This window comes from Vibrio sp. S/42/10 (genome assembly GCF_029890535.1).
In the GTDB taxonomy this organism is placed as follows: Bacteria; Pseudomonadota; Gammaproteobacteria; order Enterobacterales; family Vibrionaceae; genus Vibrio; species Vibrio cyclitrophicus.
Genome location: NZ_JAKMZC010000017.1, coordinates 1 through 57,671, shown reverse-complemented (window position 1 = coordinate 57,671; position 57,671 = coordinate 1). Strand labels below are relative to the sequence as shown.

The window sequence follows — 57,671 nt, the reverse complement described above, 5'->3', positions numbered from 1 at the left end:
CAATTTTTCATCTCAGTACGATATAGTGATGATTCTCCGCTTACCTCAGAATGTATAGCCTCTGTGGCGCTATACAGATGAGATGGAAACACATAAAACGATCAGGCCGATCAGACTACGTAATTAATGCAATTAATGAAATTGATTCACAAATAACAAGTAATCACTCACAATTGCCATAGCGCTCACGTTGAAACTTGTTTAATTGGATACTTATGATCAACCCAAAACTGATTGCCCTACTCCCAGATCTCGCATCCTTCATTTTGGTGGTAAACGAAGGAAGTTTTACCGCTGCTGCAAAACAGCTGGGCGTGACGCCTTCAGCACTCAGTAAGTTGATTACTCGCTTGGAAAAGGCCTTATCAGTAAAGCTGTTTGAACGAACAACTCGTACCCTAATCATCACTCAAGCTGGGCAACTGGTTTACGATCAAAGTGTCGTTATGATAAATGCCGCCCAACAGGCTGTTGAACTGTCGACGTCCGATCATACAGATCCTGCAGGCTCAATAACGGTAGCAGCGCCGGAAGCCTTCTTGAATTCGGTATTACAACCCTTTGTCGTTCCTTTCTTAAATCAATATCCTGAGATTCAACTTAAGTTAAGAGCCGCTGATGGCGACATCGATATCTTACGTCAAGGTATCGACATCGCGTTTCGTCTTACCGATAAACCCGACGAGAGCCTGGTTTTGAAGGAGTTAGGGAAAACTAACCTCGTACTGTGTGCGAACCCTGACTACCTTGAAGCGAAAGGAACTCCTTACCACCCGACAGAGCTTTCAGAGCACGATTGTTTGTATCTTGCCGAAACAGACAAAGACCACATTTGGGACTTTCTTAAAGATGATGAATTTCACACAGTACCCGTCAGTGGGCGTTACGCTGTAAACCACTCACAGATGCGACTTAAAGGCGTTAAAGAAGGACTTGGTGTAGGTATTTTCCATGATTTTGTAATCCAAGATGCGCTGACTGAAGGTTCTGTTGTGCAAGTGCTAGAAGATTGGACCATCAAGAGTAACTACCATGGCGCAATCGCGATGCAGTTTGCTCAAACCAAATACATGCCTGCTCGATTGCGTGTGTTCATCGATTACGCAATGGAACACTTGAGCGATAAGCTGGCCGGAGAAATAAACTAATGCTAAAAGGAATACACCACGCCGCCATTATTTGCTCAGACTACGAAGTCTCTAAACGCTTTTATACGGAAGTTTTAAAGCTTGAAGTGATTGCAGAGAATTATCGTGAAGCGCGCCAGTCGTACAAGCTTGACTTAGCTCTGCCTAATGGCGCTCAAATAGAATTATTCAGCTTCCCCGACGCACCTGAAAGACCAAGCTTTCCAGAAGCTCAAGGGCTGAGACATTTGGCTTTTTGTGTTGATGACGTTCAACATGCCAAAAGCTATTTGGAAGAACAAGGCATTGAAGTCGAACCGATTCGAGTTGATGAGTTTACGGGGAGATCATTTACGTTTTTCGCAGACCCAGACGGCCTGCCGCTAGAGCTGTATCAGATCTAAAGCTTTATCAAATCTAGAGCTGTATCAAGTCTAAAGTCTTCCTCACAAAGGAATCACCCATCTGATTAATAAAACGGACTTTCTCAAGTCGAGAAAGTCCGTTTACGTCTCAATTAACTCAATGCCGTCTTGAATTTCTCAACTCGCGAAACCAACAACCAATCCAGTAGCATTGCCGTCACAATGGTGGCACCTGCAAGTGGAAACAGTACTGAAATAACCACCACGGTCGCTAAGCCCACTTTCCAAAGTCCAACATCGCCAAACTTCGGTGGCGTTCCCAACTTTCTCTGGCCTGAAGGTCTGCGCATCCACCACATTACTCCACCAGTCACTGACACCAAAATGAATGCCAGACAGAACAACGCGTTTAGAAGCTTGTTGATGATACTGATATCACCTTGGTGCAGAGAAATACCCACGGCTAAGGTTTTGGCGAATAAATTGTAATCTTGCCACGTCACCTCTCCTAGGATGCGCCCTGAATATTGGTCGAGGTGAGTCGTGCGATCTTGGGTTGGATCGATAATGTCACCGCCCATGGTATTCGCAGCCACGGTGTAAACACCCGTTTCTGAGCGCGGGAAATTGACTTTATATTGCGTAAAACCAAGAGATTGAGCTTTTGCTATCACATCATCAATCGAGAAATTACTCGCAGATAATACATGCTGAGAATGATCCTCACCCATCTTAGAATGATCATGAGCTTCAGACGCTTCTTCTACTTGGTGGACGTGTTCTGCTGGCTTATCTTGAGACAAAGGCAATGGCGTTTGCTCTAGGTTCCAAGGCATTTCCTCCTCAGACCCGTGATTTAAAGAAGCATGCGTTTCGTTAGACAGAGGAATGTCGTCCCACATTTGAGCAGGAAAAGTACTCCATGCTTGCACTAGCTTACCGCCCCAAAAACCTGTCCATGACAATCCCGAAAGAATAAATAACAGAAGAATGAATGACAGTGTTCCACCGATGTTCGCATGCAGATCACGCATTAAAATACGCGTTCCTGAACCAAATCGAAGCTTAAGAAAACCAGCGCGGCTAGCGTTATCTCGAGGAAGCCATAAGTAAATGCCACTGATGAGTAACAGAATAGACAAGCTTATTGCGACTTCAATTAGGTAATCACCCCAATCACCAATCAACAAAGTGCCGTGAATGTCATTCGCCAGTTGGTACAGGCTATCGCTGCGCGGGATTTCTCCTACCACTTCACCAGTGTATTGATTCACCGTGGCGAAAACGGAAGTGCCATCTTCAAGCGATACAGAAAATCGGTTCGCAAGATCAGGGACTTTACTCGGAACAAACTGTGTCACCGTACCTTGTGGGTATTGATGCTGTACGGCAGCTAATTGTTGCGACACCTTGATCGGTTCGCCCGATGCAACAATTTCAATCGCGTCTTGATGGAAAGCGAGTTCAATTTCATCATCAAACAACATCACCAAACCAGTAATACTCAACATCAACATGAATGGGATAACGAATAGCCCGGCATAGAAGTGCCAGCGCCAAGTGAGGAAGTAGAGAGTTTTATTGCGGTCTTTGTTTTTTATATTGGTTCTCGAACCGGTTGTTGCACTGCTTGTAGACTGCGAAGTCGCTTGTGCTTTCGCAGAGCTTTGAGATTCATTTCTCAACATTATTATTTCCTTTGACACATGCAAACATACCTTCTGAAAAATCAGAAAGTAATCTGAGCATGTTTAACTTTACTTAATACTTTATTTTTTAATTATTTTAGTGGGTTAGGTTTAAGAAATATCAAAGGGAGGGCCGCGCGGGGCTTGCCTCGTATAGCGTTCGCTTAGAGCCAAAAAAGCGTAGCTGTCAGAGACAATAGAACTCAGTCGAGTTGTCAGTAGTGTAGTTGGAAGTTCATCTTGGTGAAACGTGGAAAAATGGCTAAACGGACACGGTTTACCTTTATGTGTGTTTGGTTCACCTTCTTCAATTTGAACCAGTTCAAAGCCATTAACCGTACATAACGACGCCCATACTCCCGCACTATTACCATGAGCATTGATAACAGGCATTAATGTTACCAATGCCCAGCTTAGTGCTGTTGCAAGTAACATAGAGAAGTTGAACGAGGTTCGGCGCATCATTCCAAATTTTTATAAATTTCCCTTATTATGAGGCACTTGGAATATAGGTACACGTAAAGATTAACATCAGGTTAAAAAATTGAAGCTAACGCACACTCTTTTTCGTTATAAACCGGTTACAGCATCAGAGCTAAGAAAGTATTGCGTATTTCTTTGCAGTAAGCCTTCGGGAAAATAGGCAATAAAAAACGCCGCCTTACTTCGTCCTCTCAAGAAGGAGATGTAAGTCGGCGCTATATACGTTACTTGTTTTAGTCTTGGTTTGTTTAACCGAAGATCTTGCTCCAAATACTCGGATTACGCTTCTCGTGATACTCTTCACGAAGGCCGTCAATAGTACGAAGTTCTTGCTGTGCAGATTCAAAGTCACCTTGGTCTAGCTTCTGCTCAATGCTATCAATTGATACACTAATTTTTTTGAAGCCTTCCATGAAGTGTTCTTCTTTTTCAATTGGGTAAACACCCGTTTTCAGCTCAGCAACTAACGTGTCGATACGTACTATAGGCTTTTGCATCTCTTCGATGCTTTGAGCTTCAGCCGCTTGTTTGAATGCAAGCTTCATTTCTTGCATATTTTTCTTAAGATCGACATTAGCAAATGCGTTGCCAGACAATAACGCAGCAGCGATTAAGCCAGATAAAAGGATTGAGCGAGTTTTCATTGTTTCTCCAGATGAAGCGATGTCTTTGAAGATAGCGCCATCGTTGTTGAGGCACTTCGACTTTATTATTTTCGGCTAGTGTATACAAAAATCCATCGAGCACAAAAATTGATTGTGTCGAAATGCAAACTAGCTAACCAACCAATGACTAAAAAGTAAAAAATAACGGAAATGCCATCACTCAAATACCGAAAATTCAGAAATAGATTGGCGACCACGCAGTGCTAAAAATGCCAAAAATTGCTGTGGCGAATGGGTAATCACCTTGTTCGAATCCACGCCAACCTCACCAAGTAGTGATGACACGAGATCCAACCCGCCTACATCTACGCAGAAATGCGCATCGCTACCTGTCGTAATAAACGCACCTTTCGCTTTAGCAATTCTTGCGATCTCATAGCAACGGTCGACACTACCCACACGGCTGTTACCTTTAAGTGTGGTGTTGTTAATTTCGATTGCGACATTATGTTCCACTGCACATTGAATGACCGCTTCAAAGTCAAAATCAAAATTCGGATTCCCCAAGTGACCAAGTGCATCAATTCGGCCGCCTTTAATCACATTCAACAATGCTTCTGTATGGGTAGTGACATCCGAGGGGCGAAATACTGGCTCATGAAAACTCGCGATCACCCAATCCAAGTTCTTATCCACACTCGGATGAATATCGATTTCACCCTGTGTGTTCATGATGTTTGACTCGACACCTCGAATAATAGCGACATCTTCAATAAAACGAGGGAGCGCACGCTGGTTGCTGAAAAACCAATAGTGTGGCGCGCCTGGCATTGACTCTGAATGATCGGTAGTACAAAACATGGTTAATCCGTTTTGCTTTGCCGATTTTGCGTTTTCGATCAGCGTGCTGTATGCATGACCACTGGCGTATGTGTGGGTGTGAGTATCTACTTTGAGTTCCATGAATCAATGCCCTTTTAGCTCGGTCTTTAAACGTTTCTCAGAAAAAACACTCCTGTACCTTCTTCTGAAAATAAGTGCCTCGTGGCAACAATTTGACCAGTTTATCAGTTGAAAGTGACAATTAGCATCTAAACATCAAGGTTTATTATCACTTCATTTACGCGTCACCATAAAGCTTCGTTAGTAAAGCCTTGTTTAACGATTAGATTTATCCATCCCGCATCGAAAAAACGCAGAACCTTGGCTCAAGAACCTGTTTGATTTCGCAAATTACACCAATTTTTTGCAACCTACCCAAGTTCGTCAATACTTAAACCAGTTAACAAACCGGAGTGTTAGATGAAACGCAGACGATACCCGCTGAGTATCCACATCACGAGCCTTTTCTTAATTTTGACGACGCTGGTCGGTACCGTTTTGATATCGATAAGCTATCGCCATTCTCAAGATTTGTTATTGGGTACCGTTCGCGAAGTAAGTAACGAACATCGCGATAAGCTGGAATCGATATTTAAACAAGCCATTGCGCCTGTTGTTACCACTTTAAATGTGATGGCGGTAAGCCCGTTTGTGGATCATCAAAACGCTTCAATTGAAAAAGAGTCTTGGTTGGCGTCAGTCGATATTATCTTCAAACAGAATAACAATTTAATGGCTTTGTTTTATGGCTCTGATGATGGTGAATTCAGAATTTTTCGCCCTTTGACGTCTATTAAACAAAGAGCTGAAAACAATGCGCCATCCAAGGCTACCATGATGGTCAGCACAACCAATCTAGACGGCGAAAACGTGATTAATTTTCTAGATGGTGCACACCAAGTGATCAGCACAGTACAAGCTGAGAGCAAATTTAACCCCACGACTCGACCTTGGTTTCGCAACGCAAAGCCCGATGGTTCAATACAACTTTCTGAACCCTATCAGTTCTATTTCCTTCAAACCCATGGTATTACACTCTCTAGACGTTCTGCAGACGGCAAGCATGTGGTTGGTGCCGATTTCACGCTAAAATCTCTCTCTTCTCAAATCAGTAAGCTGGCCTACTCTCCGCAAACACGATTAGCTCTATTCGACCAACATTTTAACCTTCTTGGCGAGCATCAACTTGATCTATCAATACCTAACCTAGCCCCTCCAACCAATCAGGAAGCAAAACTAGGTGGTCACCCTGTAGGAAAACTATCGGGTAGCGAACAAGATCCAAGCTTTTTTAGTATACCTAAACGTGAGCAGGTGGCTGCTCTGAAAGCATCCGTACTAGGGCCCCTTATCTCAGATGAAGAGAAGTTTAATCTCAACCTAAAAAACGTGGAGTACAATTTAAATACTTGGGCATTAACGTTAACACCTGTCGAACTCACTCAACATGTCACACTATATTTGGCAGAAGCGACACCACACAATGATCTACTGGCTGACCTCATCTCTATGCGTGATAAGCAAGTGGCTGTTGCAATTGGTATGTTGTTTATCTGTTTCGGCATCGTATGGTTTGTGGCGAATCGCTTATCTCAACCACTCAATACACTCATGCAACTCACAGACAACATTGCGCGATTTGACTTCAGACGAACCCACTATCCAAAAAGCATGATTCAAGAGGTAGCAAACCTTACACACTCTATTGAACTCATGGAGCACACTCTTCATGACTTGATCACCCTACTTCGAGATACAGCGGGTAATCAGGAATTTTCGATACTCGCTAAGAACATTGCTCATCAAAGCTATTTAATTACCAAAGCTGAAACCATCGTGCTTTTCACTCAATCAGAAGAAAAAGATGTGTTTGATACGGCTGCTAATCTCGCCATTATTCCTTTTAAAGCGGACATCAATGACTTCATCAAGCATACCCCTTGGTTACTATGCCAACTTAAAGCAGGCGAAACCATCCATCTAAACCGCGAAGACAACGTTCTTAATTATTATCAAGACTCGATCTTCAATTCAGACCTGTATCTGTTTCCACTATTGAACCGCGAAAAACTGTTGGTCGGCATTGTTGCCATTGGTTATGAAAGACCGATCACTAAGATGCAGGCCGACAAGCATGCCTTTTTAAGAGAACTGCTCAGCTTTGCTGAAATAGCTAAAGACAATATCGACCAAATGCAACAACAAAAAAACATGCTCAATGCTTTCATCGAGCTGATTGCATCGGCAATTGATACCAAATCACCTTACACCGGTGGCCATTGCCAAAGAGTCCCAGAACTCACTAAATGGCTAACCCAAGCCACGATTGATGATGACCGTTATTACCCGCAATTTTCATTAGATAGTAAGCAGTGGGAAGAGTTGATGCTCGCTGCATGGCTTCACGATTGCGGTAAAGTCACCACGCCGGAATATGTGGTAGACAAAGCAACAAAACTCGAGACGATTTATGACCGAATCCACGAAGTTCGCATGCGTTTTGAGCTGTTAAAACAACAAGCGGAAACCGACTATTGGAAAGCCATAGCTAACGGGGCGCTTCAAGAAGATCAACTTAAAGTACTCGAACAAAACTTGTCAGAATTAGATGAAGAATTTGCCTTCGTTGCTGATTGCAACCTGGGCAGTGAATCAATGACGGAAGAGCAGCTTGCACGCTTAGATCAAATAGCAAAACGTACATGGAAGCGCACATTAGACGATCAATTAGGGTTATCTTGGTCTGAAAAAGAGAGATTTAACACTCAACAGAACATCACAGAACCAAACGAGAAGCCATCAAATAGCAAAGAGCCTATTTTACCTGTGATGGAGCCGTTGCTTGCTGATAAGCCAGAACATAAAATACAGTGGGATAATGGCTTTAACCCTGCAGATATGTGGCAAGAAGAGTTCGTTCTTAAACCTGGAGAAGTAAAATATAATCAAGGTGAACTGCATAATTTGAAAGTACGTCGTGGCACCTTAAACGACGAAGAACGTTTCATGATCAACGACCATATCATTCAGACTTTCACCATGCTCAATAAGCTCCCTTATCCGTCTTATCTCAAAAACATTCCAGACATCGCGAGCGGACACCACGAGCGTATCGATGGTAAGGGATACCCAAGAGGCCTAAGCGAGGATCAATTGCCTTTACCGTCTCGAGCCATGGCGATTGCCGATGTGTTTGAAGCTCTAACCTCAAGCGACCGTCCGTACAAAAAAGGCAAACACTTAGACGAATCGCTCAATATCATGACCGACATGGCCACCAGCGGCCATATCGATCCAAAACTGTATTTGCTATTTTTGGAGAACAAAATCTACGACAAATACGCAGAGCGATTTCTTGAAGCTAACCAACAGTCCGAGATTGATCAGAAGAAGCACATAGATCGAGTAAAAGAGTACATACGCTCGTTGTTCTAGGTATTTTCCAATAGTCATGGATTCTTAACGTTTAACTTTTAACGACAGAACCTAACGCCTCAGAGTTCAAAGCATTCACTGTCGTTATTGGGAGTTGCTTGGTTTTGACTTTATATTGCCTTTTAGCCAGTAATGTATTGGTAATGCTTGCCACGACAATCAGATTAATACCAAGGATCTGCTGGGTAGAGAAGACGTCATCGAAGAACAAGCCCTGCCATAACGCACTGAATAGCATATTAGTAAAAATTAAAGGCGCGAGTTGAGAGCCGCTTTCTGCAAGTTTATAGGCTTTAGAGCGGAAGATTTGCGTATTAATGGTAAACAACGCGAGTCCAAATGCTCCAAGTCCAATCCAACCTAAACCATCAATAGACAGTAAAACTGTTAAGGCGCCATCCCCTCCATCAGCTTCAAGGACGTCAGGCATAACAGAAATGGAAGTGAATAAAACCATTGGTAACACGAGTATGGCTGCGACTAGAAACGTCCATGCATTTAGCTCTGCTGGCGTAAGGCTCGTCTTAGAGGCTCGATACAAACTCACTTGCGAACCCGAGTTAAACATTCCCGCTAACAATCCTAGCAACAGTGCAGGCCTAAAGAAATCCGAGCCGAATTCAAACTGCGACCAATCCCCTGCCATCATCACTACACCAACAAAAGTGATCGCTAGGCAAACCACCGTGGTTGTATGAACTTTTGTGCCAAATATTAATTTTTCTAACAAAGGAATAAACAAAGGGCCGGTGCTGAATAATACAATCCCCTCAATAAGGGTCAGGGTTTGTAGTGACGTTAGAAAGCACCACTGACAGGCCACCATGAAAATCGCCCGCATCACTAAAGGCTTCCACATCTTTCGTGTCGGTTTGCTAATTTTATAAAAGATCAAAAAAAGAAATAGAAAAAGGCTGGGTAATAAGAAACGCACAAAACTCAGCAACGAAATGGGCATGGTTTCAGATAGGTACTTAGCCACTAAACCGCTTATAGACAAACTGAATGTCGACAACAACATAAAAGTCGTCGCCTTGGTAATATCAGACATAATTATCACCTCCTATGGCACCTATTTTAGAAGCGTGACGTGATGAAAAATAGCGAGTAATATTAACCATAACTGTAAGGAAAACTTACCTATGAAAAAGCTCGTTCCGCTTAAATCCGTTTATGCTTTTATTGCTGTGGCTGAAACTGGCAGTATGACCGAAGCCGCACGTGTTTTGTATGTCAGTCACTCTGCGGTAAGCCAAGCCATAAAGTCACTAGAACAACTGGTTAATAAGCCTCTATTTCAACGGGTAGGTCGTCGTGTCGTTCTTAATGCCGCGGGTAAGCGGTATTACCGAAAAGTCGCTCCTGCATTGGAGCAAGTCATAGACGCGACAGAAGAACTGGCCAAAACGCCTAACGATCACCGCATTACACTCAATATGGTGAATTCACTGGCGATGCATTGGTGGATTCCTCGAGTCCCCGACTTCCAAGCCTTTGCTCCTTCTCTTGATATCCGTATTTCCACGTTAACCGGCCCTTTTGATATCGAGCAGGAAGGGGTAGATATTGCCCTTGTCCATGGCAAACCTAACGAATGGGATCGCTATTACAGCGAGAAATTAGGCGATGATGATCTGGTATTGGTGTGTAGCCCTACCTTGTTGAAAAACCAAACGGGACTGAGCGTTGAGCAACTCGTGAAACAGAACCCAACCATTGGCGCATTTAACCCTAGGCGAAAGCACGACTGGCAAGTGTGGTGTGATCATTATCAAATCCCAATGCCCGCATTTCATAGCAACCTAACATTTGATATATCCATTCAAGCCGTGCAAGCTGCGATTCGTTCTCTTGGAGTGTTGGTTACCCATCGCTTGTTTGTGAAAGATGACATCAGCCACGGCATGTTAGTGGAACTGGGTAAACCCGTTGCTAACCCGCACCAAGATTTCTACTTTGTTTGCCCAAAAAACAAATTAAAACAAGAAAGTGTGCTAAAACTGAGATCATGGTTAAGGCATGAATTCACACACTCAGAGACAACATTGAGCGATGATACTCAAGGACAAGACCAAACTATCAATCCATGCAGCGAGTAGAAGCTCAACAAGCGGACAAGAGAGGCTATTATGATTATTACCACCACACAATCAGTCGAAGGCAAGCGCATTGTCGATTACAAAGGGGTTATCGCAGGAGAAGCTATTCTAGGCGTTAACGTTTTCAAAGATATGTTTTCAGGCATCCGTGACTTTGTTGGTGGGCGTTCTGGCACTTATGAAAAAGAGCTAGAGAAAGCACGTAACTACGCCTTCAAAGAGCTAGAACAAAAAGCCATTGAAGCGGGCGCAAACGCAGTTGTAGGCGTAGATATCGATTACGAAGTGTTGGGAACAGGCAATGGCATGCTAATGGTATCGGCGAGCGGTACAGCGGTTGTCGTTGCATAGTCAACCCATGCCACTGATAAGCCAAGAAAACGAGATACTAAGCTACTAAGAAAACAGTATCTGGCTGATGAACTAGTCAACAATTCTCCCTTCCTGTCGAACAGGAAGGGAAATCAACGACCAATAGTTATAGGTTAAATGAGTCGTGGCCACCGTAAATCAACTTGCACTGCTCTTTTGATCAGTAATCAAACCATCAAATGAAGCAATTCGGGCAAGGAACTCTTTCTTATTTTGAGGAAGAATAGAGCTTGCCATTGGTAAGTTCGCCTTCATCGCGTTGACCGCTCGACCACGTACCAAAACTTCAAAATGCAAGTGAGGACCGGTTATACGACCTGTTGCGCCAGATAGCGCAATTTTCTGGCCTCGTTTCACTTGTTGGCCTTTCTTAACTAAGAAACGGCTCAAGTGTAAGTAACGAGTTTTGTAAACACTGTTGTGCTCAATCACCAAGTATTTTCCTGCATATGGGTGATTGCGAATCGCTACAACCCGACCATCACCCGTTGAATAGACTGGCGCACCAACTGGTGTCGCAAAGTCAGTGCCATTATGAGGCGATATACGCCCTGTCACAGGATGCTTTCGGTATGGGTTAAATGATGAAGTAATCCGACGGAACTGACGAGCGACCGGATATCTATCGAAGGCTTGCTCTAAGCTGTTACCCGCTCTGTCGTAAAAGCGACCATCTGGAGCTAAAAAAGCCGCTACTTCTCGGTTTCTCAAGTTAATAGAGATACCTTGAACTTCCGTTTTGCCTGTTAAGTGATTATCGGTGTACTGCTCTTTAACCAACACATTAAAGCTATCACCTGCTCTTAGCTCCCTTGCGAAGTTGATTTTGTCTCTCAAAGTTCTGGTTATATTAGCTATCTGGGCCGTTGTTAACCCCGCTTTATATGCTGACGTCGAAAAACTGCCATGAACGGTGCCTGCATAGAGCTTTTCCTTCCATTCTCCAGGCACTTCATGGAATTGGTAGTCAAAGCTTCCATCATTATTTTTAGTAAAGACAGCCTGTTCTACGAGACTTTCATGGAAAATTAACTCAACGAGCTGTTTAGAGTCACCATCCAGAAGCAACTCTAGATGATCACCAGGTTTTATTGTGTCCAATTTCAAAGACTCAAGATCTGCTTCCATCACCTTTTGAACCGTTCCATAAGGCAGTTTCCATGACGAAAATATGTTGCTTAGCGTGTCGCCGACTTTCACAAAATAATGGACTTTAACGAGAGAGTTGGAACCCGATTGCGAATGCACCTTGGCCACATCACTCGATTGAGAATCTTGATAAGGTGTTATTTTGATAGAGACTTCTTGTACTGATTCTGAATGAAAAGAGAGCAAAGTAGCAAGAGAAAATGCGCTGATCGCAATAATGATCAGGCCGGAGCGGAGAAACTTCATAAAATATTTAACGGTTTATAACGATGAACTCATTCAAATGTTATAACATAACAATTTAGTTTATTGAACAAGTGAAATGTAAGAAACCGTTCTGTAAATCCAATAAAAAGATGATGGGCTAATAAAGCCCATCGCCTTTCAAATATTACTCTTCGAAAAGAGCCTCAAATCGTTCTAAACCTCTTAGCATCTCAAAATCAGGCTCTTCAGCTAGTAGCTCTCTCATAGAACCACTTGTTTCAATCGAACGCTCTAAATCATCGATAGCTTGACCTTCTGCACCTAATCTAGCGTAAGCACAAGCGCGTTGGTACAGGGCATGAGCATTTTGATCATCTACCTCAAGTACGCGGTTGCACAGACTCATCGCCCAATGGTATTCCCGCATGTCCATTGCAGCATCCGCTTTGTGTGTCAACGCTTCCAAGTCACCCGGACGAACCTTCAAAATTTCATCATAAGTTTCAATTTTCTGTTCAGCAGTCTGGGCATTTTGCGCTCTCAGCCATAAATTGTGAATCTCATTGATGATCTCAATCTCTCGGTTGTTCTCCGATATGATTCTGGTCTTACGCTTAAGGTCCCTTTCAAGAAGGTTAAATTTCTTTTCATAATCTTGAGCAATCGAATTCAGCCGCTGGTCGGCCATTTCTTTGGTGGTATGTTTGAGCTCTTTAAGTGATTGCCACCCCACCAACGCAATGAGTGAAGCAACACCTGCAATAATGTAGAAGAAATAAGTCACGGTGACATTCGCATAGTTGAGCGACTTGTCGGCAACAGACAGTTCACGATCGGTCATCTGTATAGTTAGGCGTCTCTCAAGATCTTGTTGTTCCATTCGCAACTGCTTCAACTCATCTAGGATGTAGCGCTCCATCAGTGGTCGGTCTACATACTCTTTGTCTGAGTATTTAACTTCCTCGCTTGCAAGGCTCATGGTTGTTACCAGTGAGAACACTGCAATCAATAGAATTCGAAGCATTTATACTTTCCTTATATGTCTTATCTTTGTGTCACTGTATCTCGTTATGGCAATACAAGCTAGGGAGTCAGATGATTTGCTGTCTTGGCATTGGAATTAACACTCTAAAACATCATTGATAATTATAAAACACTTGAAGAAAAATCATTAATTTCTAACTAATAAAAATGCCCAGTATTACTGTTCTATATAATTAATTCGTGATGCAAATATACCGATGATTGATTTATAGCATCCCGTGGAATCTTATATTTATAATAATTAAACCGAGGTTAATTTGAGTAATACGCGATACGATTTAATGAGCGGTGTACTGCACTGAGTCATGGCTTTCGTCATCATCGATGCAACAACCGCAGGGTATGTGATGCACTATGTCACTAGCCATCCAGAACTGTTTTCTTTTCTGTCTGTGCTTAATATGTCATTGGCAACCATTGCAACACCGTTGCTCATTGCACTTTATATTTGGAGCCATTTTCGCTCATCACCGGAGATGCCACTCTCAATCCCAAAGCGACAACAGTGCGTTGCCAAACTGACTCACTCATTGATGTATCTAGTGATGTTCATGGTTTTTAGTTCCGGTTATTTGATGCTGAAAGAGCCTTATTCTCTATTCTGGTTAACGAACGTCAATAATCTAATTACCGAACCTTCAATCAACCACTTCTTTTTCTATTTACATAGTGCCAGTTGCATTACCTTAGCCTGTCTAATTGTTTTGCATATTAGCGCCGCACTTAAACATCACTTTGTCTCTAAAAACTATGTATTAAGAATGTTGCTTTAACCAACTCCACGTTACTAACACAAGAAAAATCTGAGCACAAAAAAAAGCCATAGCAAATCGCTATGGCTTTCTTCTTTCGATTTGATTACTTAGTTTGAGTATCAATCATCACTTGCCAGTATTCGCATTTGGCCAAGAATTCTTTTAAGTAAAGCTCTGGGTTAGCAAGCTTCTCGCCGCCTTTCACATCAGCGCCAGTCACTCGCCAAAAGCCACGAGTCACGAGATTTCTGTGGTAAATAAAGTCGTTAAGTTCGTTTGTTTTTAACGGAAGCTGTTCACCAAAGGTTTGTTCGTACAAGCTCAACGTAGCAGCTTGCTCACTTGGTTTCTCTCTTAGAAAGGTATCCAAATCCAGTGACTGCTGTGCTTCTTTCGGTAACGCTTTAGCCAATTTAGAGATAACACTGAACAGAGCCAACTCAACTTTTTGAGACGCTAATAACGATGCACCTAAAAGCGCATGTTCATTGGAAATGTGTTGCTCTGTTGATGAAACGGTTGCTGTTGTCACTGTGTTAACCTCAAATAATCATAACGGGTGTTACTGAACTGGATAGAGTCTTTTAATTAAGCTGAATCTTATTCTTGTCATTAAGAAGAATCTTGCAGCTAAGCAGAGTCTTTCAACTAAGCAGAATCTTTTAGTAGAACGCGATCAGCATCAATAATAGTGAAGCCTGATGCGTCTTCATTCTTTTCGACTTGTACTAAACCTTTAAAACCAATTTGCGACAATTTCTTCGCAAGCTGATCTGGTGCAGTTTCGAACACAACGTTCATAAAAGGTAAAGACTCCGCGTCAACAAAGCCATGCTCGTTAAACAACTCCATTGCATGAGATAAATAGTCTGAGTCGGTTAATTCAATAATTTCTACAACTTCTTCCAACAACATTTTCGATTCCATATTCGCCAGAAAGTGACTGACACAAGCAACATTCGTCTTGCTCGCATACACCCCTTTAGTAGTAGGGAAATCATAACATATTAATAGTCGTAAAATATGTTTTATTTCCCCTAAGCTATTGGGGATATTAGAAAACTATAGAAACTAGTTAAGTATAGGTGAGGCAAATCTATCCTATTAAAGTGGTGATCAGACGTCGAGCTTTCAAGCGACTGTAGCTTAAGAGTCGTTCGTTGCTACGATTGATTCCTTCAATAAACCGGCATAAACACCATTTTGTATCACCAGCTGCTGGTGATTACCTTGCTCAACGACTTGACCCTTATCTAATACTAGAATCGTGTCAGAGTGACGAACGGTGCTCAGGCGGTGGGCAATCGCAATCACGGTTTTTTCCTTGAAAAGACGCTGCATCGCTTTTTGGATAAAGTCTTCAGTAATAGAATCTACCGAGCTGGTTGCTTCATCAAGCATCATCAGTTGTCCACCTTGGGCAACTGCTCTAGCAAACGAAATCAGTTGCGTTTGACCAACAGAAAGGTTGGAGCCATTCTTTTCCAAATGGAAGTCATAACCTTGAGGGAGTTGTTCAATAAACTTATCGGCATAAACATAGCGCGCAGCCTGTTCAACATCAGTTCTAGATAGGTGCGCTTTTCCCAGTGCAATATTGAATTGGATTGATTCTTCAAACAGGTGCACATCTTGCATCATCATTGAGAACAAATGAGCGGAGTCTTCGCTTGAGATCTGTGACAGCTCAATGCCATTCAACAAAATACTGCCTTGATAGTCTTGATAGGTTTTAGAGATCAAACGCAGAATCGTTGACTTCCCAGAGCCAGTCGAACCCACCAGCGCGATTTGGTGCCCTTTCTGCAACACAAAAGAGACATTCTTTAACACGTATGGAGAGTCGTCTTTGTAACGGAAACTCACGTTCTTAAACTCAAGACTCACAAACTGTTCGAGCTGTTTTTCAACCTTGTTAGATGGCAGCAGGTTGCGCCCTTCCTCTTCTGTCCGCTCAACAAACAACTCTTCAATATGGTCAAAAGCGGCAAATGAACTCTGAATCGAAGCTATTTGGGAGGTAAAGTCTCGAATAGGTACAAACACTTTTTCTAAGGTGTTGATGAAAGCGATCAGCACACCTAAAGTCAGAGCCCCTTCAATAACTTGCTCTGAGCCATACCAGATCATGATTGCGATAGTGACTGAAGTAATACCAGAAATAAACGAGAACAAAATCGCATCGTATTTATTAATCTTTTTCTGCGCTCTCAAGAATTCATCAGTATAGCCTTGATAGCGCTTTTCGACTTGCTCTTCCGCTCGGTACATCTGAACGGTTTTCATGCCAAACAAAACTTCTTGTAGAAAGCCAATACCGCGAGCCAATGTAGAACGGGTAACTTTATACAATGCTCGAAGTCGATTTCTCACATACACCGTTAAGTACATCATTGGCGGCATGATAACCAAAACTATCAATGTTAACTGCCAATCAATGAAAAACATCATCACCAACAAAGCAATGGTGTTGATACTATCTTTCACTAAACCGACAACTGATTGAACAAAAGTCTCGCCGATGGTTTCCAAGTCACTGGTTAACCTTGAAAGCGTGACACCAATCGGAGTGTTATCAAAATAGCTGCGTGGGAGTTTAAGCACGCGAGCAAACAATACTGAGCGCATGTCAGTTATCGTGTATTGCCCCGTTTTACGCAGGTTATATGAATAAGTGGTATCCACTACATAGCTAGCCACCAGCACAACAACGAGATAGAAGACATACTCGAGCAATCCATCCATATCCCCATGACTCAGTTGTACATCGATCACTTGAATGATCAGCCACGGGAACAACAAACTCGTGATGACAGAGAGAGGAAGCATTGCGATACCCAGAATCGCAGAACCTTTGTATTTCTTAGCAAACTTAAAAAAGTGCTTGAGGTACTTGAGATCAACACCTTTTAACATGCTGCTGCCTCCGTTTCATTCTGCTGTAGTTGCCATGTATCGTAATAGTAATCGCACGTTTTCAATAACGTGGCGTGGTCGCCCTTCGCGATCACTTTGCCTTCATTCAAGACGATGATTTCATCCATATATTCAAGGGCATTCACGCGGTGTGAAACCACAAGAACGGATTGATTTTCCAAACGCTTAAACAAGCCTTCTAAGATCCTACGTTCTGTTTCATAGTCGACAGCCGATAAAACGTTATCCATAATAATCAGGTCGGTTGGCTGCAATAAAGCACGAGCAATACTTAATCGCTGCTTCTGGCCACCAGACAACATGATCCCTTTTTCACCGACTAAGGTTTGATCGCCATGCTCAAAGCGAGTGACATCACTGGCTAACTGACTTAGCTCTAAAACCTCATTAACCTGACTCTTCGCTAATTCAGTATCTGAACTACCAAAACGAATATTGTCTTCAACAGTTGCGGAGAACAAATAAGGGTCTTGAGTCACAGTTTTCACGTAACGACGTAAGTCACTGCGTGAGAAGCTAGTGATATCTCTTTCGCCAAGGAAAATAGAACCTTGTGGTACATCCAAGAGGTGGTTCAAGCAGTTCACTAAGGTTGTTTTACCCGCTCCGATTCCGCCTAGCACACCTACTTTCTTACCTGCAGGAATGTCAAAGCTGATGTCATCGAGAATCAGACGTTCTTCACCTGAATAGCTGAAGTTGAGGTTGCGAATAGAGAACGTTTTTCCCTTCAGCGATTCAACGTCTAACTCAGTAAGCTTACCTTCATCAAGCTCTGGAACTTTGGCATTAAGAATGGTTTGTGCACTTTGAATGCCCACCATGCCACGTTGATAAATGGTCGCGATTCTGCCTAATTGCATCAATGGCATTGCCAACAAAACGGAGTAAGTCAGAAAGGCGGTAATCTCACCAAGGGTTAGCTCTTGTCTCATTAACATGTAGCCACCAAGCCCAAGAATGATGATTTTCATCAGGTCATTGGCGTAGTCGAGTACCGGCATAAAGAAGACTTGGATACGTGTAATTTTAAGGCGGCATTCAAGTAATAACTGATTAAGCTTTTCAGTTTCAGCTTTCACCCAAGGTGACATCTGCTGGCTCTTAATCAAGTCAATCCCAGATAGGTAACTCATTAGCTGAGCAGACAGGTTTTGCAGACGTTTCATGTGTTCTAAATGCAGTGCTTTCATGCGTTTAAAACCCACACGGAAAATCACAAAAGCGATTGAGATAGGAATAATCGAATAAAGCGTTAATTCTGGCGATATGCGCCACATGTAAAGAGGTGTCAGCGACAACGCCAGCAGCGCATTAAAGAACTGGAGGAAACCCACACCAAACAACAAGCGTATGCCACCAAGATCATTATTGATAATGGATATTAGCCGACCAGAAGCAAAACGCTCATGAAAACTATTCGGTAAACGATTTAACTTTTTGAGCAATGTACTTTTAAGTGCAGCCTCTGTAATTCGCCCTGGATTAAGCGCGTAAATACGAGACAGAATACGTACTACTACCATAGCGACCGACATGCCAACTACCATCCACACATAACTTTGAAGTTGTTGATGGCCACTGGGAGAAGCATCATCAATCAAATCTATGGCGAGTTGAATATAGCGAGGGATCTCAACTTGCAACCAGTTGACGAGAAAAATGAACACAATCGCCAAAAAGTAAGAGGTGCGATTCATGCGCAGGTAATGGGCAATAAACTGTCTTTTATTCATAGTATTCTTTGTTTAGGGCAGGCTCACAGCGAGATTTAGCGATTTAGCGATTTAGCGATTTAACCGAGCAGTTTAGCTAAATAGGGTCATCGCTGAGGTAAAGGTACATCAAAAACACATAGTTGACAATATCAACCATATTTAATAATTAGTTTTCGCTATTACATTTTAGCATCGCTAGAAACAAGTTTGCCGCCAAAAGTGGCGGCAAGTAAAAAGCTTAACAGGCTTGTATTGATAAAGGCTAAAGCATCTCTTTGGCAATCAAATGCAGCAAAAAGGTTTCACGTTCAATACTCATACCCTTTTTAGGGCTCTCGGCCATGGTCTTCTCGTTGTGAGCGATCGCTTCATGGATATTCATCCAAACCGGTTTCATCCCGTTTTTCACTTCATAATCTTCGTAAGCCGTTTCACCAAGCTCACTATCGATCTTGCATGAGTAGCAGTAAGAAATCATGTGCACTATGTCCGCATCATCTTTGTACCAAGGACGAAATTCTTCAAAAATGCCGAACGGCTTGATGCTATGGATATTCTTAGCGCCAGTCTCTTCTTCCAATTCACGAACCATACCAGCAATGACATCTTCACCTTCGTCCAAGCCACCACCAGGGATGGTGTAGTCGTGATAACGCTCTGTATAAAGCATCAGAATGTCTTCGCCATCTAACACAATGGCACGGGCAGCGTTGCGCTTATAGACCGTTTTATTGTCTAGATGATCGATATCAGGATGGATGGTTGTTTTTAGGTGTCTCATGATTCTGACTGCTTTACTGAATTTGGCGGCATCATATCATAATCATCAATAGATTCGAGGCTCACATCCCCACACAAGTACACCTGCTTTCTCCATGTTGCCTTGGTGAGTTCATGGCTCTCGATTCGCAATAACCAGCGCACACCACTAACCAGCCGAAAGTAGCTCAATAGTCACTTCACTCAAGTTAGCTTGATCAAGCACTCAAAAAGTTATTAAACATAAAGAAATATCAACCTATTTCAATATCTTGACCAAATTAGGACAACCTTTTCTGAAATCTAAAATATACTCATTTCATAGAGCTTCTAAACTGGTTCTGTAGAACTTAACGTATTCACTTTTAGATTTATCACGTAGGAGATGAACATGAAGAAAATTGGTTTGATGGCTGTATTTGCCGTTGTATTGGGCGGTTGTGCGAACGATTATGCAGAATATAGCGAAGGCCAACGTGTATCAGTGGCTAACCCTGCTGCGGTTTACTGTGTTCAACAGAATGGTGAGTTAGATACTGTCACTGAAAACGATCAACGTACAACTTACTGTGTATTCGAAGACGGTGAACGCATTGAGCAGTGGGAATACTACCGCAACCACCACGAGCAAGATTCAGAAACCCAAAGTTAATCACTGTAATACAACACATGAGCCTTTTGGCCAATGTGACGGGCGGTGATTACGTTCGCGTGATTAAAAAATCGCAGAAGAAGGCACAAAGCTTCGAGCTTACTGTCTGATTGCCTTTGCGAGTTTAAAGGCCGTTATTGGCATCACGAGAAAGAAATAATCACCTATCGCCACCAGCGATGTGTGAGATCCGATTCCGGATCTAAATAACGGTTCAATAAAGTCAGGTTAGTATCTAGCAGTGCTAGATATTCCCTGACTTTTTTTATGTCAGTATCGACAGGAGTTTGCTGGATACAGCGCTCCAATATTGGGAGTAAACTGTCCACAATTTCAAAGTGAGATGAACGCCCAACGAGTTCCTTTGCGGCTATCAGTGCATCCAAGGACAACCTTTCAGGCTCACGCCTTACGGACTCCAAGTCTCTCTCAAATGCGCCCGCAGAGACACCTTCAAGATAGACTCGGTAGGTCGTCAGTACATCCATCAATAGAAACAATTGCCCTTGCGTACTTTGATGAGGATATGGCACCGCAACATGAGCCTCTAGCTGACGATCTATTTGCAGCTCTACCCCAAGTGCAGAACACTTCTCGACTAGAACCTTAAGCAAACCTTGCTCGTCCATCAACATCTGGATGTCAAAAATACGTTGCAAGTGATAGTCATTAGAAATGAATGTTACCCGTACACTCTGCCCACGAGTAAACAATCCATTGTCAATCATTTCTGAAGCTAAGTTTTGAATATTCTCTACTGTATTTGTCGAAAGCTGTTCTAGTAAAACTGCACTCAGCATAAACGGAACTTCACATTGACTTTCCAGATTTCGAAAATACGCGTGCATTGCATCAGCTTCGGAGATTGTCTGGCCCTTTGTCACTCCACCACAAAATGCAACCGCAGTTTGCTGATTCGACTCTTCTACCAAAAGCTCAGCAAGATATTCAACCAGAGCATCAACTCGACTGATTCCTTCATCAGTCAATTTATTCTCATTAAGTCGCTTACCCAGCACAATAAGGAGGTAATTAACGCTCATTTTATGTTCAAGTCTCGTTTTTATGATTAGATGGAGTGAATTATGTATACAATACTTATTAACAAAAGTATTTTGAAATCCTTATGGGTAGTTCGCAATCATGCTCACGATTGCAAGCATCATCATAAGTGCGCAAGAGTTAACGTGCAGCTATAAAACAAAATAGCACGATCTTGGGTTTCATCGCTCTACGCTTGTTAACACGAGCTTCAATAAAAGAGACGTTTCAAGCAAAGAACCAGTTTAATCGAAGAACTGTTTCACCCAGAGAACACGTTCACTGAAAAAAGTGAAACGAACAAAATACAAATTTTACACAGAGTTCGTTCATCGAACCGTCTTCACAGGAAGTTACTATGCTGTCTATTTTTGACATTTACAAAATCGGGGTCGGGCCTTCCAGCTCCCACACCAATGGACCAATGATCGCTGGGTTCAATTTTACCCAAAAGATTGAACCTGTACTTGGTCAAGTTACCCGTATTCAAATTGACCTATACGGCTCACTATCACTAACAGGCATCGGTCACCATACCGATCGTGCAACCCTGTTAGGTTTACTTGGTAATCGCCCTGACACCATCAAAATAACCAGCGCTAATTTAGCTATGCGTAAAGCAATTGAAGATAAATCTTTGATGGTTAGCGGTAGCCACGAAATTCATTTCGATGCAGAAAGCGATTTACTCTTCCACAAAACCAATCTTCCACTTCATGAAAATGGCATGACTATCTCTGCGTTTGACGCAAGCGGCAGTCTTCTGGAGATGGAAACATACTACTCCATTGGTGGTGGTTTCATTGCGACCGCTGATGAACTGCAACACGGAAAGCAAGAGTCGAAAACACAAGTAGAGTTCCCTTTTTCTTCTGCCGATCAGCTTCTTGAATTGTCTGACCAGAATGGACTTAGCCTCGGTGGCCTAGTCCTGAGAAATGAAATTTCTTTCCAAGGTATGGATGTGATTGATCAGAAGGCGGACCAAATTTGGAAAGTGATGTCACTGTGCATGCAACGTGGTTTTGATACAGAAGGGATACTTGATGGCGGTTTGGAAGTGACGCGCCGAGCCCCTGCTCTTTTGAAAAAGCTTGAGGCGAATGCTTCGATTGAAAACGATCCAATGGAGATCATGGATTGGATCAACCTTTTTGCGTTTGCTGTGAGTGAAGAGAATGCAGCGGGTGGGCAAGTTGTGACATCCCCTACCAATGGCGCAGCTGGGGTAATCCCAGCAGTATTGATGTATTACCACCGCTTCATTAAAGAGCTAGACACTAAACAACTCAAAGATTTCTTGGCAGTATCTGGCGCAATTGGCATCTTGTACAAAACCAATGCTTCAATTTCTGGAGCTGAAGTCGGTTGTCAAGGCGAAGTCGGCGTATCTTCATCAATGGCGGCTGCAGGTTTGACAGCTTTACGCGGCGGCAGTAACGAACAGATCTGTATTGCGGCAGAAATCGCGATGGAGCACTCACTGGGCATGACATGTGACCCTATCGGCGGGCTTGTTCAAGTACCGTGTATTGAACGTAATGCTATGGGTGCAATGAAAGCCATCAACGCTTCACGTATGGCATTGAAACGCACTAGCAAGTGTCTCATCTCGTTAGACAAGGTCATCGCAACCATGTACCAAACAGGTAAAGACATGAACAAGAAATACCGTGAGACATCTTTAGGCGGCTTAGCGGTGATCCACATGGCGCCACCTTGTGAATAGTGGATGTAATAAACTGTTTAATACACTACAACGATTCGTCTAGATAACCTCTCACCCAGGCCGTATTATTATATAACTTAGTTATCAATACCCCGACAAAGCCAGCCGACAAGCTGGCTTTTTTAATGGCTAGAGCCCAACGGCGAATTGAAATGGATAAGTACCTAGCAACCGTTACAAGACAGTCAACGTTAATTTTCCCTTTAATAGCTGGTTATTTAACCACGAACACAAATGGCTAAACTTCACGCAACCATGCATCCACTAGCAAAATCTAATATTGCACATTTCATTCATGAAAAATATCAATGGTCTCATGAGAAAAGATATATCGAGTAAAGTTCTGTTTGGGATGCACGTTTCATTTTATGTATCGCTACTAATGATAGTATAATTGGGTAATTACACTACATATAAACACAAATGTGAGAATAAAATAATGTGGAATAGATTAAACAAATCAATGATGTTCTGCCAGATGATGTTTGGACTTTCGTTCTATGGCGTCATGGTGATCTTGACTCGTTTCTTCCTTGAAGATCTTAACTACAATGAAGCCGACACCATGATGGTTGTAGGTGCTTTCTCTGCAATTGGTCCACTATTTGCGATTGCAGGTGGCTTTATTGCTGATAAGTTTTTAGGCGCATACCGATCTTTAACCATTGCCTTTCTTGGATTCGCAAGTGGTTATGCTCTACTGGTACTCGGTGCTGCAGCGACTAATGTGCCGATGGCATTATGTGGTATTGCTTTAGCGAGTTATGCGCGTGGTTTGATGTCCCCTTCTTACCCAAGTCTTTACAAACGCACGTTCAAAACTCAAGAAGATTTCGAAAACTGCTACCCAATCAACTACTCAGTCAACAATATAGGTGCTCTGTTAGGTCAATATCTGTTCCCAATGCTAGTTCTTATTGTTGGTTTCAACGGTGGCTTCCTTCTTTCAGCTATTCTAGCGGGTGCCGCGCTTCTGATGATGATCTTTGTTCGCAAAGGCCTTGTTGAAGCCAGTGCTGAAATCGATCAAACCCCTGTAAGCACTAAAAACTGGGCTGCGTTCCTTGGTCTCTCTGCCGCTATGATTGGCTTGGTATTCTTCATGTTCTCTAACATGGATATTGGCCAAAACATCGTCTACGCAATTGGCGGTGCAGCGATCATCTACTTTGTCTCTTTGATGATAAAATCGAAGAAGTCAGATATGCTGAAAATGGGCACCATCTTAATCATCACATTCTTGACGACATGTTTCTTCGTATACTACGGACAAATGATGACTTCGATGACAATGGTAGCGATCAACACTATGCGTGGCGATCTATTCGGCTTCATCCCTGTTGCTCCAGAAGCTTCAATGGCAATGAACCCACTGTGGTGTATGGTTGCCGGCCCTATCATTACGGGCATCTTCTCTAAACTAGAAAAGAAAAACATTCACTTCTCTACTGCAACCAAAGTAGGTTTCTCTTTCGTTCTGACGGCAATCGCTTTTGGTATCTTAACAATGGCAGTAACGACCGTTGGTGGCGATATTCTGATTCGCCCTGAAGTATTCCTAGCTATCCATTTCTTCCTAGCATTTGGTGAAGTTATTGTTGGTTCTATGGTTGTAGCCTTCATCCTGTCTGTTGCACCTAAGCACATCGAGAACTTCTCAGTAAGCTTGTTCTCTGTTGCAATTGCACTATCAGGTATTGTTGGTGCGGTATTCTCGACCTCTATCGCTCTAGAGAAAGGTCAACAAATCACGCAAGAGATCGTACAAACGGTTTACGGCGATTACTTCCAAATGCTAACTGTTTTAGCGGTAGTGATGGTGGGCATCGCAATGGCTGCATCGTTCATTATTCGTAAGATGCTAGAAGCCGCGAAAACGGCTGAAGAAACGATTGAACTAGAGCAAGCAAACAGCTAGTTCCGCTCGCTTCAACCCTCTCTAATACATCAAGCCCTTTAGTTTTCCTAAAGGGCTTTTTTGTTGAGATTGTTACTAATATAAACGAGAGCATTCAAGTCATGTGACATCTGTGTAAATAAAGGTAAATGATAACCATTAGTATTGAGTATACTCTGATTCAGGATTATGATGTAGAAATCAAAATCTAAGAGAGCCTTATATGAGCAAGCCTAGCCCCATCACATTAACCGTTACTCAAACCTCAACAATTACACCGAATATGCAGCGTATAACGCTTAGTGGTGAGGGATTAAGTAAGTACCCAACAGAGTGTGCCGGTGGCTACATCAAGCTTTTGTTCTCGCCACTAGGCACGACTGACTTAAGCCAACTGAATGACGGTGAGCGCCCAACCATGCGCACTTACACCATTCGTCAATACAACCCTACAGAGAAGTTTATTGAGGTTGATTTCGTACGCCACATCACCACAGATCTGCAATGTGGCTTTGCCGCAAGATGGGCAATGAACGTAGAAGTAGGTGACACGGTTTCAGTGGCAGGCCCTGGATTAATTCAAGGGCTGAATCTAGAATCGGATTGGTTCTTCTTGGTAGCAGATATGACGTCGCTACCTGCGCTCTCTGCAAAAGTAAAAACGCTTCCGGAAACAGCAACTGGTCACGCTGTCATTCAAATCAATTCTGCAGCAGATAAGCAAGTACTTGAAACCCCTCGAGGCATCAATGTAACCTGGTTGATTGAAGATGAAACCTCAGAGTCACTTTCACAAACCGTGCGTAACACAGAATGGTTAGATGGTCAGGTTTCAGTATGGACAGCGTGTGAATTTGAAAGCATGCGCGAGCTAAGGCAGTACTTCCGCAACGAAAAAGAAGTCGCGAAAGAAAACATCTACATCAGCAGTTACTGGAAACGTGGCGTCACTGAAGATGGTCACAAAGTATTGAAGCAACAAGATGCTCAATCTTTAGCGGGTTGAGCCTGTTACTACATACACTTTTTGCTAGATAAATAGAAAACGCCCTTAGGAAATTCATATCGTTAAGGGCGTTTTAGTTTGAATCCGATGAAGATGAAGATCAAAGCCGAAGTGTAAAATTAAATACTCTCCCCCACTTCAATCTCATAACCGAGGTCCAACTTCGCTATCCATTCTTTATTACCTTGTAGACGCGCTACTACTTGCTCTGCAGCGACTTTACCAATCTGCTCCCTAGGTGTTACGACAGTCGCTAAACGAGGCGTCATCGCCACCGTAATGTCATGTCCGTGGAAACCTGCAATCGCCATCTGATCAGGTACTTGAATACCACGACGTACACATTCGTAAAAGGCGCCAATCGCTAAATCATCGTTAGTACAAAAGATACCATTCACTTCTGGGTGCTTTTCTAATAGTTCACCAATCAGCTTTGCGCCTAAAGTAAACGAGGACGCGTCTTCCGTTTGCAGCGTTACTGGCGTTTTATCGGCTTCTTGCATCGCATGCTCATAGCCTGCCATTTTCAATCGAGTACGTTCATCCATTCGAGCAGCCAAATAAGCTATATTGGTACGCCCTCGTTCGAGCATGGTTTTGGTCATCGCTCTAGCCGCTTCGAAGTTATCAAAGCCAACCGCTTGTTCAATTCTTGGCGACACTGAATCCATAATTTCAATCACAGGGATAGAAACAGTCTGCAGCATTTTACGCGCTCTATCAGTGTGCACGTTTTCTGAAAGGATAATCGCATCAACGTTGTAAGAAAGCAGTGAAGCAATGCTCTGCTCTTCGAGTTCAGCGCTATAGCCATAGTGAGCAATCATGGTTTGGTAGCCTGCAGGTGCGGTAACTTGCTCAATACCACGAATAACCTCAGCAAAAACTTGGTTGGTTAACGAGGGAACTAGCACACCAATCGCATTGCTTTTAGCGTTGGAGAGAATATCTGGCGCACGATTAGGGATATAACCTAGCTCGTCTACTGCATAGCTGATCTTATCTCGCAGCGCTTCTGATACTTGAGAAGAGTCTCGCAGGCAGCGACTGACGGTCATTTTAGTGACACCAACGAGGTTGGCAACATCTTGTAATGTAGGACGTTTTTTCTTATTCGACATAATTAGTAATTATTATTTTTGAGTTATGTTACTGGTAACAGTGTATCCGACTGACGTGGAATTTGAAGCCTAATTTAGTAAAATATTGATACAGCCTCATAATTACAAACGCCCTCTTGTTGAGGGCGTTATTGATTGTTTAAACGTTCACTTTGACTTCAGTTCTTGGAGACTGACTCCAAGTGACATGGAATTTTTCAGCTTTATCTCTATCGACTCGCGAATAAGTATGAGAGCCAAAATAGTCACGTTGCGCTTGCAGAAGATTTGCAGGCAACACCTCACAACGTAATGAATCGAAGTAACTCAGAGCAGAGCAGATCCCCGGCATCGGCACACCATACAGAGCTGAGTTCGCTACCGCGATGCGCCAAGCAAGCTCGCGCTCTTCCACTTGTTTGATGAAAGCCTCATCAAACAATAGATTCGCTAGCTCAGCATTTTGTTGGTAAGCCGATGTGATGCTTTGCAGGAAAGCGGCACGAATAATACAACCCGCTCGCCAAATCTTAGCAATTTGAGTGAAATCGAGATTCCATCCCTCTTTGTCTGACGCTGTTTTCAGTAAATCAAAACCTTGCGCATAAACAGACAGTTTGGCGCAATACAAAGCATCATGAAGTTCAGAGACAACCTCTGTTTTATCCAACTGACTCGCATCCGCAATATTACCTTTCAAGAGTTTGCTTCCTTGCACTCGTTGCGACTTTTGACCGCTCATTGCACGCGCATAAACCGCCTGTGCAATCGTTGGAGTTGGACACCCTTCTTGAAGGCTGTTAACTGCTGTCCACAATCCCGTGCCTTTCTGTCCCGCTTTATCAAGCACAACATCAACAAATGGCTTACCCGTTACAACATCTTCTTGTTGAAGGATGTCGGCACTAATCTCCATCAGATAGCTGTTCAGCACACCGTTGTTCCATTGCTCAAAGACTTGTCCAATCTCTTGAGCTGGCATATCAAGCACACCACGCATGAACTGGTACACTTCGCAAATAAGCTGCATATCGGCATATTCAATACCGTTGTGTACCATTTTTACATAGTGCCCAGTGCCAGAAGGACCAACATACGCCGCGCACGCTTCACCCGCTTTAAACTGAGCAACCGGTAGCCCATTAGCATCCACTTTTGCAGCAATCGCTTCCCACATCGGTTTCACATATTGCCAAGCCGATTGGTCGCCACTCGCCATTAGCGCAGGGCCAACACGAGCGCCTTCTTCACCACCAGAAACGGCGGTGCTAAAGAAACGAAGCTTGCCTTTGTAGTTCACTTCGCGTGCTTCGGTATCTGTCCAAAGGCTGTTACCCGTATCGATAACAATGTCGTCATTTTCTAGGCCAGCATCAAGCAAGCTATTCACGACGATATCGACAGGGTTTCCAGCAGGAACCGACAACGCAATAACACGCGGTTTTGCTAAGCCCTGCAGCACATGTTCAAGGCTAGTGCCTTTTGTGAACCGCCCTTTACCTTCAAACGTCTCATTGAGTTGCTTAGCTTTCACACAAGCGCGATCAATGTTGTCGATGTTTAGATCGAAGCCTGCAACATTAAAGCCGTTATCCAATAGGTTGAGCGCAAGGCTTTTGCCCATCACTCCTAAACCAATCATCGCGATGTCATTTTTTATCTGAGTCATGGTTTAGCCTATCTGCTTAATTTGTTTGAGTGCACTTTCTACGACTTGCTCAACATCTTGCGATATATCGACAAATAACGCTTCATCTAGTTCAGGTTCAACCAAGGTTGCGAATTGGCTTTTCAACATTTCTTGACCATTAAAGTAATGGTTTTCACGAGCTTTATGGCGATTCCAAATCGTATCGAAACTGCCTTGAAGATACACAATCACTAAATCTTCATTGTTCTCTCGCAGAATTTCGCGGTATTGAGGTTTCAGTGCAGAGCATGCAATCACAGCATTCGGTTGTTCGATATATTGCTTATTCAGTGTTTCTAGCCATCCTTGACGATCTTCGTCTGTCAGTGGAATACCTTGACGCATCTTTTCTACATTGCTTTGGGGATGGAAGTCATCCCCATCAAAAAACTGAAGCGTTAATGCTTCTGCGATACGGCTACCAATCAGGCTCTTTCCGCATCCAGATACGCCCATCACGAGTATTTTTTTGCTTTTCATAAGGCAAGCCTTCCCTAGGCCCCAACCAAAACAGGGGCTGACAATCGAATCTAATAGTTAAACTTGTGTTGCCGTTGATAGGTTCCTGAACATTAAACTCGCTCAGGAACCTTCGCTGTTATTGCCACCAAAGCGCGAGCTGAGGGAAGATAATAACCAGTGCCAGAACCAATACTTGAAGTGCAATGAACGGCAGTAGTGAAGAGAAAATCTCACCTAAGCTGATGTCTTTTGGTGCTACTGATTTCAAGTAGAATGCCGCAGGACCAAACGGCGGTGACAAGAACGACACCTGCATGTTTAGACAGAACACAACGCCGAACCATACTGGGTCAAAACCAAGGCCAGTGATGATTGGAACGAAGATTGGCATAGTCAGTAGTGCCACACCTACCCAGTCAAGGAACATGCCTAGTACCAGCAAGATAGCCATCATGATTAGCAATGTTACTGTCGCGTTGCCGCCACTGAGTGCAAGGATGGTTTCTTCAACAAAATCAATACCACCCATCAGGTTGTAGATACCAACCAATGCACTTGCACCGATACCAATCCACATAATCATGCCGCAGGTACGCATGGTTGCGATGGCACTCTCTTTCAACATACTGAAGTTCAGTTCACCACGGATCAGCGCACTGATCATGATGCCGACTACACCCAATGCAGACGCTTCTGTTACTGAAGCGATGCCTGTGTAGATACTGCCCAAAACCGTTGCGACAGAAAGCAGTGGGAAGAACAGAGCTTTGAAGTAGCTTGGCTGATTGGCGATGTCTTCTTCTGTCTCATCATCGCTTGGAATTGGCGCAAGAGAAGGATTCAGCTTACAGCGAATCAATACATAACCGATGTAACAGCCCGCAAGGATAAACGCTGGTAAGAAAGACGCTTTAAACAGGTCGCCAATCGATACGCTGGCTGTCATACCGTAGATGATCAGTACGATACTTGGCGGAAGCATAGTTCCAAGTGCGCCACCCGCACAGGTTGTACCGATAGCAAGCTTACGGTCGTAACCTAAACGAAGCATTTGTGGCAGTGCGAGAATACCCAGTAGTACCGTTTCACCACCTATAACGCCCGACATCGAAGCCAATAGAACCGCGACTAATAAGGTTTGTACTGCCACACCACCACGAACTTTACGGCCGACAGATTTCATTGCATCAAACAGATCTCGTGCGATGCCCGAGCGGTCTAACAAAGCGGCCATCAATACGAACATTGGAACCGCGAGGAAAACATAACCAGAAGCAAAGCTGTAGGTACGGCTCGCAATCAAAGGTAAAGCATCAGGACCAAACCAACATAGAGTGAAGAAAATCGCGACAAAGCCTGTTACGAAGGCCAGCTGCATACCAGTCAGTAGCAAGCCAATCATCATAACCAACATGAGCAAACTGCCCCATGCGATACCAATAGAAGATAAATCAAACATCGTCATTCTTCCTTAGACCCATCAACTCTTGGATTAGGTGCAATACAAACTGGACAACAAGAACACACAAAACGACAAAGATCAGGCCTTTCAACAATGCAGGATAAGGCGCGTTTAACACTGAACCAGATGTCTCAAGACGGAATTCACCCCAAGGTGCAAACCACGCTTCTTCTGCGGTGAAGTAAGCGGCGTAAGCCAACATCCCAGCAAAGGCCAAACCCACAATATGGTGAACGAGATTAAGATATTTACGTGCTTGGTTAGACACTGAATCGTAGATAAGAACCACGCGCACGTGTTTATTCGCGGCAAACGCGTAGATACCACCAATAATGAATAAAGAACCACCGATGAAAGAAGCTGTTTCATGTACCCATGTGGTCGGGGCATCGAATGCGTAACGCATCACAACTTCATAAAATGAAATCAATACAGTAAAAATAAACAACCAGCTAACGAGATTACTGAACTTTATAACAAAACGATCAAGCGCATTTCTTGGTTGCTCGTCGTTTTCAGCTGGGGCGTGGGGGATTTTATCGGTCATGAGCCAAATTTCCTGGGAGAATACGGGAGAGCAATGCCCTCCCCCGTCAGTTAGCTAAGTTTAAATTACAGTAAGCCGTTTTCTTCTAGGAACACTGTTACTGAAGTGTAAACTTTTCCTGCGTTATCAGAACGCTCTGCAAATACTTTCCATTGGCCTTTCGCGATTTCACGGAACTTCTTACGCTCTTCTTGTGACCAGTCGTGGATAGTAATTTCAGGGTTCGCTTGAGCTTCTTTAAGCGCAGCTTGGTCAGCCATTTTCAGCTGAGTCGTCATGTCGTAAGAAAAGTCACGTACTGATGTTTGCAGCATTGTTTGTAGATCAGCTGGCATCTTGTCCCATTTCTTCTGAGAAATAGAGATATCGATAAGCGGTAGTGAATGGAAACCCGGTTGAACTGGATGTGTTGCAATGTCGTTCATGCCCGCTTTTTGGTTGGTAGAGAATACCGTGTAGTCCGCGGCATCAATTACGCCTTTGCTTAGGCCAGTAAATACTTCAGAACCCGGTAGGTTTACTGGTGTCGCACCCGCGGCTGCAAATACTTGTTGTACTAGGCCTTCAGGCGCACGTAATTTCAGGCCTTTAAGATCCGCAACACCATCGATTGGCTTTTTAGAAATGAAAGATTCAACACCCGTCGTAGAAGCACCAACAAACTGAACTCCGTAAGGCTTGTACAGTTCAGTCATTAGCTCGTTACCACCGCCGTAGTTCATGTACTGAAGCAGTTGTGTTGTGTCAGACCACGCACCAACCATGTTACCAATTAGGCCGAATGCTGGATCTTTACCAGAGAAGTAACCGGTTGCTGTGATGTGACCATCTAGGATGCCCATTTTGATCGCGCCTAGCGTTTCTGTGTGTTTAACCACAGCGCCTACAGGCAGAAGATCGATATCAATACGTCCGTTAGACATCGTCTCTACGCGCTCAGCCCACTTCTGCTGAACCTTGAAGTTCAAGTCACCAGAAGGATCTGAAGATTGAATTTTAAGTTTAAAGTCTGCAGCCATTGCTGAAGTAGCAAATAGACCAGTGAGGGAAGCGGCAATCAGCGTTTTAGTCAGAGCTTTCATTTGGGTATCCTTATGAGTTTCACAGAGTCCGGTTTGTAATTATATGTTACCGGTAACGTTGAGGTGGATGTTACCGGTAACTTTACAGCTTTGTCTATGAGAAGGATCACATCTTTAACATTAGTAAAACGTTTGCTATCAATAAGAAAAATGCGACTGAAAAGTCACATTATAGGTTGGAGGTGGGATTTAATTTCTTTTTAAGTCAGTGAGATAACTAAGCCAGCAATGATAAACATGACGCCTACACCACGTGTAACGTGCCACTTTTCCTTTAAAAAGTAGATCCCCATCACTACGCCGAAAATGATACTTACTTGCCTAAGTGCAACAACCAAGCTGACGTTCTCCGTCATGGTCATCGCAAATAACACCAAACCATAAGTCGAAGCCATCATAATGCCGGCCATTGTGGCTTTCTTTCGCAGTATCCAAGCATTAGTAAACTCTATTCTTTGATTCGACACGAGCAACCAAACACTCAGCGGAATCACAATCGCCCAAAACTGAATACCTAGATAGAAAATCGCGGTGTGCTTGTTAGTGATATTAGGTGTACTTAGAGTCTCCAACAATAGAAGCGCCTCTTTATCAATAATCGAGTAACCCGTGGTACCAATAGCGGCGATTAACGCCCACAGTACGCCAAGGTTGAGATACGCTTTTAACCTAAGTTCTGAAAACTGTTTAAGTGGTACAAACAAGCAGCCTAATGTTATTAAAGTGAACCCAATCCATTGATTAGACGACAGTTCATAACCAATCAACACTGTACCCAAGCCAACCATTAGAACCGGAAGAGCTCGGGCCATTGGATAAATCACGCCGATGTCTGCTTGTTTATAGGCAGTCCCTAACCCAATCAAATAAACGATTTGACAGATCCCGCTCAAGAAAACCAGTTGCCAAAATGGAATTGAGATATTTGACAGGCCAACACTGTGTACATACCAGATCAAGTAAGGCGTCAATATCGCGGCAGCGGTAAAACCAGAGGCCAAGAAGAAAGACGAGCCCGAGCCTTGATTAGATTTACCTAGAACATTCCAACCCGCATGAAGCAGAGCCGAAATTATCACGATGACAATGGCAGAGAATTCCATTTCATTCCTAAATTATTGATGAATAAGCGCAACGGCTGACAACGGATGATAAAAAAGGCCTCCGAGTAAGAGACCTTTGATCGTTTCAATTAGGCGATCGTGCATAATTGCAGATATGCCAGCATTCTAACGTATAAACTAGCGCTCTAGCTGTGCTATCGACTCAATGCTGATCGCGTCATGACGCCAATATTCAATATCGCAGTCAATCAAATCACCGTCTTGGTTGTAGTTAACACGCTCAACCACCATCGCTGGAGACCCAGAAGTCGCACGCAGAGCTTGCGCGGTTTCGCCAAGCAAAGACGTTGTGCTCACTCGGTAACGGATCTTCTGATATACCACACCAAAGTGCTCACGGTAGATGTCAGTCAACGATTTAGACAAGTCATAATCCAGCAAGTTAGGGAACAACTCTGGTCGAATGTAGTTGGTCACATACACAACGGGCCTGTCTTCAAGATAACGAACTCTGTCTACTCGATAAACATCCGAAAAAGGTTGCAGCTCAAGAAGCCTAGTTGCTTCCTTGGTTGCTAACATGCCTTTCGCTGCCACTAATTCTGTTTTCGGCTTACGATTCTGCGACAAAGCCATATTAGTGAAGTTCAGTGTTTGTGTTGGGTCGTAACGCAGTGGAGCTGGCGATATAAACCAACCACGGCGATCTTCTCGATAAATACGCCCTTCAGCTTCAAGTGAAGACAGCGCTTCACGCAACGTTACTCGTGTTGTATCAAACGATTCAGCCAGTTTGCGCTCCGCAGGCAGCTTCTGTCGTGGCGTTAACATGCCCGACTCTATCTGCTCTACGATGACGTCTTTGATTTTTACGTACTGCACTTCATTTCCTTTTATTCTTGTTCTTGTCGTCAGCCACTCCTTGGCCAACTGCAATATAAAATGGTTCGCTAGCGTTTGCGCCAAGCTTGGGTGCGCTTCTCAAATAACTTGTTGATTAACATATGAATCAACTTCGCACTTGCCGCCGATATCATGATCATCACCGCCATGGCTGCTGCTGCACCGGTTTGTCCCGCATCGTCCATATTCAGTACTGAAACTGACGCAGGTATCGTATCGGTAGAATACAAGAATACTACCGCAGATGTCGTGGTAAGTGCATTAATAAACAGGTATGTCGCAATATCTAAAATCGCAGGCAAACAAACCGGCACCGTTACCTTAAAGAACAGCTTGTATTGCGGTAGGTTAACCGAAGCCGCCGTCGCTTCTATCTCCTCAGGCAGCTGTTTTAATGCGGTTAATGCCGTCATGTGCCCTACCGTGTAATAGTGAACCACGGTGTTGATCACCAAGAACGCCATCGTGCCATACAAAAAGTTAAGTGGGTTGCTCAAGTCATTAAAGTAGAAGATGTACCCCAAACCCAACACCATACCCGGAACCGCCATCGGCACAACGCTGAGCATTTGCATCGCTTGACGAACTGGACCAAATGCTCTGCCTTTCTCAATGCAATATGCACCCAAGAAAATCAACACTGTACCTATGATAGCAGTCCATGCACCGAGCGTTAGAGAGTTGAAGAACGGCGTCCAACCATAGGTACTCATTTCTGAGAAATTATAGTTATTCAAGGTGAGCGCTTTGTTCCAAGGCCAGAACGTGACCATAGAACCGTATATCGCCATGCCTAGCACGATAACAACAGCAGTAGAGATGATGGTGCAATAAAAGAAACACATGCCATCACGTAGAGTGTTTGGCTCAGGTTGGTACGCGACGGATCGAGTATCAAACAAGCTCTTCTGTTTCTTTTGCACCCAGCGGTCAACGGTAAACGCAAGCAGTGCCGGCAACAACAGCAAAATACTGGTCACTGCACCCATAGAGAAATTCTGTTGCCCTACTACTTGTTTAAAGATGTCAGTCGATAGAACGTTATAACTGCCACCAATCACCTTTGGCACACCAAAGTCACAAACCACCAGCGTAAATACAACAATCAGAGTGCTGATCAAACCATACTTTGCCGCCGGTAGCGTCACCATGAAAAAGGTTTTTAATGATGAAGTATTGAGTGCTCGTGCCGCCTCATACAGACGAGCATCAGAGGTTCTCAATGAAGTAGTTAAAATCATTAGGGCGTGTGGAAACGTCCAGAATATTAAGCCCAGCGAGATACCAATCAAGCCGTACACCGAGTTCCCCCCTAAGACTTCTTTAGCGATACCTTGGTTGCCAAATAAGAAGATCAAACTGATCGCAGGAAGCAACGACGGAGCTAGAATCGGCGCTGATCCCAACACCTGAAAAAGCCCCTTAAAAGGCATACATGAACGAGTCAATGCATAGGCATAACCAAACGCTAATACACCCACAACAACCGTTACTAGCAGACCCAAAGTAAAAGTGTTCCCTACAGATTGCCAAAGGCTTTGAGAAGCAAAATACGTTGCGAAATTTTGTAATCCTACAAAATCACCGTCTGCGTTCTGAACACTCTTTTTCAACATTGCCCACAGTGGCATCAGAATAAATAGCGTCATGACCACAGACAAAAAAGCCAGAAGCCCGAATAGGATTACGTTGTCTTTACTTAACCGAGCAAGGAAAGGCGTTACTCGTCGTTGAATTGGCAGCTTAGATTGCATCATTTGAGTCGATTCCATGATTGTTACGCCGCCTCGTCTTTCATCACTTGCAGGCTTTCAGATGGGTAAGCTCTAAGGCCTTCTTCATCAAACGCTACGTAACGAATATCGCTGCGACGCAGTTTCAATCGATTAAACTCTTTAACTGATACATCAACGATGATCTCTTTCGCCGTTGAGTCATGTTGCAATTGACACTCAACACGATAAAACGCCCCTAAGAATTCGCTGGATACGATTCTCACGGGTAATGACTCACTAAAACGATCAACAAATTGGATTTGCTCTGGACGAACGGCAATATCAAAAACATCACCTAGATTTGGCGTGAGATTATCTAAGCGAGGTAATGGTAGCATTGACTCTGCAATGCGTATCTTGCCTTGAGCCGCAACAGAAGCTTGAATGAAGTTCATGCTGCCAACAAACTCAGCCACAAAACGACTGACAGGTTTTTGGTAGATCTCTTGTGGAGCACCGACCTGCTCGATAACGCCATGATTCATCACGACAATACGGTCGGCCATCGTTAGGGCCTCATCTTGGTCGTGCGTCACCATAATAGTGGTGATACCCAGCTTACGTTGCAGTCGGCAGATCTCATCACGCAGGTGTGTTCTTACCTTCGCATCCAACGCAGAAAGCGGCTCATCAAGTAATAACAAACCTGGAGACAACGCCAATGCGCGAGCCAGAGCAACACGTTGCTGTTGTCCACCAGACAGTTGATTCGGATATTTTTGGCCAGACGTCGGTAAACCAATCGTTTCTAACCAAGACTCTACTGTTTCCAGAGCTTCTTTGGTCGACATCCCTTGATTCTTCAGACCAATCGCAATGTTTTCTTCCACTGTGAGATTGGGAAACAAAGCATAAGATTGAAACACGATACCAAAGTCACGCTTTTCTGGTGGCAAGAAGGTCGTATCATTACCGTTCTGCTCAATCGAGCCTGAGGTCGGTAAATCCAGTCCTGCAATCGCACGTAGTAGTGTCGTTTTACCGCAGCCAGACGGGCCAAGGAAACAGACGAACTCACCTTTATCTATCGATAGGGAGATGTCTTTTAACGCTGTAAATTGGCCAAATTGCTTTACAACGTTTTCAATATTCAAATAAGTTTGGTTGCTCATACTACAGCACTCTCTATATGGTATATACCAAATTTAAACTGAGAATATTGCAGTTGAGTGACAAATTTATAGTAGCTAAATGACAGTTATATTGCAGATATAATAAGCATTAAAGATTGCTATTTGTTCTGCATTAACAGTTCGTTCAACGTTAAAAGCCCTCAGTGACTTGCCCAAAAACCACTGAGAGCCTCAATGCAAACTTCTAATTTAAACGCTAGATTAATCTATGATTCAACCTTGTCGGCTTTGCCCGCCGCACCTGCGAGTTTGGATAACTGTTTATCTAGCCACAATGGCGTGTTACCCGAATCTTCCGCGTTCTCTTTTCTTCGTACAGCATCACGCACCATCATGGCACCTACCCAGCGGAATGGCTCAGGTGGGAAATGCCCAAGCGGTCCTTTGGTTAACCCACAACACGTCCAAGCATTATCGGTTCCGAGTACCACTGCTGACAAAATCTTCCCGCCTATACGGGTTTGAGCAACGCCATTGCCAGAGTAACCAAGCCCATAATAGATATTACTTTGGCCTTTTAGATTACCGAAAAATGGCAATCCGGTGACCGAACGATCTGAGCCGCCTGACCAGTTGTAATCGAATTCACTTTGCTCCAGTTTAGGGAACAGCTTTTGGAATGATTGATTGAGAATCGGCAGGTAATCAGTCGTTTGGTTAAACATGCTTTCAACTTGATTTGCAAACGAGAACTTATTGCCACCTTTACCCAGCATGATTCGCCCGTCCTGGGTATCTCGGTAGTAGTGGACAAAGATACGCGAATCCACCACTGCGGCTCCTTTCTCTGGGCCAAACTGCTTGAGCTTTTCAGGGATAGGCTTAGTCACCACCATATCGGAAGAGACAACCACTATGCTGCGTTTGAACTCTTTAAAGTGATCGAGCATCCACGCATTGAGTGCCAAAATCACTTTATCCGCAAATACGGAACCGCCTTTGGTTTGAATTCGAGCTGGGGAACCATAATCGAGTGATGTCATCTCTGTGTTTTCGTGAATTTCGACACCCAGTTCGAGCGCGACTCGGCGTAAACCTCTAGCCAATAACGCTGGTTGAATACTGCCCGCAGCTTCTGAGTAGTAACCCTCAATGTGGCGATCAGATCCCGCTTTATCAGCCAAAGAATTATCGCACTTCTTCCAGCTATTGATCCCCTGCTTAACCAGCTCATTAACAACAGGTTCCATTCCCCCCTTTTGAGCTTCATTGGTCGCCGTGTAGTAAGTTCCGCTGCGATATAGATGCGCGTCAATCTTGTGTTCGTTACAGAAGGCTTCAATCTCGTAAATGACCTTTTCCGATTCCTTAACCAACCATTTCGCTTGTTCTTTTCCGTAGAGCTTTTTCAGCGTCGGATACTTAGTTGACCACGTCAGCATGCAACCGCCGTTCGCTCCAGAAGCACCGCTACCACATAGGCGTTTTTCAATCACCACAACATGTTTTTCGGGTTGCTGTTGTTTGATTAAAATCGCCGTCCATAAACCCGTATAGCCACCGCCAACAATAGCGATATCACAGTTGACGTCTTTTTGAAGTGGCTTAGCCGAATCTAACCCCGCATTGATGTTGCCAAACTCTTGTTCCAACGCTTGCTTGAACCAATATGAGTAGTGCTTTGTCATTTGTTGTACCTTACTTAAAATCTAAAGGCGTAAAACTAAAAAAGGAAGACCGAAGCCTTCCTTTACTGATTTCTAACTTCTAATGAACTCAATAGTTAATTAACTGAATAGGTCATCAGATTAAGATTTAGGCTCTGATTTAGCGTCAAACTTCTCAGACCATGTTTTCAATACGTCTGCACGCTCGCTGCCCATGCGTGCAAAGTCCATTTTTGCCATGTTCTTTTCGACGTTAGGGAAGTTTTCAATTGTTGCTGTCACATCTTGGTGACCAACAACTGGGTACATTTCGATGTAAAGCTCGTTTGCGGCTTTAGAGATAGACCAATCAACAACGCGCTGCGCCGCATCAGAAGCCTTAACAAGACCTACCGCTTCAGATTCCCAGCCGATACCTTCAGGCGTAATCACTGAAAGTGGAGCGCCTTGAGTTTTCAGCTTAGCGCCACGGCTCGCCATAGAAATACCGATAGCAACTTCCCCCATGCCCGCTTGAACACATGGCTTAGATCCAGAGTGCGTGTAGTGAGCGATGTTTTGATCGAGTTTCTTCATATAGTTCCAACCTTGGTCTTCACCCATGTTTTGTAGCCAAGCCGAAACCTGCATGTAACCCGTACCAGAAGAGGCTGGGTTTGGCATAGCAATGTGGCCTTTGTAGATAGGCTTAGTTAGGTCATCCCAAGACTTAGGTGCCGGTAGGTTCAATTGCTTAGCAACTATTTCGTTAAAGCAAACTGCATTGAAGAATGCGTCATTACCATACCAAGCTTGAGTGGACTGTGGGTCGTTAAGGTTAGCGCGTAATGCTTCTAAACCTTGAGGTGTGTACGGTTTCAGAATGCCTTCTTCTTTAAGCAGAGCCATTGAAGAACCTGCAAGTCCCCAAACTACCTCTGCACGAGGGTTGTTTTTCTCAGCCAATAATTTTGCCGTCATGATCCCTGTTGAATCACGAACCCATTTGATGTTGATGTCTGGGTTTTCACTTTCAAATGCGTTTTTGTATTTCGCTAAAATGTCAGTTTCAAAAGCAGTGTAAACCGTCACTTCCTGTGCTGCATAAGCATTACCAGCGAGTAGAGTTACTAACGCTGCAAGTGATCCTTTCATAAAACGGTTTTTCATCATTTTCTCCAGTCAGGCTCAACTCTAAAGTGAGCAGTTGCCAAAATTAAAAGTTATCGAGGTTTAAAGCTGCCTAGTTTTGGAAGCAACCAATGTTTAACGTTTCTTAAATTAGAAGCCTCATTAAGAGGCGCCTATATCCATAAATTCATTTAGGTTGTTAGTACACGCCTTTACATTGGTATGTACCAGATTGAGAGTATTAACCTAATCGACTTTTATGACGGTTAAATGAACAAAAAATGGCAATTTAAAGATCGGAAAATTTCTCAACACAAGTGACAAATTTGAATATTAAGCTTTTGTTAAAATAACGTTTGGGCTATTTACGACTGCTTAAATTGGTTGTTAAAGTAACCAGAAATACTGGTATAGTCCAAAATACAAATCACGAGAATTGAACATGAGAAACGAATACCTACTACTGACACCGGGTCCTCTATCTACTTCTGAAACCGTTCGCCAAGCGATGCTAAAAGACTGGTGTACTTGGGATGATGAATACAACAAAGACGTTGTTGAAGTGATTCGTAGCAAGCTTGTGACTTTGGCGACTAAGCAGGCGGGATATACAAGTGTATTAATGCAGGGCAGCGGCACTGCTTCAGTTGAAGCAACAATCGGTAGCGTTATCTCTAACAGCGGTAAGCTTCTTGTTGTCGATAACGGGGCGTATGGTGCTCGCATTGCTCAAATCGCAGAATATTTAAACATTCCATGCCATGTCGTTTCCCCAGGTGAAACATCACAGCCTGACTTGAACAAAATGGAAACGGCATTGGCCATGGATTCAGACATTACTCACGTGGCGATTGTGCACTGTGAGACCACCACAGGCATGCTGAATCCAATTGAAGAGATTGCCAAATTGGCAAAACAACACAACAAAACCGTCATTCTTGACGCGATGTCGAGCTTTGGCGGTATTCCTATGGATATTGCTGACTTGGGTATCGATTACATGATCAGCTCAGCAAACAAGTGTATTCAAGGTGTACCTGGATTCGGCTTTGTTATTGCCAAGCAGTCAGAACTGGAGAAGTGTAAAGGCCAAGCTCGCTCATTAAGCCTTGATTTGTTTGACCAATGGCACTGCATGGAAAGCAACCATGGTAAATGGCGCTTCACCTCTCCGACTCACACGGTACGTGCTTTCTACCAAGCCCTGCTTGAACTAGAACAGGAAGGCGGTATCGAAGCTCGTCACAATCGCTACCAAACCAACCAAACCACATTGGTTGCTGGCATGCGTTCTCTTGGCTTTGAACCTTTGCTAAATGATGACCTTCATTCGCCAATCATCACCTCTTTCTACTCTCCAACTCATAGCGATTACCAATTCAAGGAATTCTATGACCGTTTGAAAGAACAAGGTTTTGTGATTTATCCGGGCAAGGTTTCAAACGCAGACTGCTTCCGCATCGGTAACATCGGTGAAGTTTACCCGTCAGACATTGAAGCCCTCATTGGCGCAGTGAAAAACGCTATTTACTGGGACATCAAATAATGACGACGACCAATCAAGAGCCTGTTCTAAAGGCAACACACTTTCGAAGTGAAGGCGATGTGAACACCACGCCAGCGCGTGAAAAGTGGAATGAGTCGCTAAACGATGATGCGACTCAAGCGATGTTAAAGCGCGATTCTGACGTGTTTCTTCATCAAGCGATGTCAACGCCTTGTCTAGATACACTTGAAGCCGCTGAAGGCATCTACATTCAAGATGCGACTGGCAAGAAGTACATGGACTTTCACGGTAACAACGTTCATCAGTTAGGTTATGGCCACCCACACATCATTAATAAAGTGACTCAGCAAATGGCGTCATTGCCGTTTTCACCGCGTCGCTTTACCAATGAAACAGCCGTTCAATGCGCTGAAAAGCTGACACTGATCTGCGGTGGTGAATTGAACCGCGTGTTGTTTGCTCCAGGTGGTACTTCGGTTATAGGCATGGCACTCAAACTGGCTAGACATGTCACCAACAACTTCAAAGTCGTTTCATTGTGGGATTCCTTCCATGGCGCGTCACTCGATGCAATTTCAGTGGGTGGTGAAGCCTGTTTTCGTGAAGGTATGGGGCCGTTAATGGCAGGCGTAGAACGTATTCCACCAGCGGTTTCCTATCGTGGTGCTTTTTCGCTTCGCGGGCAAAACTCAGGCGATGCGAACGAGACCGCATGTGATGTGCACTACGCCGATTACCTTGAGTATGTGATTGAAAAAGAAGGCGGTATTGGAGCCTTCATCGCAGAAGCTGTTCGTAACACCGATGTTCAAGTGCCAAGTAAGGCTTATTGGAAACGCATCCGTGAGATCTGTGACAAACACAACGTCATGTTGATCATCGACGACATTCCAAACGGCATGGGTCGCAGTGGCGAATGGTTTACACACCAAGCTTTTGATATCGAACCTGACATTCTTTGTATCGGTAAAGGTTTTGGCGGCGGCTTGGTTCCAATTGCAGCCATGGTCACCAAAGATAAATACAACACGGCAGCGCAAGTCTCACTGGGTCATTACACCCATGAGAAAAGCCCTATTGGCTGCGCGGCAGCACTCGCAACCATGGAAGTAATTGAACAAGAAAACCTACTTGAAAAAGTACAAGCGGACAGCGAATTCGTACGTGAACAGCTGCTTCAAATGAAAGAGAAGTACCCAGTCATTGGTGACGTTCGCGGCATCGGCCTGCTCTGGGGGGTGGAATTGGTCACAGATCATATCACCAAAACCCGAGCGTTCGATGAAGCGGAAGCAGTACTTTACCAATGTCTAAACGATGGTCTGAGCTTCAAGGTGTCACAAGGTAACGTGATTCAATTGAGCCCACCATTGATCATCAGCCGCAGCGAACTAGAAGTCGCGATGTCTGTATTCGAAAAAGCGATAGCAAAAGTCTGCAAAGACTTTGAATACCTTTGAATCACCTTTTAAAGCACGTCTTGAAGCAATAATTTCAAGCAACCAATAACCTAAAGCAACCCGTAACCTCCCGACTGAACCTTTGAATTTTAAACAGGCGGGAAGTGACACACAATAGGACATTATTATGAACACTACATCACCTATCCAAGCGGTTATCTTTGACTGGGCTGGCACTATCGTTGATTTTGGATCGTTTGCTCCAACAAGCATCTTCGTTGAAGCATTCAGACAAGGTTTTGACTTTGATATAGACCTAGCAGAAGCGCGTGAACCTATGGGGATAGGCAAATGGGATCATATCCAAGCGGTCGGTCGAATTCCAGCTGTTGACGCTCGTTGGAATGCTCAGTTCGGACGCTCGATGACCAGTGAAGACGTTGATGCGATCTACGCGGCATTCATGCCTCTTCAGAAAGCAAAAGTAGCCGACCATGCCGAACCAATCTTGAATGCAATAGAGGTTGTGAATAACCTAAAGGAGAAGAACGTAAAAATCGGTTCTTGCTCAGGTTATCCGCGCGAAGTGATGGATGTTTTAATTCCTGCTGCTGCAGATTACGGTTACCAACCAGACAATGTAGTAGCAACGGATGACTTACCGCAAGGTGGCCGTCCGGCTCCATTCATGGCGCTTAAAAACGTCATTGATCTAGGTGTAACTAGCGTTGCTGCATGTGTGAAAGTAGACGACGCTGCACCGGGGATCGATGAAGGTCACAATGCAGGTATGTGGACAGTAGGCCTTGTACTATCAGGTAACGAGGCTGGATTGACGTACCAAGAATACTTAGACGCAGACGAAGCAACACTTGCATTGGCACGTGAAAAAGCGAGCGTGAAGCTAAACAAATCAAACCCTCACTACCTGATTGATACTATTACAGACTTACCTGGTGCAATTGCCGATATAGAGAAGCGTTTACTCGCCGGCGAACGCCCATAAAATTTATAAAACACGAGCAGTAAATACACACAAAAAGTAAAAATTAAACCTCGAGAACCGAACAATGGCACGAGGTTTCTTCATTTCCAACATTTGAGACAACATACTATTGACAAATAAAACAGTAAATAGCACTTTAAATATATAATTTTTAACAATTTCATTGACTACGATACGCAATCAGATTAACAATATAAGTACTAAGTAAAAAATAGATCCAGCTGGACCAACGCCTTGATTTACTTATTATAAGCAGTGTCATCAACTAATAAGTGATCGTTTTACTGGCAAGTTCAGATAACAATAATAGTTAATCCAAGGATAAGATTATGAAAAGACTGTCAAAAATCATGTGTGCTGTTGTTGCCGCTTCAGGCTTAGCTGCTGCTCCTTCAATTGCTGCAACCACTTATGTTGGTGCAAAAGTCGGCCTAGGCTGGTTAGACAGCGCGTGTGTAAGCGGTACTAAATGTGATGATGATGCAATTGGTGCTGGTATCTACTCTGGTTATAATTTCACAGAAAGACTTGGCATTGAGTTGAGTTCTGATTTCTTAGGTGATTACAAAACTAGCTTTTCGAAGAATGGCACTACATCATCGTTTAGCGATCCTTTGATCGCAATTTCCTTAACTCCAATGTACCGCCTACCGGTACAGCAAGAGTTTGACGTATTCTTCAAAGCGGGTCCTGCTTACATTTCTCACGGTGGTGAAGATGATGTTGTTTTCGCTGCTGGTATCGGCCTAGAGAAGCAGCTGTCTTCTAATTGGGCGGTGCGTGCTGAATACCAATACTTCGATGATTTCGACGACAACTATGTTCAAGATCTGAACTCAAACCTACTGTCTGTTGGTGTTAGCTACAATTTCGGTACAGGCAACACAACGGCATCAGCGGCTGCAGCAGCTTCTTCTGCCGTTGCTGTAACACAAGCACCATCTGAGCCAATCACAGAGCCTGCAGTTGTTGTGGAAGAGAAAACAACGGTAGTTGTTACTAAAGCGCAAACTGAAAGCTTCTCTCAAGGTATGTTTGAAACAAACAGCACTGAACTGTCTACCGACGGAAAAATTGCTCTAATGCCAATCGTTGAAGTACTTAAAGCTCACCCACAATCATCAGTTGATGTTGTTGGTCACACCGATTCAACAGGTTCAGCAGAATACAACATGATGATCTCTAAGAAACGTGCTGCTGCTGTAGCTGCATACATCGAAGAGCAAGGCATTGAATCAGACCGCATTTCAGCGTCTGGCCAAGGTGAAGAGAATCCTATTGCATCAAACGATACTGCAGAAGGCCGCGCTCAAAACCGCCGTGTTGACGCAACTATCCCTGCTTTTGAATACCAGCAAGAAGTACAAGTAGAAGAAGTTATCGTAGAAGCTGCTGAGTAATAGCACTCTACCTTAATTGCAATAATAAGGGCAGAGTACTCGAAAGTGCTCTGCCCTTTTCTTTATCTGCCTTTGTCCATAAACCGTAAGCTGTAAAATCAGCCTCACGCCAAAACGGTACAATCAGAAGACTAGACGATTTCCCAACTGTGGGTCATTTCTACGCCCTCACCCAGCATTAGGCACACTGAACAGTACTTTTCTAACGAATCTGCACATACCTTAGCGACAAGCTCAGGAGTAAGATTATCACCAGACACTTCAAAATGAATATTAATTACGGTAAAGATTTTTGGTGCGGTTTCACGACGTGTCGTTGTTAGTTTTGCGTTACAACCTGTGATGTTCTGACCTGCAGATTTCAAACCATCAACCACATCAACAGAGCTACAACCACCTGCGGCCATTAATACCATTTCCATAGGGCTTGGCGCCGTAGCACCGCCACTTCCATCCATCACCACAGAGTGCCCTGATTGAGACTTACCCAAGAATTTAAAGTCTTCGATCCATTTAACTTCTGCTTGCATGTTGTTCCTTAGATGTACAAACGTCATCATTATCTAGTGTTTTATATCAATGCCTACACCCTACTACTGGCGGCATTTAGGAGCAAGATTTTCTCTATGGCATATTTTTTTGTAAATGATGTAATTTTTTCCATCCAAAACCTGTCTCTATACGTACATTCAAAATCGAATGAAAGAACGTCAAGATGAGGTATTTATGAATAAATTATCTAAAATATTGGTATCACTCGTGGTTACCCTGCCACTGATTTCGCTATTTGTGAGCCAAGCTGGCACTGCCAATACAATGGATAAAACGGCCAATTCGGGAAAAAATGAAATAGCAACACTGGCCGGAGGTTGTTTTTGGTGTACAGAATCTGATCTAGAAAAACTACCAGGCGTAACTGACGTTATCTCTGGATATTCTGGTGGCGAATTAGAGAATCCAACCTACAAGCAAGTCTCATCCGGTAAGTCAGGGCACATCGAAGTGATTAATGTCACTTATAATCCTGATGTCGTTAGCTACGAGCAGGTACTTGACCAATTCTTCAGACACATAGACCCAACTGATGACAAAGGATCATTTGTCGATAGAGGTCCACAATATCGACCTGCTATTTTCTATCGTAGCCAAGAGCAAAAAGACGTAGCTCAGAATTTCATGATGGAAATCGACAAAGCTCAGATCTTTGGAGAGCCATTGAAAACCGAACTGATTAAATTTGAAAAATTTTGGCCAGCAGAAGATTATCACCAAGATTATTACAAGAAGAGCAAAGTTCGTTACAACTATTACCGCTATGCATCGGGTCGTGATCAGTATCTAGATAAGATCTTCGGTGAAGATAGAAAAGAAAACCCGAAAACTATCCGTCAGCTCATAGACAGCAAAAATACGACAACCAATACTAAGACCTACGTTAAGCCGTCTGATGCAGAGATTAAAGCAACGCTAACCTCACTGCAGTACGATGTGACACAGGATGATGCAACAGAGCGTCCGTTTGATAACAAATACTGGGATAACAAGCAGGAAGGTATTTATGTCGATATTGTAACGGGTGAGCCGCTATTCTCTTCAAAAGACAAATACAAGTCTGGTACAGGTTGGCCGAGCTTTACTCAACCAATCAGTGAAGCATATGTCGTAACCACCACTGACTACAAACTGCTTTACCCAAGAACAGAGGTTCGCAGTAAGTTTGGTGATTCTCACCTAGGACATGTATTTAAAGATGGTCCAAAGCCAACGGGTCTACGATACTGTATGAACTCAGCCGCCATGCGCTTTATCCCAGCGGACAAACTGGCAGACGAAGGCTACGAAGAATATGTAGAACTATTCGAGGGCTAATAGCTAATAAATAAAGCTAGATATTAAACATCAAAGCCAGCATATCGCTGGCTTTGTTTTAGTTACCGTAAAACCCACAAACTTAACCTGTTAACACCGTATCTTCTGGGTATTTCAACAAAGAAGGCTCTGGGCGAGCTAACATGTAGGCCAAAGTCAAAGGTCCAATCCGTCCAATCACCATCACTACAATCATAATGTATTTTCCCGGTTCAGAAAGATTAGCCGTTAACCCTGCCGTCAACCCAACCGTAGCAAAAGCAGAGATCACTTCGAACATCACTCGATCAAACGCCGCCTTTTCAGTCAGCATTAACAAAAACATCGCGGTCGTTAATAGCGCTCCGCTGACCACAATAATGGCCAAAGACTTTGTTACCACTTGCCAAGTTACCGTGCGTTTGAACATCACTACATGCTTTTTCTGACGCAGGAACGTCCACGTCGCGACAAATGCCACAGCAAAGGTCGAGACCTTAATCCCACCCCCTGTTGAAGTAGAGCCTGCACCTATCAACATCAGTACTATCATCACCAACAATGCGGGCTGAGTGTACTGAGACAAATCGACACTATTGAACCCAGCAGTACGTGCACTCGCAGACTGGAAAAACGCCGCTAACCACTGACCTTGGATAGACAAACCTTCCATCGTTGCAGGGTTACTTCTCTCCAGTAACCAAAACAACACAGTACCAACTAACAATAGGGTAGGCGTCGCCGTTAGCATTATCTTGGTATGCAAATGTAAATGCTTGAAACCCTTGCGCCAGTTACTAGATAAGTCACCAACGACCGTAAAACCTAAACCACCAAAAATAAATAGACCAGCCAGAGTGAAGATCACCAATGGATCGTCAACAAAGCTCATCATACTGTCTGAAAACAGAGCAAAACCAGCGTTATTGAATGCGGATATCGCATGGAAAAGTGCGTAAAAACTTCCCGTTGTCCAGCCCATTTCAGGAATCCAACGAAAACAGAGCAACACAAAACCAATAAACTCTGCAACCAATGCAAAAATGATGATCTTCTTCACCAATTTCCGAAGGTTTATCTTACGATCTTGCCCAAGCGCTTCTTTCGCTAACGCTTGTTGTTTCAAACTTAGCCGAACACCAAACATGTAGAGCAATACCGCAGACAGCGTCATCTGCCCCAACCCACCAACTTGCATCAAAAACATCAACAAGATCTTTCCAGATAGAGTGAAATGCTCACCAGTATCAACCACACCTAAACCTGTCACACTGATCGCTGACGTCGCTGTAAACAGTGCATCTGTAAAGCTGAGCCCTGTCACAGAGAAAACAGGTAACGTAAGTAGTATCGCCGAAGGAATAAGCACCGCGAGAAAGCTCGTCAGGATAACCTTAGGTTCAGAACCTTTCTTGCGCTTTTCATCTTGCTCTAAAGCGTAAAACAGCCCTCTTCGATTTAACGAATTCATAGACTCACCTTACGATAAGTTTTTGAGTTTATGAGCCAACAGCGTCTTAGGTCCCGCAATAATGACCACATCACCAATTTCCAAACTGATGTCTAACGATGGCGCTTTGGTTAAGTTCGGGCCACGCTTAAAGCCCAAGACTTGTACATCAGTTTCTTTACACAGACTTAAATCGCAAAGTCGTTTGCCTAAGAATTTATGACCGATTACGATTTCTGTCATCGCTAGTCCACTGCCCAGGTCGATAAACTCAAGCACGCGTTTGTCTAACATTTTTCGGGCAACACGTATTCCCATATCTCGCTCTGGCATAATGATATGATCGGCACCAATCTTAGAGAGAATCTTGCCGTGAAACTTATCATTGGCCTTAACCCAAACCGTTTTAGCCCCAGCTTCTTTGACGACCAGTGTCGCTAGAATACTAGAGTTAACATCCGCCCCGATAGAGACCATGACCATGTCATAGTCGTCCAATCTAAGCTCAACCACAGTCTCTTCATTGGCACAGTTAGCAACAATCCCCTGCGACACAAAAGCGGCCGCTTCTTTCACTTTCTCTTCATCAATATCAACAGCAAGAACTTGAGCTCCTGAATCTTGAAGCTCCTTACACACAGACAGACCAAAGCGCCCTAATCCAATAACTGCAAATTGTTTGTCACTCATTCACCGCTCCATTTAAAAAGCTACTTAACGTCGAAAACCGATGACTAAATTGTCTTCATACCGAAAAACGACTATATATGCATAGATAAATAAAAATGTCAGCTAATCGCTTGATTTATAAAGGTAGAGAACAAAAGTGATTTCTGCTAATTTCTAACCCATAATTTCTGCGGCAGTACACACAATGAATGAATTCGTAACCCAAGTTCAAACCTACATCAACCAGAGCCATAGTGATTGGGCAAATAGTGTTCTATTTATCACCATTGCGAGTTTTTTCGCTTGGGTAGCTTGGCGACTTATCCATAACCGTCTAGAACTACTGGTTCAGAAGACCCAATTTCATTGGGATGATCTATTACTTGAAGCACTAAAAGCACCTGTCAGCACGTTACTTTGGTGTTGGCCTGCAACTGTCTCTATCGGCTTAGTCCTTCAAGATCAATTTGGTAATGAGATCAACTGGTTAAAAACACTTAAGCATATATTGATTATATGTACATTTGTATGGTTTACATTACGGATGATCAGCAACTCTGAAGCGTATGTTTTAGAGCAAAAAAACAGAGATGAAACCACAGTTCAAGCTATCGCGAAGGTCGCTCGGCTGTTCTTCATGGTGATGGGTGGCCTAACTATCATGCAGGCGTTTGGGCTCAGCCTATCTGGTTTACTCACCTTTGGTGGTGTCGGTGGTTTAATTGTCGGTCTGGCTGCGAAAGATCTACTATCTAACTTCTTTGGCGGCATGATGATTTACTTCGACCGACCGTTTAAAGTCGGCGATTGGATACGCTCTCCCGACCGTCAAATTGAAGGAACCGTAGAACGCATTGGCTGGCGTATGACGATAATTCGCACTTTTGATAAGCGTCCTCTTTATGTTCCAAACTCAGTATTCAGCAGTATTGTAGTAGAGAACCCATCGAGAATGCTAAACCGCAGAATCAATGAGACCTTTGGACTTCGTTATCAAGATGCAGACAAACTCGCCCTCATTGTTGATGACGTAAAAACCATGCTTGAAAACCACAAAGATATCGATGCCAAGCAAACACTCATCGTCAACTTTGATAAATTTGGGCCATCAACGCTAAACTTCTTTATTTACACTTTTACAAAAACCGTCAACTGGGTGAGGTACCACAAAGTTAAACAGGATGTGCTGTTACAGGTATTAGATATTATTCATAAGCACGATGCCGATATTGCATTCCCAACTCAGACACTTAAGATTGACTCTCAAGACATTGATCGCTCTCAAGACATTAGTCGCTCTCAAGATCTTAGTAATTCACACCCTGAGACTCATAGATAGCCAAGGTCGATAAAAAAGATGTGTAAGGCGTGATAACATGGTGGTAGTAGTCCTATATAACTCATTACCACTTTATGATTTTACCTGTCATCTTAGCTGGCGGCTCTGGTAGTCGCCTCTGGCCATTATCTCGCGAACTCTACCCTAAGCAATTTCTAAGTATTGCTGGTGAGCATTCAATGTTGCAACAAACACTGCAACGCTTACGTGGTCTAGAAAAATTTGTTGTTGATACTAATTGTTGTGCCCCTTTCATCATCTGCAATGAAGAACATCGTTTTATCGCTGCCGAACAAGTACGATCGGCAGAGCTTCAACACAGTGGTATTCTGTTGGAACCCGTTGGAAGAAACACGGCTCCCGCGATCGCATTAGCAGCCTTACAAGCTTTAGGTAATTCGACAGATAACAAAACAAATGATTCTGACCCGATCTTGTTAGTATTGGCTGCCGATCATCACATCGTTAAAACATTGGAGTTTCAACAAGCCGTGAGTCGTGGTGTCGAGTATGCCGAACAAGGCAAACTGGTCACATTCGGCATTACTCCGAGCTCCCCTGAGACAGGTTATGGTTATATCAAGCAGGGTCTTCCTATTTCCTCTATTAACCAGGCAAACAACAGCACTACAGCGACAGACAACAAAACTACAGAACAACCCGTCCATCATGCTTATACCATTGAGTGCTTTATTGAAAAACCAGATAAATCAACAGCAGAAAGTTACGTTAGCTCTGAGCAATACTTGTGGAACAGCGGCATGTTTATGTTCAAGGCGTCACGCTATCTTGAAGAACTAGCCGAACATCACCCAAGAATTTTAACAGCCTGCAAGCTCGCTCTTGCAAAGCAAAATACCGACCTCGACTTTATTCGTATCGATGCCGAAGCATTCAAACATAGCCCAAGCGATTCCATCGATTATGCGGTGATGGAAAAAACTTCACACGCTGCAGTGATCCCAATGGACGTCGGTTGGAATGATATCGGCTCATGGTCTGCTATTTGGGACGTAAGCGATAAAGATGAACATAACAACGTCATTGAAGGTGATGTGTTAACCGTCGACTCTCAGTACAACTACATTCATTCTGAGAATAAACTGGTGGCGACTGTGGGGGTTGATAACCTTATCATTGTAGAAACCAAAGACGCCATACTGGTTGCTGATAAGAACAAAGTCCAGGGTGTTAGATCGATAGTAAACCAACTCCACCAAGCTGGTCGAACAGAGCATCTTCAACACCGAGAGGTATTTAGGCCTTGGGGGAAATACGATGTTGTTGATTTAGGAAAGCGCGACAAAGTGAAGCGTATTACCGTGAAGCCTGGCCATAAGCTTTCGCTACAAAGGCATCATCACAGAGCTGAGCATTGGGTGGTGGTGGCAGGTACTGCAAAAGTAACCAATAGCGACAAAACGTATTTAATCGAAGAAGATCACTCCACTTACATCCCTTTAGGTCATATTCACAGCCTAGATAATCCAGGGAGGCTCCCACTCGAGATGATTGAAGTACAAACAGGGAGTCACTTGAGTGAAGACGATATCATCCGATATCAAGACAGCTATGGACGAGAAGTTTTAGACGACCATCAATCTAAAAGCACCACGGAATAAAGTGACGACTGCATAATGAAACCAACATTAGATCTCAGTTGCTTTAAGAACAACGATATTCGTGGCATCATCGGATCTCAAATCAGTGAGCCGTTCGCCTATTTGCTCGGCAAGGCATTTGGCGAATACACCCTATCCACGACACCTGAGACATCATTCGATGGCTTAGCTCAAGTGGTGATTGGTCGTGATAACCGAGAAACGTCCCCTTCATTACAAGAAGCCATGACCAAAGGCTTAATCGAGTCTGGGATAGCCGTCATAGACCTAGGTATGACTGGCACTGAAGAAGTCTACTTTGCGACTCGTCACCTAAAAGCGATTGGCGGAATACAAATCACAGCCAGCCATAACCCAATCAATTACAACGGAATGAAATTGGTAGGCGTAGGTGCCAGTCCGCTCAGTAAACATAGCGGTTTGAATGAGATAAAGCAGCGAATTCTCAATCTCGAGTCTAAGCTAGTTAACCTTTGCGATAACCCAACCGTGGCTCAGCACGCCGATGCTGAACATCTATCTACTTTACAACCTTATATCGACCACCTGCTTTCATATATAGCTCCTTCTAAACTGTTACCAATGAAAATTGTGGTGAACGCAGGAAACGGCGTTGCCGGGCATATAATAGATGCTTTAGAAGACCGCTTTACTGCACTCGATACCCCTATTACTTTTATCAAGGTTCAACATACACCTGATGGAAAATTCCCAAATGGCATTCCCAACCCATTGATTAAAGAAAATCAAACAGCGACTCGAAATGCAGTCTTAGAACATTCCGCAGATCTAGGAATTGCGTGGGATGGCGATTTCGACCGTTGTTTTTTCTTTGACGAAAAAGGCAATTACATTGAGGGTTATTATATTGTTGGTTTGTTAGCTGAAGCATTCTTAATGAAGGAGCGTAACGCAACCGTATTGCACGACATGCGTATGACATGGAACACGATTGAAGTCGCCAAGCAACTTGATGGAAACGCTATTGCAGTTAAAGCTGGACACGCACTGATAAAAGAAAAAATGCGGCAAACCCACGCTATTTATGGCGGAGAAATGAGTGCTCACCATTATTTCCGTGATTTTGGTTACTGTGATTCAGGAATGATACCTTGGCTATTAGTTATCGAACTGGTCTCGAAAACTCAACAGTCCCTTTATCAATTGACTAGTGTCAGTATTAGTAAATTCCCGTCATCTGGGGAGATAAATCGAAAAGTATCCAACCCAGATCTAGTCATAGCTTCGGTATTAGCATACTACCAAGACTGCGCCGTTTCGATCGATTACGTCGATGGTCTTAGTATGGATATGGGATCGTGGCGCTTCAATTTAAGACAATCGAATACAGAGCCATTAATACGTCTCAATGTAGAGACCAAGCAAAATCCAACTTTATTATCAGACAAAGTAAAAGAGCTACTGTCTTTTCTCGTATAAACGAGCTTAACCCCCAAACCTATAGCCTAACCTAAGCGGTGTAACCCACATAAAAAGCCCTCATTAGTTTTCGCTAATGAGGGCTTTTTATGTCTAAGCTACCTTTCGGTGGCTATTCTATTTATTACGACGCGCTTCAACAGCGTCTGCTAGTTGACGAAGTACTGTTTCAGTATCTTCCCAGCCAATACAAGCATCGGTAATAGACTGACCGTATGTTGCCGCCTTGCCATCAACCAAATCTTGACGACCTTCAACTAGGTGAGACTCAATCATCACACCGAAAATTGCTTTGTCTCCGCCAGCAACCTGTGCACTTACATCGTCAGATACGTTCATTTGACGTTTGAACTGCTTAGAGCTGTTTGCGTGGCTAAAATCAATCATTACTTTTTGTGGTAGACCAGACGCCGCCAGTTCCGCTTTGATCTTACCTACATGCTCAGCACTGTAGTTTGGCTCTTTACCGCCACGCAGAATGATATGACAATCAGGGTTACCTGCCGTTTCAACGATAGCTGAATGACCATACTTAGTCACTGATAAAAAGTGGTGAGAAGCACCTGCCGAACGAATCGCATCTGTTGCGATCTTGATGTTGCCATCAGTACCATTCTTAAAACCAACTGGACAAGACAGACCAGAAGCTAGTTCACGGTGAACTTGAGATTCAGTCGTACGTGCGCCAATTGCGCCCCAGCTAATTAGATCAGCCACATATTGAGGCGTAATCATATCTAGGAATTCACTTGCCGTTGGCATGCCAAGATCGGTTAGATCAAGCAGTAGTTTACGCCCTAAACGAAGACCATCGTTTAGTTTGAATGTATCATCCATGTACGGGTCATTAATTAGCCCTTTCCAACCAACAGTTGTACGTGGTTTTTCAAAGTAAACACGCATTACGATTTCAAGCTTATCGCCTAGTTCATCACGCAGTACTTTCAAACGTTTACCGTATTCAAGTGCCGCTTCTGTGTCATGAATAGAACATGGGCCTACGATAACAAGTAAGCGATCATCGCTGTCTTCTAAAATATTGTGAATCGCTTTACGGCTTTCAAAGGTTGTAGAAGAAGCAATTTCTGTCGCTGGAAACTTTTCTAAAACAGCAACAGGTGGTAATAACTCTTTTACTTTGTTAATTCTTACATCATCAGTCTGGAACATTGCTTACTTCTTCCTTTTTTCTATCCTTGAGCTGAATGTACGTTGTCTCACGTAACTTTCTATCAGCACTAATCTTCTTGTTCCCTGTAACTTAACTAGTAAAAACTCTAGTTTCAATCACTAATTGAAAATAAACGCAATTTTTTTTGTGTTTTATATTTAAAACACCCTGTACAACATTATTTACACGCTATCGATTGCGTAATTTATAGGGAAGGAAGAGCATCTATTCTGCATGTATGTAATAGACCTGCATCGCTTGATAAGGAGCAGCCTAACGTCACCGAGAAAGCAGGAAAAGCGATGTATCATTCCAAAACTCAAAACCAGTATGATTTTATAGTGTCGGATCTCTAACTGTACTCAGGCAAAGACCCTCTTTTCCACGCATCGATAAAATCATTTTCTCTTAAAGGTTTGGATAGTAAAAATCCTTGTACTGCCTGACACCCTTTGCTTCGAACGTAATCCAGCTGACTTGCTGTTTCTATGCCTTCTGCAATGATATTGAGATCATAAATTTTGGCCATTTCTATGATCACTTCGATGAGCTGTTTATCTGTTGATTCAGAATCAATAGCGTTAACAAACATACGGTCGATCTTAAGCGTATCGATAGGGTAACTTATCAATTGACTAAAGGCCGTATAGCCAGTACCAAAATCGTCGAGAGAAACCTTTACTCCTAGCTCTTTCAATTCCTTAAGCCTCTCGATGTTCTGTTTATCTCCAGGTATAAAGCAGGTTTCAGTGATTTCCATTTCGACCATGTGGGCTGGAATTTCATAGCGCATTAGCATTCCAGAAAGTACATTGACAAAGTCGGAATTAGAAAGCTGCCAAGATGAGAAGTTAATCGCTAACGTACCATCGAAGTCCAGGTCTTGTATCCAAACTGATAGCCTCTGCAGAGCATTCTCTAAAACCCAATAATCAATATGTTTAATTAAGCCTGACGATTCTGCTATTGGTATAAAATCGGCTGGCCCATATGACCGTAAAGCCTCGTAGTTCGTTCGTATTAAAACTTCAGCACCTTTTATCTTGCCCTTTTCTATATCATAAACAGGCATATAGGTTAGATACATCTGATTAGTTCTAATCGCCTCTTTCAGATCTTCATTGATTTGAGCATGACGCTTTATCTCCCTATCCATCTCCTTTGAATAGAATTGATAATGATTTTTTCCCGCAATCTTTTTGCAACTATACATCGCTGAATCTGCATTGTTGACCAATTTGGTGACCGTTTTAGCATCATCAGGGTATACCGAAATACCCACACTAACACCAACATCAAATTGAATCCCATCCACTTCGAAGCCGCTCTCAAAGAGAGATAGAATTCGATCAGCAAACTCAGTAAGTATATTTAAGTCGTCCAACCCTCCCACGATGATGGCAAACTCATCACCTGATAACCTCGCAAACTCAACATCAGATATAGTTAGTGTTTCCCACTCAAAATCAACAAAGCTCTCGACGAGGCGCTCTGCAAACACGACGAGTAAGTGGTCCCCTATATGATGCCCATATTTGTCATTCACGTGTTTAAAGTTATCGATATCAAAGTAAATAACCGCGCCCTTTTTATCCGTTTTAGTGCAGTTATTCATTATGCGTGTGATATCTAGATTGAATTTTTTTCTATTTGGTAAGCCCGTCAGAGAATCTTTTTTTGCTAATCCATCGAGCTCAGTGATCAAGTTAATAAACTTATTGGTAAGGATGGAGACTTCGTCGTTACTTTTAGAACGTTCTATGTAGACCAAATCATCATAATTTACGGACTCTACTTGCTCACTAAGCCTCTCTACTGGCTTAATAACCTGTTTTACGATAAGCCATTTTAGTATTAAGAAAGTAACCACAGTGACTAACAATACAATAACGGCATAAAGAAGCTGAAAGGGTTTATACCACTCATTGAGTTGTTCTTGGGGGAGAAAAATTTTAATAGACCATAAGTCATGCACTAATTGAAAACCAAATTCATAGTCTGGTTGGGTAATCTCTTTTATCTGTTCTGCGTTCGTCAGCGAATGCGAGGTAGAATTAGGTTTAAGTATTAGCTGGGCATATGGACCAACCTTACTTTTTACCGACTCTTGGAATTCGTCATAGTGTCCCGCTTTAGCGCGAATCACTGCTGTTAGTAACGTCTGGCCTTTAGAAAAAGTTGGGATAGTAAAACTTTGTTCGGGTGTAAATGTCTTTATGATAAAAAACTCAGGGCCTTCAACTCCGTCGTCTAGTTTGTAAGTAGAGGCGTTAACGCGAGCAACACCTTTCAAATCTAATGCTTGTTTAATCGTAGCAAGGTGGTCCGTCACAACCGTATCAGCAGAGTATTTTTTAAATGGATCTGACGTATTAAAGTATATAAGCTCTTCGCCATTAATATCCACCAGAGCAAAGCTTTCGATCGCACCGTGGTTGAGCTTCAACTGATTAATATACCTCGCTAACTCTTTCTCCATGTAATACTGAGTGGTGTCATCATATATTTCAAAAAGATACTTTTGAATATAGTAGCTCTCTAGACTCATTCTAATTGCGAAATCTAACTCTCTAAACGCTTCATTAAGGTCATGAGAGATATAACCAAGCTCGTTATGTAATCTTTCAGATAGCGACGAATTCAGATGCATTTTTTGACTGGTATACGAAAACACACCGGCGATGGAGAAGATAACCACCATAACGGGAAGCAAAATATAATTGATCTTTAGCGACAGTTTCATTTTCTGTCTTTTATTTTTGGTTATGAATAACAGTGAGTATTTGACTTCTCAGATCTGAAGCTTCTTACCCTTAGAAAAAAATAATGACAGAAATCCTTGATGTATTTTTATGACAAATCTATCTTTGATATGTGGGTAGCATATCGAGGATTGTTTTGTGATAGAAACGTACAAAGAAAAATGTTCTGATG

At 43.3% G+C, this 57,671-nt stretch carries 48 protein-coding genes; 18 read left to right on the top strand and 30 right to left on the bottom strand.

Annotation, left to right across the window (positions count from 1 at the left end):
- Positions 1 to 215 precede the first annotated feature (215 nt).
- The gene (locus L8S15_RS17330; protein WP_016794965.1) at positions 216 to 1,148 is read left to right on the top strand and encodes a LysR family transcriptional regulator; all 933 of its coding nucleotides are present in this window, start codon (positions 216 to 218) and stop codon (positions 1,146 to 1,148) included.
- Positions 1,148 to 1,531, top strand: a complete 384-nt coding sequence (locus L8S15_RS17325) for a VOC family protein (RefSeq protein WP_010428871.1) — start codon at positions 1,148 to 1,150, stop codon at positions 1,529 to 1,531. Before L8S15_RS17330 ends, L8S15_RS17325 begins: the two co-directional genes overlap by 1 nt.
- Before the next feature lie 113 nt (positions 1,532 to 1,644).
- On the opposite strand, the gene L8S15_RS17320 is transcribed toward L8S15_RS17325, so the two are convergent.
- The 4 genes from L8S15_RS17320 to L8S15_RS17305 form a co-directional block, all read right to left on the bottom strand.
- A complete protein-coding gene (locus L8S15_RS17320; RefSeq protein WP_280574389.1) occupies positions 1,645 to 3,180 on the bottom strand; it encodes a PepSY domain-containing protein in 1,536 nt (511 codons plus the stop codon).
- 111 nt (positions 3,181 to 3,291) lie between these two features.
- Positions 3,292 to 3,642 carry a hypothetical protein gene (locus L8S15_RS17315; protein WP_016769165.1) on the bottom strand — a complete coding sequence of 117 codons (351 nt, stop codon included), beginning with the start codon at positions 3,640 to 3,642 and terminating at the stop codon, positions 3,292 to 3,294.
- Between the two features lie 269 nt (positions 3,643 to 3,911).
- On the bottom strand, positions 3,912 to 4,307 hold the full coding sequence (locus L8S15_RS17310) for a cytochrome b562 (protein WP_010428861.1): 396 nt from the start codon (positions 4,305 to 4,307) through the stop codon (positions 3,912 to 3,914).
- A gap of 177 nt (positions 4,308 to 4,484) precedes the next feature.
- Positions 4,485 to 5,231 carry a phosphatase gene (locus L8S15_RS17305; RefSeq protein WP_280574386.1) on the bottom strand — a complete coding sequence of 249 codons (747 nt, stop codon included), beginning with the start codon at positions 5,229 to 5,231 and terminating at the stop codon, positions 4,485 to 4,487.
- 339 nt (positions 5,232 to 5,570) lie between these two features.
- Here L8S15_RS17305 and L8S15_RS17300 point away from each other — a divergent pair, with 339 nt between their 5' ends.
- Complete coding sequence (locus L8S15_RS17300) at positions 5,571 to 8,585, top strand: HD domain-containing phosphohydrolase (protein ID WP_016797101.1); 3,015 nt, start codon at positions 5,571 to 5,573, stop codon at positions 8,583 to 8,585.
- A gap of 31 nt (positions 8,586 to 8,616) precedes the next feature.
- On the opposite strand, the gene L8S15_RS17295 is transcribed toward L8S15_RS17300, so the two are convergent.
- Positions 8,617 to 9,636 (bottom strand): DMT family transporter, encoded by a 1,020-nt coding sequence (locus L8S15_RS17295; RefSeq protein WP_016788114.1) that lies wholly within the window; start codon positions 9,634 to 9,636, stop codon positions 8,617 to 8,619.
- A gap of 91 nt (positions 9,637 to 9,727) precedes the next feature.
- Between L8S15_RS17295 and L8S15_RS17290 the strand changes: the two genes are divergently transcribed.
- Together L8S15_RS17290 and L8S15_RS17285 are read left to right on the top strand one after the other, a co-directional pair.
- The gene (locus tag L8S15_RS17290) at positions 9,728 to 10,684 is read left to right on the top strand and encodes a LysR substrate-binding domain-containing protein (RefSeq protein WP_016785108.1); all 957 of its coding nucleotides are present in this window, start codon (positions 9,728 to 9,730) and stop codon (positions 10,682 to 10,684) included.
- A 30-nt stretch (positions 10,685 to 10,714) separates the two neighbouring features.
- A complete protein-coding gene (locus L8S15_RS17285; RefSeq protein ID WP_004730185.1) occupies positions 10,715 to 11,035 on the top strand; it encodes a heavy metal-binding domain-containing protein in 321 nt (106 codons plus the stop codon).
- Positions 11,036 to 11,194: 159 nt separating this feature from the next.
- Here the strand turns inward: L8S15_RS17285 and L8S15_RS17280 are convergent, their stop codons facing one another.
- Together L8S15_RS17280 and L8S15_RS17275 are read right to left on the bottom strand one after the other, a co-directional pair.
- Positions 11,195 to 12,451, bottom strand: coding sequence for a peptidoglycan DD-metalloendopeptidase family protein (locus L8S15_RS17280; protein ID WP_102357152.1), 1,257 nt, complete (start codon positions 12,449 to 12,451; stop codon positions 11,195 to 11,197).
- Between the two features lie 145 nt (positions 12,452 to 12,596).
- Positions 12,597 to 13,436: an alkyl sulfatase dimerization domain-containing protein gene (locus L8S15_RS17275; protein WP_010428829.1), complete on the bottom strand. Its 840-nt coding sequence runs from the start codon at positions 13,434 to 13,436 to the stop codon at positions 12,597 to 12,599.
- 325 nt (positions 13,437 to 13,761) lie between these two features.
- On the opposite strand from L8S15_RS17275, the gene L8S15_RS17270 reads away from it, so the two are divergent.
- Positions 13,762 to 14,229 carry a cytochrome b/b6 domain-containing protein gene (locus L8S15_RS17270; protein ID WP_016769161.1) on the top strand — a complete coding sequence of 156 codons (468 nt, stop codon included), beginning with the start codon at positions 13,762 to 13,764 and terminating at the stop codon, positions 14,227 to 14,229.
- 85 nt (positions 14,230 to 14,314) lie between these two features.
- Here L8S15_RS17270 and L8S15_RS17265 read toward each other — a convergent pair whose 3' ends face one another.
- The 5 genes from L8S15_RS17265 to L8S15_RS17245 form a co-directional block, all read right to left on the bottom strand.
- Positions 14,315 to 14,743, bottom strand: coding sequence for a hypothetical protein (locus L8S15_RS17265; protein WP_016788110.1), 429 nt, complete (start codon positions 14,741 to 14,743; stop codon positions 14,315 to 14,317).
- Positions 14,744 to 14,859: 116 nt separating this feature from the next.
- Positions 14,860 to 15,126 (bottom strand): hypothetical protein, encoded by a 267-nt coding sequence (locus L8S15_RS17260; protein WP_010428820.1) that lies wholly within the window; start codon positions 15,124 to 15,126, stop codon positions 14,860 to 14,862.
- Between the two features lie 231 nt (positions 15,127 to 15,357).
- Entirely contained in the window at positions 15,358 to 17,127 is a 1,770-nt protein-coding gene (locus L8S15_RS17255; protein ID WP_280574378.1) for an ABC transporter ATP-binding protein, read from the bottom strand.
- Positions 17,121 to 18,884, bottom strand: coding sequence for an ABC transporter ATP-binding protein (locus L8S15_RS17250; RefSeq protein ID WP_280574375.1), 1,764 nt, complete (start codon positions 18,882 to 18,884; stop codon positions 17,121 to 17,123). Before L8S15_RS17250 ends, L8S15_RS17255 begins: the two co-directional genes overlap by 7 nt.
- Positions 18,885 to 19,128: 244 nt before the next feature.
- Complete coding sequence (locus L8S15_RS17245; RefSeq protein ID WP_010428812.1) at positions 19,129 to 19,647, bottom strand: NUDIX hydrolase; 519 nt, start codon at positions 19,645 to 19,647, stop codon at positions 19,129 to 19,131.
- A 369-nt stretch (positions 19,648 to 20,016) separates the two neighbouring features.
- Here L8S15_RS17245 and L8S15_RS17240 point away from each other — a divergent pair, with 369 nt between their 5' ends.
- Positions 20,017 to 20,277: a DUF333 domain-containing protein gene (locus tag L8S15_RS17240; protein WP_016769158.1), complete on the top strand. Its 261-nt coding sequence runs from the start codon at positions 20,017 to 20,019 to the stop codon at positions 20,275 to 20,277.
- A gap of 164 nt (positions 20,278 to 20,441) precedes the next feature.
- On the opposite strand, the gene L8S15_RS17235 is transcribed toward L8S15_RS17240, so the two are convergent.
- Positions 20,442 to 21,320 (bottom strand): YdcF family protein, encoded by an 879-nt coding sequence (locus tag L8S15_RS17235; RefSeq protein ID WP_280574369.1) that lies wholly within the window; start codon positions 21,318 to 21,320, stop codon positions 20,442 to 20,444.
- A 356-nt stretch (positions 21,321 to 21,676) separates the two neighbouring features.
- On the opposite strand from L8S15_RS17235, the gene L8S15_RS17230 reads away from it, so the two are divergent.
- The 3 genes from L8S15_RS17230 (at position 21,677) to L8S15_RS17220 (ending at position 25,950) form a co-directional block, all read left to right on the top strand.
- Positions 21,677 to 23,047, top strand: coding sequence for an L-serine ammonia-lyase (locus L8S15_RS17230; RefSeq protein WP_016769156.1), 1,371 nt, complete (start codon positions 21,677 to 21,679; stop codon positions 23,045 to 23,047).
- Between the two features lie 439 nt (positions 23,048 to 23,486).
- Positions 23,487 to 24,965, top strand: a complete 1,479-nt coding sequence (locus tag L8S15_RS17225) for a peptide MFS transporter (protein ID WP_280574367.1) — start codon at positions 23,487 to 23,489, stop codon at positions 24,963 to 24,965.
- Between the two features lie 202 nt (positions 24,966 to 25,167).
- A complete protein-coding gene (locus L8S15_RS17220) occupies positions 25,168 to 25,950 on the top strand; it encodes a siderophore-interacting protein (protein ID WP_280574365.1) in 783 nt (260 codons plus the stop codon).
- 119 nt (positions 25,951 to 26,069) lie between these two features.
- On the opposite strand, the gene gntR is transcribed toward L8S15_RS17220, so the two are convergent.
- From gntR to L8S15_RS17160, 12 genes are all read right to left on the bottom strand, one after another.
- Positions 26,070 to 27,071 (bottom strand): gluconate operon transcriptional repressor GntR, encoded by a 1,002-nt coding sequence (gene gntR / locus L8S15_RS17215; protein WP_080572703.1) that lies wholly within the window; start codon positions 27,069 to 27,071, stop codon positions 26,070 to 26,072.
- Between the two features lie 139 nt (positions 27,072 to 27,210).
- Positions 27,211 to 28,719, bottom strand: coding sequence for an NADP-dependent phosphogluconate dehydrogenase (gndA, locus tag L8S15_RS17210; protein ID WP_280574360.1), 1,509 nt, complete (start codon positions 28,717 to 28,719; stop codon positions 27,211 to 27,213).
- Positions 28,720 to 28,722: 3 nt separating this feature from the next.
- Positions 28,723 to 29,220 (bottom strand): gluconokinase, encoded by a 498-nt coding sequence (locus tag L8S15_RS17205; RefSeq protein ID WP_280574358.1) that lies wholly within the window; start codon positions 29,218 to 29,220, stop codon positions 28,723 to 28,725.
- Between the two features lie 118 nt (positions 29,221 to 29,338).
- Positions 29,339 to 30,661, bottom strand: a complete 1,323-nt coding sequence (locus L8S15_RS17200) for a TRAP transporter large permease subunit (RefSeq protein WP_010428786.1) — start codon at positions 30,659 to 30,661, stop codon at positions 29,339 to 29,341.
- Positions 30,654 to 31,211, bottom strand: coding sequence for a TRAP transporter small permease subunit (locus L8S15_RS17195; protein WP_004730132.1), 558 nt, complete (start codon positions 31,209 to 31,211; stop codon positions 30,654 to 30,656). The genes L8S15_RS17200 and L8S15_RS17195 overlap by 8 nt, the downstream gene beginning before the upstream one ends.
- A gap of 65 nt (positions 31,212 to 31,276) precedes the next feature.
- Positions 31,277 to 32,293 (bottom strand): TRAP transporter substrate-binding protein, encoded by a 1,017-nt coding sequence (locus L8S15_RS17190; protein WP_009845626.1) that lies wholly within the window; start codon positions 32,291 to 32,293, stop codon positions 31,277 to 31,279.
- 200 nt (positions 32,294 to 32,493) lie between these two features.
- The gene (locus L8S15_RS17185) at positions 32,494 to 33,396 is read right to left on the bottom strand and encodes a multidrug transporter (protein WP_102336889.1); all 903 of its coding nucleotides are present in this window, start codon (positions 33,394 to 33,396) and stop codon (positions 32,494 to 32,496) included.
- A gap of 138 nt (positions 33,397 to 33,534) precedes the next feature.
- Complete coding sequence (gene phnR, locus L8S15_RS17180) at positions 33,535 to 34,239, bottom strand: phosphonate utilization transcriptional regulator PhnR (RefSeq protein WP_010428770.1); 705 nt, start codon at positions 34,237 to 34,239, stop codon at positions 33,535 to 33,537.
- A 68-nt stretch (positions 34,240 to 34,307) separates the two neighbouring features.
- Positions 34,308 to 36,017, bottom strand: coding sequence for a putative 2-aminoethylphosphonate ABC transporter permease subunit (locus L8S15_RS17175; RefSeq protein WP_280574355.1), 1,710 nt, complete (start codon positions 36,015 to 36,017; stop codon positions 34,308 to 34,310).
- Between the two features lie 20 nt (positions 36,018 to 36,037).
- Positions 36,038 to 37,147 carry a putative 2-aminoethylphosphonate ABC transporter ATP-binding protein gene (locus tag L8S15_RS17170; protein ID WP_016792330.1) on the bottom strand — a complete coding sequence of 370 codons (1,110 nt, stop codon included), beginning with the start codon at positions 37,145 to 37,147 and terminating at the stop codon, positions 36,038 to 36,040.
- Positions 37,148 to 37,374: 227 nt separating this feature from the next.
- A complete protein-coding gene (locus L8S15_RS17165) occupies positions 37,375 to 38,796 on the bottom strand; it encodes an FAD-dependent oxidoreductase (protein ID WP_280574353.1) in 1,422 nt (473 codons plus the stop codon).
- A gap of 120 nt (positions 38,797 to 38,916) precedes the next feature.
- Positions 38,917 to 39,927 (bottom strand): putative 2-aminoethylphosphonate ABC transporter substrate-binding protein, encoded by a 1,011-nt coding sequence (locus L8S15_RS17160; RefSeq protein WP_032546573.1) that lies wholly within the window; start codon positions 39,925 to 39,927, stop codon positions 38,917 to 38,919.
- A gap of 400 nt (positions 39,928 to 40,327) precedes the next feature.
- Between L8S15_RS17160 and phnW the strand changes: the two genes are divergently transcribed.
- The 4 genes from phnW to L8S15_RS17140 all read left to right on the top strand — a co-directional run bounded on the left by phnW (position 40,328) and on the right by L8S15_RS17140 (position 45,198).
- Positions 40,328 to 41,431, top strand: a complete 1,104-nt coding sequence (gene phnW, locus L8S15_RS17155; protein WP_010428755.1) for a 2-aminoethylphosphonate--pyruvate transaminase — start codon at positions 40,328 to 40,330, stop codon at positions 41,429 to 41,431.
- On the top strand, positions 41,431 to 42,852 hold the full coding sequence (locus tag L8S15_RS17150) for an aspartate aminotransferase family protein (RefSeq protein ID WP_280574348.1): 1,422 nt from the start codon (positions 41,431 to 41,433) through the stop codon (positions 42,850 to 42,852). The genes phnW and L8S15_RS17150 overlap by 1 nt, the downstream gene beginning before the upstream one ends.
- Positions 42,853 to 42,979: 127 nt before the next feature.
- Positions 42,980 to 43,798: a phosphonoacetaldehyde hydrolase gene (gene phnX, locus L8S15_RS17145; protein WP_016769144.1), complete on the top strand. Its 819-nt coding sequence runs from the start codon at positions 42,980 to 42,982 to the stop codon at positions 43,796 to 43,798.
- A 329-nt stretch (positions 43,799 to 44,127) separates the two neighbouring features.
- Positions 44,128 to 45,198, top strand: a complete 1,071-nt coding sequence (locus tag L8S15_RS17140) for an OmpA family protein (protein ID WP_016793610.1) — start codon at positions 44,128 to 44,130, stop codon at positions 45,196 to 45,198.
- Positions 45,199 to 45,329: 131 nt separating this feature from the next.
- Here L8S15_RS17140 and L8S15_RS17135 read toward each other — a convergent pair whose 3' ends face one another.
- Complete coding sequence (locus L8S15_RS17135; RefSeq protein ID WP_102265229.1) at positions 45,330 to 45,728, bottom strand: OsmC family protein; 399 nt, start codon at positions 45,726 to 45,728, stop codon at positions 45,330 to 45,332.
- Positions 45,729 to 45,924: 196 nt separating this feature from the next.
- Between L8S15_RS17135 and msrB the strand changes: the two genes are divergently transcribed.
- Complete coding sequence (gene msrB / locus L8S15_RS17130; protein ID WP_280574343.1) at positions 45,925 to 47,067, top strand: peptide-methionine (R)-S-oxide reductase MsrB; 1,143 nt, start codon at positions 45,925 to 45,927, stop codon at positions 47,065 to 47,067.
- An 82-nt stretch (positions 47,068 to 47,149) separates the two neighbouring features.
- On the opposite strand, the gene L8S15_RS17125 is transcribed toward msrB, so the two are convergent.
- Positions 47,150 to 48,517, bottom strand: a complete 1,368-nt coding sequence (locus tag L8S15_RS17125) for a TrkH family potassium uptake protein (protein ID WP_010428729.1) — start codon at positions 48,515 to 48,517, stop codon at positions 47,150 to 47,152.
- Between the two features lie 9 nt (positions 48,518 to 48,526).
- The gene (locus L8S15_RS17120; protein ID WP_010428726.1) at positions 48,527 to 49,186 is read right to left on the bottom strand and encodes a TrkA family potassium uptake protein; all 660 of its coding nucleotides are present in this window, start codon (positions 49,184 to 49,186) and stop codon (positions 48,527 to 48,529) included.
- Between the two features lie 184 nt (positions 49,187 to 49,370).
- On the opposite strand from L8S15_RS17120, the gene L8S15_RS17115 reads away from it, so the two are divergent.
- The 3 genes from L8S15_RS17115 to L8S15_RS17105 all read left to right on the top strand — a co-directional run bounded on the left by L8S15_RS17115 (position 49,371) and on the right by L8S15_RS17105 (position 53,566).
- A complete protein-coding gene (locus tag L8S15_RS17115; RefSeq protein ID WP_280574339.1) occupies positions 49,371 to 50,504 on the top strand; it encodes a mechanosensitive ion channel family protein in 1,134 nt (377 codons plus the stop codon).
- 74 nt (positions 50,505 to 50,578) lie between these two features.
- Positions 50,579 to 52,126: a mannose-1-phosphate guanylyltransferase/mannose-6-phosphate isomerase gene (locus tag L8S15_RS17110; protein WP_280574337.1), complete on the top strand. Its 1,548-nt coding sequence runs from the start codon at positions 50,579 to 50,581 to the stop codon at positions 52,124 to 52,126.
- A gap of 15 nt (positions 52,127 to 52,141) precedes the next feature.
- On the top strand, positions 52,142 to 53,566 hold the full coding sequence (locus tag L8S15_RS17105; RefSeq protein WP_280574335.1) for a phosphomannomutase CpsG: 1,425 nt from the start codon (positions 52,142 to 52,144) through the stop codon (positions 53,564 to 53,566).
- Between the two features lie 117 nt (positions 53,567 to 53,683).
- On the opposite strand, the gene aroG is transcribed toward L8S15_RS17105, so the two are convergent.
- Positions 53,684 to 54,736: a 3-deoxy-7-phosphoheptulonate synthase AroG gene (gene aroG, locus L8S15_RS17100; protein WP_016767690.1), complete on the bottom strand. Its 1,053-nt coding sequence runs from the start codon at positions 54,734 to 54,736 to the stop codon at positions 53,684 to 53,686.
- Positions 54,737 to 55,089: 353 nt separating this feature from the next.
- Positions 55,090 to 57,480: a GGDEF domain-containing phosphodiesterase gene (locus tag L8S15_RS17095; RefSeq protein ID WP_280574332.1), complete on the bottom strand. Its 2,391-nt coding sequence runs from the start codon at positions 57,478 to 57,480 to the stop codon at positions 55,090 to 55,092.
- Between the last annotated feature and the right edge of the window lie 191 nt (positions 57,481 to 57,671).

Coding starts and splice junctions, on each gene's coding strand:
- L8S15_RS17330 (WP_016794965.1), top strand. CDS start 216: ATGATCAACCCAAAACTGATTGCCCTACTCCCAGATCTCGCATCCTTC.
- L8S15_RS17325 (WP_010428871.1), top strand. CDS start 1,148: ATGCTAAAAGGAATACACCACGCCGCCATTATTTGCTCAGACTACGAA.
- L8S15_RS17320 (WP_280574389.1), bottom strand. CDS start 3,180: ATGTTGAGAAATGAATCTCAAAGCTCTGCGAAAGCACAAGCGACTTCG.
- L8S15_RS17315 (WP_016769165.1), bottom strand. CDS start 3,642: ATGCGCCGAACCTCGTTCAACTTCTCTATGTTACTTGCAACAGCACTA.
- L8S15_RS17310 (WP_010428861.1), bottom strand. CDS start 4,307: ATGAAAACTCGCTCAATCCTTTTATCTGGCTTAATCGCTGCTGCGTTA.
- L8S15_RS17305 (WP_280574386.1), bottom strand. CDS start 5,231: ATGGAACTCAAAGTAGATACTCACACCCACACATACGCCAGTGGTCAT.
- L8S15_RS17300 (WP_016797101.1), top strand. CDS start 5,571: ATGAAACGCAGACGATACCCGCTGAGTATCCACATCACGAGCCTTTTC.
- L8S15_RS17295 (WP_016788114.1), bottom strand. CDS start 9,636: ATGTCTGATATTACCAAGGCGACGACTTTTATGTTGTTGTCGACATTC.
- L8S15_RS17290 (WP_016785108.1), top strand. CDS start 9,728: ATGAAAAAGCTCGTTCCGCTTAAATCCGTTTATGCTTTTATTGCTGTG.
- L8S15_RS17285 (WP_004730185.1), top strand. CDS start 10,715: ATGATTATTACCACCACACAATCAGTCGAAGGCAAGCGCATTGTCGAT.
- L8S15_RS17280 (WP_102357152.1), bottom strand. CDS start 12,451: ATGAAGTTTCTCCGCTCCGGCCTGATCATTATTGCGATCAGCGCATTT.
- L8S15_RS17275 (WP_010428829.1), bottom strand. CDS start 13,436: ATGCTTCGAATTCTATTGATTGCAGTGTTCTCACTGGTAACAACCATG.
- L8S15_RS17270 (WP_016769161.1), top strand. CDS start 13,762: ATGGCTTTCGTCATCATCGATGCAACAACCGCAGGGTATGTGATGCAC.
- L8S15_RS17260 (WP_010428820.1), bottom strand. CDS start 15,126: ATGTTGTTGGAAGAAGTTGTAGAAATTATTGAATTAACCGACTCAGAC.
- L8S15_RS17255 (WP_280574378.1), bottom strand. CDS start 17,127: ATGTTAAAAGGTGTTGATCTCAAGTACCTCAAGCACTTTTTTAAGTTT.
- L8S15_RS17250 (WP_280574375.1), bottom strand. CDS start 18,884: ATGAATAAAAGACAGTTTATTGCCCATTACCTGCGCATGAATCGCACC.
- L8S15_RS17245 (WP_010428812.1), bottom strand. CDS start 19,647: ATGAGACACCTAAAAACAACCATCCATCCTGATATCGATCATCTAGAC.
- L8S15_RS17240 (WP_016769158.1), top strand. CDS start 20,017: ATGAAGAAAATTGGTTTGATGGCTGTATTTGCCGTTGTATTGGGCGGT.
- L8S15_RS17235 (WP_280574369.1), bottom strand. CDS start 21,320: ATGAGCGTTAATTACCTCCTTATTGTGCTGGGTAAGCGACTTAATGAG.
- L8S15_RS17230 (WP_016769156.1), top strand. CDS start 21,677: ATGCTGTCTATTTTTGACATTTACAAAATCGGGGTCGGGCCTTCCAGC.
- L8S15_RS17225 (WP_280574367.1), top strand. CDS start 23,487: ATGTGGAATAGATTAAACAAATCAATGATGTTCTGCCAGATGATGTTT.
- L8S15_RS17220 (WP_280574365.1), top strand. CDS start 25,168: ATGAGCAAGCCTAGCCCCATCACATTAACCGTTACTCAAACCTCAACA.
- gntR (WP_080572703.1), bottom strand. CDS start 27,071: ATGTCGAATAAGAAAAAACGTCCTACATTACAAGATGTTGCCAACCTC.
- gndA (WP_280574360.1), bottom strand. CDS start 28,719: ATGACTCAGATAAAAAATGACATCGCGATGATTGGTTTAGGAGTGATG.
- L8S15_RS17205 (WP_280574358.1), bottom strand. CDS start 29,220: ATGAAAAGCAAAAAAATACTCGTGATGGGCGTATCTGGATGCGGAAAG.
- L8S15_RS17200 (WP_010428786.1), bottom strand. CDS start 30,661: ATGTTTGATTTATCTTCTATTGGTATCGCATGGGGCAGTTTGCTCATG.
- L8S15_RS17195 (WP_004730132.1), bottom strand. CDS start 31,211: ATGACCGATAAAATCCCCCACGCCCCAGCTGAAAACGACGAGCAACCA.
- L8S15_RS17190 (WP_009845626.1), bottom strand. CDS start 32,293: ATGAAAGCTCTGACTAAAACGCTGATTGCCGCTTCCCTCACTGGTCTA.
- L8S15_RS17185 (WP_102336889.1), bottom strand. CDS start 33,396: ATGGAATTCTCTGCCATTGTCATCGTGATAATTTCGGCTCTGCTTCAT.
- L8S15_RS17175 (WP_280574355.1), bottom strand. CDS start 36,017: ATGATGCAATCTAAGCTGCCAATTCAACGACGAGTAACGCCTTTCCTT.
- L8S15_RS17170 (WP_016792330.1), bottom strand. CDS start 37,147: ATGAGCAACCAAACTTATTTGAATATTGAAAACGTTGTAAAGCAATTT.
- L8S15_RS17165 (WP_280574353.1), bottom strand. CDS start 38,796: ATGACAAAGCACTACTCATATTGGTTCAAGCAAGCGTTGGAACAAGAG.
- L8S15_RS17160 (WP_032546573.1), bottom strand. CDS start 39,927: ATGATGAAAAACCGTTTTATGAAAGGATCACTTGCAGCGTTAGTAACT.
- phnW (WP_010428755.1), top strand. CDS start 40,328: ATGAGAAACGAATACCTACTACTGACACCGGGTCCTCTATCTACTTCT.
- L8S15_RS17150 (WP_280574348.1), top strand. CDS start 41,431: ATGACGACGACCAATCAAGAGCCTGTTCTAAAGGCAACACACTTTCGA.
- phnX (WP_016769144.1), top strand. CDS start 42,980: ATGAACACTACATCACCTATCCAAGCGGTTATCTTTGACTGGGCTGGC.
- L8S15_RS17140 (WP_016793610.1), top strand. CDS start 44,128: ATGAAAAGACTGTCAAAAATCATGTGTGCTGTTGTTGCCGCTTCAGGC.
- L8S15_RS17135 (WP_102265229.1), bottom strand. CDS start 45,728: ATGCAAGCAGAAGTTAAATGGATCGAAGACTTTAAATTCTTGGGTAAG.
- msrB (WP_280574343.1), top strand. CDS start 45,925: ATGAATAAATTATCTAAAATATTGGTATCACTCGTGGTTACCCTGCCA.
- L8S15_RS17125 (WP_010428729.1), bottom strand. CDS start 48,517: ATGAATTCGTTAAATCGAAGAGGGCTGTTTTACGCTTTAGAGCAAGAT.
- L8S15_RS17120 (WP_010428726.1), bottom strand. CDS start 49,186: ATGAGTGACAAACAATTTGCAGTTATTGGATTAGGGCGCTTTGGTCTG.
- L8S15_RS17115 (WP_280574339.1), top strand. CDS start 49,371: ATGAATGAATTCGTAACCCAAGTTCAAACCTACATCAACCAGAGCCAT.
- L8S15_RS17110 (WP_280574337.1), top strand. CDS start 50,579: ATGATTTTACCTGTCATCTTAGCTGGCGGCTCTGGTAGTCGCCTCTGG.
- L8S15_RS17105 (WP_280574335.1), top strand. CDS start 52,142: ATGAAACCAACATTAGATCTCAGTTGCTTTAAGAACAACGATATTCGT.
- aroG (WP_016767690.1), bottom strand. CDS start 54,736: ATGTTCCAGACTGATGATGTAAGAATTAACAAAGTAAAAGAGTTATTA.
- L8S15_RS17095 (WP_280574332.1), bottom strand. CDS start 57,480: ATGAAACTGTCGCTAAAGATCAATTATATTTTGCTTCCCGTTATGGTG.